General features: G+C 71.3%; 39 protein-coding genes and 4 pseudogenes (2 of these 43 cut by a window edge). 20 read left to right on the top strand and 23 right to left on the bottom strand.

What is annotated here, in order from left to right:
- The 3 genes and pseudogenes from ACZ59A_RS29815 to ACZ59A_RS29805 form a co-directional block, all read left to right on the top strand.
- Positions 1–32 (top strand): annotated as a pseudogene (locus tag ACZ59A_RS29815) (amidase family protein) (its annotated part extends 598 nt beyond the left edge of the window); the annotation flags it as partial.
- Positions 33–492: 460 nt separating this feature from the next.
- Positions 493–1,893 (top strand): amidase, encoded by a 1,401-nt coding sequence (locus tag ACZ59A_RS29810; RefSeq protein ID WP_470964755.1) that lies wholly within the window; start codon positions 493–495, stop codon positions 1,891–1,893.
- A gap of 48 nt (positions 1,894–1,941) precedes the next feature.
- Positions 1,942–2,376: pseudogene (locus ACZ59A_RS29805) on the top strand (nitrilase-related carbon-nitrogen hydrolase); the annotation flags it as partial.
- A gap of 83 nt (positions 2,377–2,459) precedes the next feature.
- Here ACZ59A_RS29805 and ACZ59A_RS29800 read toward each other — a convergent pair.
- Positions 2,460–3,158 carry an SDR family NAD(P)-dependent oxidoreductase gene (locus ACZ59A_RS29800; protein ID WP_470964752.1) on the bottom strand — a complete coding sequence of 233 codons (699 nt, stop codon included), beginning with the start codon at positions 3,156–3,158 and terminating at the stop codon, positions 2,460–2,462.
- Positions 3,159–3,272: 114 nt separating this feature from the next.
- Between ACZ59A_RS29800 and ACZ59A_RS29795 the strand changes: the two genes are divergently transcribed.
- Entirely contained in the window at positions 3,273–4,148 is an 876-nt protein-coding gene (locus ACZ59A_RS29795; protein WP_470964749.1) for a helix-turn-helix domain-containing protein, read from the top strand.
- A 48-nt stretch (positions 4,149–4,196) separates the two neighbouring features.
- Here ACZ59A_RS29795 and ACZ59A_RS29790 read toward each other — a convergent pair whose 3' ends face one another.
- From ACZ59A_RS29790 to ACZ59A_RS29775, 4 genes are all read right to left on the bottom strand, one after another.
- Entirely contained in the window at positions 4,197–5,624 is a 1,428-nt protein-coding gene (locus ACZ59A_RS29790; RefSeq protein ID WP_470964746.1) for an Nramp family divalent metal transporter, read from the bottom strand.
- Positions 5,625–5,706: 82 nt separating this feature from the next.
- Positions 5,707–6,660 (bottom strand): phosphoglycerate dehydrogenase, encoded by a 954-nt coding sequence (locus tag ACZ59A_RS29785; RefSeq protein WP_470964744.1) that lies wholly within the window; start codon positions 6,658–6,660, stop codon positions 5,707–5,709.
- Positions 6,660–7,445, bottom strand: coding sequence for an HpcH/HpaI aldolase family protein (locus ACZ59A_RS29780; protein WP_470964741.1), 786 nt, complete (start codon positions 7,443–7,445; stop codon positions 6,660–6,662). Before ACZ59A_RS29780 ends, ACZ59A_RS29785 begins: the two co-directional genes overlap by 1 nt.
- 57 nt (positions 7,446–7,502) lie before the next feature.
- Positions 7,503–8,483, bottom strand: coding sequence for an aldo/keto reductase (locus tag ACZ59A_RS29775; RefSeq protein WP_470964738.1), 981 nt, complete (start codon positions 8,481–8,483; stop codon positions 7,503–7,505).
- Positions 8,484–8,830: 347 nt separating this feature from the next.
- Between ACZ59A_RS29775 and ACZ59A_RS29770 the strand changes: the two genes are divergently transcribed.
- The 4 genes from ACZ59A_RS29770 to ACZ59A_RS29755 all read left to right on the top strand — a co-directional run bounded on the left by ACZ59A_RS29770 (position 8,831) and on the right by ACZ59A_RS29755 (position 15,793).
- Entirely contained in the window at positions 8,831–9,214 is a 384-nt protein-coding gene (locus tag ACZ59A_RS29770) for a hypothetical protein (protein WP_470964735.1), read from the top strand.
- Between the two features lie 39 nt (positions 9,215–9,253).
- A complete protein-coding gene (gene pdxA / locus ACZ59A_RS29765) occupies positions 9,254–10,267 on the top strand; it encodes a 4-hydroxythreonine-4-phosphate dehydrogenase PdxA (protein ID WP_470964731.1) in 1,014 nt (337 codons plus the stop codon).
- Positions 10,268–10,568: 301 nt separating this feature from the next.
- Positions 10,569–15,140: a phage tail family protein gene (locus ACZ59A_RS29760; RefSeq protein ID WP_470964728.1), complete on the top strand. Its 4,572-nt coding sequence runs from the start codon at positions 10,569–10,571 to the stop codon at positions 15,138–15,140.
- A gap of 11 nt (positions 15,141–15,151) precedes the next feature.
- Positions 15,152–15,793, top strand: coding sequence for a hypothetical protein (locus tag ACZ59A_RS29755; RefSeq protein ID WP_470964725.1), 642 nt, complete (start codon positions 15,152–15,154; stop codon positions 15,791–15,793).
- Positions 15,794–15,831: 38 nt separating this feature from the next.
- On the opposite strand, the gene ACZ59A_RS29750 is transcribed toward ACZ59A_RS29755, so the two are convergent.
- The 4 genes from ACZ59A_RS29750 to ACZ59A_RS29735 form a co-directional block, all read right to left on the bottom strand.
- The gene (locus ACZ59A_RS29750; RefSeq protein ID WP_470964722.1) at positions 15,832–16,674 is read right to left on the bottom strand and encodes a carbohydrate ABC transporter permease; all 843 of its coding nucleotides are present in this window, start codon (positions 16,672–16,674) and stop codon (positions 15,832–15,834) included.
- Positions 16,675–16,680: 6 nt separating this feature from the next.
- Positions 16,681–17,664 (bottom strand): carbohydrate ABC transporter permease, encoded by a 984-nt coding sequence (locus ACZ59A_RS29745; protein ID WP_470964719.1) that lies wholly within the window; start codon positions 17,662–17,664, stop codon positions 16,681–16,683.
- Between the two features lie 86 nt (positions 17,665–17,750).
- Positions 17,751–19,094 carry an ABC transporter substrate-binding protein gene (locus ACZ59A_RS29740; protein WP_470964716.1) on the bottom strand — a complete coding sequence of 448 codons (1,344 nt, stop codon included), beginning with the start codon at positions 19,092–19,094 and terminating at the stop codon, positions 17,751–17,753.
- Between the two features lie 95 nt (positions 19,095–19,189).
- Positions 19,190–20,206, bottom strand: coding sequence for a LacI family DNA-binding transcriptional regulator (locus tag ACZ59A_RS29735; RefSeq protein WP_470964714.1), 1,017 nt, complete (start codon positions 20,204–20,206; stop codon positions 19,190–19,192).
- A gap of 180 nt (positions 20,207–20,386) precedes the next feature.
- On the opposite strand from ACZ59A_RS29735, the gene ACZ59A_RS29730 reads away from it, so the two are divergent.
- Positions 20,387–21,733, top strand: coding sequence for a glycoside hydrolase family protein (locus ACZ59A_RS29730; RefSeq protein WP_470964711.1), 1,347 nt, complete (start codon positions 20,387–20,389; stop codon positions 21,731–21,733).
- 69 nt (positions 21,734–21,802) lie between these two features.
- Here the strand turns inward: ACZ59A_RS29730 and ACZ59A_RS29725 are convergent, their stop codons facing one another.
- Complete coding sequence (locus tag ACZ59A_RS29725; protein WP_470964709.1) at positions 21,803–22,708, bottom strand: NADP-dependent oxidoreductase; 906 nt, start codon at positions 22,706–22,708, stop codon at positions 21,803–21,805.
- A 242-nt stretch (positions 22,709–22,950) separates the two neighbouring features.
- On the opposite strand from ACZ59A_RS29725, the gene ACZ59A_RS29720 reads away from it, so the two are divergent.
- Positions 22,951–24,207: an MFS transporter gene (locus ACZ59A_RS29720; RefSeq protein ID WP_470964706.1), complete on the top strand. Its 1,257-nt coding sequence runs from the start codon at positions 22,951–22,953 to the stop codon at positions 24,205–24,207.
- Between the two features lie 78 nt (positions 24,208–24,285).
- The gene (locus tag ACZ59A_RS29715) at positions 24,286–25,032 is read left to right on the top strand and encodes an SDR family oxidoreductase (protein WP_470964703.1); all 747 of its coding nucleotides are present in this window, start codon (positions 24,286–24,288) and stop codon (positions 25,030–25,032) included.
- A gap of 18 nt (positions 25,033–25,050) precedes the next feature.
- Here the strand turns inward: ACZ59A_RS29715 and ACZ59A_RS29710 are convergent, their stop codons facing one another.
- Positions 25,051–27,528, bottom strand: a complete 2,478-nt coding sequence (locus ACZ59A_RS29710) for a SpoIIE family protein phosphatase (protein ID WP_470964700.1) — start codon at positions 27,526–27,528, stop codon at positions 25,051–25,053.
- A 205-nt stretch (positions 27,529–27,733) separates the two neighbouring features.
- On the opposite strand from ACZ59A_RS29710, the gene ACZ59A_RS29705 reads away from it, so the two are divergent.
- A complete protein-coding gene (locus tag ACZ59A_RS29705; RefSeq protein WP_470964697.1) occupies positions 27,734–28,525 on the top strand; it encodes a class I SAM-dependent methyltransferase in 792 nt (263 codons plus the stop codon).
- A gap of 133 nt (positions 28,526–28,658) precedes the next feature.
- On the opposite strand, the gene ACZ59A_RS29700 is transcribed toward ACZ59A_RS29705, so the two are convergent.
- Positions 28,659–29,177 carry a GNAT family N-acetyltransferase gene (locus ACZ59A_RS29700; protein ID WP_470964694.1) on the bottom strand — a complete coding sequence of 173 codons (519 nt, stop codon included), beginning with the start codon at positions 29,175–29,177 and terminating at the stop codon, positions 28,659–28,661.
- On the opposite strand from ACZ59A_RS29700, the gene ACZ59A_RS29695 reads away from it, so the two are divergent.
- The 4 genes from ACZ59A_RS29695 to ACZ59A_RS29680 all read left to right on the top strand — a co-directional run bounded on the left by ACZ59A_RS29695 (position 29,176) and on the right by ACZ59A_RS29680 (position 32,810).
- Complete coding sequence (locus ACZ59A_RS29695; RefSeq protein WP_470964691.1) at positions 29,176–29,766, top strand: helix-turn-helix domain-containing protein; 591 nt, start codon at positions 29,176–29,178, stop codon at positions 29,764–29,766. The genes ACZ59A_RS29700 and ACZ59A_RS29695 overlap by 2 nt on opposite strands.
- A 50-nt stretch (positions 29,767–29,816) precedes the next feature.
- The gene (locus ACZ59A_RS29690) at positions 29,817–30,596 is read left to right on the top strand and encodes an MFS transporter (RefSeq protein WP_470964688.1); all 780 of its coding nucleotides are present in this window, start codon (positions 29,817–29,819) and stop codon (positions 30,594–30,596) included.
- A gap of 445 nt (positions 30,597–31,041) precedes the next feature.
- Positions 31,042–31,944 (top strand): ornithine cyclodeaminase family protein, encoded by a 903-nt coding sequence (locus ACZ59A_RS29685; RefSeq protein WP_470964685.1) that lies wholly within the window; start codon positions 31,042–31,044, stop codon positions 31,942–31,944.
- Between the two features lie 419 nt (positions 31,945–32,363).
- On the top strand, positions 32,364–32,810 hold the full coding sequence (locus ACZ59A_RS29680; protein ID WP_470964682.1) for an SPW repeat protein: 447 nt from the start codon (positions 32,364–32,366) through the stop codon (positions 32,808–32,810).
- Between the two features lie 77 nt (positions 32,811–32,887).
- Here ACZ59A_RS29680 and ACZ59A_RS29675 read toward each other — a convergent pair whose 3' ends face one another.
- From ACZ59A_RS29675 to ACZ59A_RS29655, 5 genes are all read right to left on the bottom strand, one after another.
- Entirely contained in the window at positions 32,888–33,844 is a 957-nt protein-coding gene (locus ACZ59A_RS29675; protein WP_470964679.1) for a S66 peptidase family protein, read from the bottom strand.
- 185 nt (positions 33,845–34,029) lie between these two features.
- Positions 34,030–35,139: a hypothetical protein gene (locus tag ACZ59A_RS29670; protein ID WP_470964676.1), complete on the bottom strand. Its 1,110-nt coding sequence runs from the start codon at positions 35,137–35,139 to the stop codon at positions 34,030–34,032.
- Positions 35,140–35,141: 2 nt separating this feature from the next.
- Positions 35,142–36,191 (bottom strand): hypothetical protein, encoded by a 1,050-nt coding sequence (locus tag ACZ59A_RS29665; protein ID WP_470964673.1) that lies wholly within the window; start codon positions 36,189–36,191, stop codon positions 35,142–35,144.
- Between the two features lie 70 nt (positions 36,192–36,261).
- Complete coding sequence (locus tag ACZ59A_RS29660) at positions 36,262–36,948, bottom strand: hypothetical protein (protein ID WP_470964670.1); 687 nt, start codon at positions 36,946–36,948, stop codon at positions 36,262–36,264.
- A 256-nt stretch (positions 36,949–37,204) separates the two neighbouring features.
- Complete coding sequence (locus tag ACZ59A_RS29655) at positions 37,205–37,402, bottom strand: UTRA domain-containing protein (protein ID WP_470964667.1); 198 nt, start codon at positions 37,400–37,402, stop codon at positions 37,205–37,207.
- A gap of 159 nt (positions 37,403–37,561) precedes the next feature.
- Between ACZ59A_RS29655 and ACZ59A_RS29650 the strand changes: the two are divergent.
- Positions 37,562–38,047, top strand: a pseudogene (locus tag ACZ59A_RS29650) (phosphotransferase); the annotation flags it as partial.
- Positions 38,048–38,215: 168 nt separating this feature from the next.
- Here ACZ59A_RS29650 and ACZ59A_RS29645 read toward each other — a convergent pair.
- Positions 38,216–38,802 (bottom strand): annotated as a pseudogene (locus tag ACZ59A_RS29645) (phosphotransferase family protein); the annotation flags it as partial.
- Between ACZ59A_RS29645 and ACZ59A_RS29640 the strand changes: the two are divergent.
- The 3 genes from ACZ59A_RS29640 (at position 38,786) to ACZ59A_RS29630 (ending at position 41,326) form a co-directional block, all read left to right on the top strand.
- Positions 38,786–39,925, top strand: a complete 1,140-nt coding sequence (locus ACZ59A_RS29640; protein ID WP_470964664.1) for an MFS transporter — start codon at positions 38,786–38,788, stop codon at positions 39,923–39,925. The pseudogene ACZ59A_RS29645 and the gene ACZ59A_RS29640 sit on opposite strands and share 17 nt — an antisense overlap.
- Entirely contained in the window at positions 39,922–40,071 is a 150-nt protein-coding gene (locus ACZ59A_RS29635; RefSeq protein WP_470964661.1) for a hypothetical protein, read from the top strand. Before ACZ59A_RS29640 ends, ACZ59A_RS29635 begins: the two co-directional genes overlap by 4 nt.
- Positions 40,072–40,354: 283 nt before the next feature.
- Positions 40,355–41,326: an NAD(P)H-dependent flavin oxidoreductase gene (locus tag ACZ59A_RS29630; protein ID WP_470964658.1), complete on the top strand. Its 972-nt coding sequence runs from the start codon at positions 40,355–40,357 to the stop codon at positions 41,324–41,326.
- A 183-nt stretch (positions 41,327–41,509) separates the two neighbouring features.
- On the opposite strand, the gene ACZ59A_RS29625 is transcribed toward ACZ59A_RS29630, so the two are convergent.
- The 5 genes from ACZ59A_RS29625 to ACZ59A_RS29605 all read right to left on the bottom strand — a co-directional run.
- On the bottom strand, positions 41,510–42,784 hold the full coding sequence (locus tag ACZ59A_RS29625) for an RICIN domain-containing protein (protein WP_470964655.1): 1,275 nt from the start codon (positions 42,782–42,784) through the stop codon (positions 41,510–41,512).
- 27 nt (positions 42,785–42,811) lie between these two features.
- Positions 42,812–46,840 carry a hypothetical protein gene (locus tag ACZ59A_RS29620; RefSeq protein WP_470964652.1) on the bottom strand — a complete coding sequence of 1,343 codons (4,029 nt, stop codon included), beginning with the start codon at positions 46,838–46,840 and terminating at the stop codon, positions 42,812–42,814.
- A 179-nt stretch (positions 46,841–47,019) separates the two neighbouring features.
- Positions 47,020–47,712, bottom strand: coding sequence for a type VII secretion system-associated protein (locus ACZ59A_RS29615; protein WP_470965553.1), 693 nt, complete (start codon positions 47,710–47,712; stop codon positions 47,020–47,022).
- A 533-nt stretch (positions 47,713–48,245) separates the two neighbouring features.
- Complete coding sequence (locus ACZ59A_RS29610; protein WP_470964650.1) at positions 48,246–51,167, bottom strand: lonely Cys domain-containing protein; 2,922 nt, start codon at positions 51,165–51,167, stop codon at positions 48,246–48,248.
- Positions 51,164–57,671, bottom strand: the end of a protein-coding gene (locus ACZ59A_RS29605; protein WP_470964647.1) for a lonely Cys domain-containing protein. It continues 41,291 nt past the right edge of the window; 6,508 of the gene's 47,799 nt are visible here — the last part of the coding sequence; its start codon lies beyond the right edge, outside the window — the gene reads right to left on this strand; the stop codon is at positions 51,164–51,166. The genes ACZ59A_RS29610 and ACZ59A_RS29605 overlap by 4 nt, the downstream gene beginning before the upstream one ends.

Genomic DNA, 57,671 nt, shown 5'->3' with positions numbered 1-57,671 from the left:
AGAAGATCGGCGGCTTCCAGGCGCCGGAGTAGGGCCTGCTGTCGGGTGTCCGCACCAGGGATGTTGTCTTTCCACTGACCAGCGGGAACAACCGCCACGGCCCCACCGCGCGCTGTGCCGGTCGGCGCCAGCGCCGCCGCCTGGAGCTCCAGCACAAGCCACCGCGCGACCTTCCCCTCGCCCGGCGTCCAGGCCGTCGCCCGCGGCTGGGCTGCCGGGTGCTCCCCGCACAGCCACTCCACCCCCACCTGCTTCGGGCACCGGCAACGCACGGGCAAACGCCATCGCATCCCGGCGTTCGGCTGTGGAACGCCATCCGCATGGCTGTTGACATGGCTCCGTGCGGGGTCTTAGGTATGACCCAAACGTTTGGCCCAATCGTTTGGGTCATCCATGCCCCGCTTACCCAAACGATTGGGTTACTCGAAGGTGAGCGATGAAACGATCACGCGAGACCGAGGGACGCCCACACCTCACGCACGGGGGCATGGCATGGTGAGCCCCCTCCCCGCGCCACCGGATGCCGGATTCTTCGCCCGGCACACCGTCGGCGAGCTCGCCGGGGAGTTGCGGGCGGGCCGGGTGTCCCCCGTCGATCTGCTGGAGCACGCCGTGGACGCGGCGGCCCGGCTGGGCCCCCTGCTCAACGCGTTCGTGACGATCGACGCCGAGGGGGCCCGCGAAGCGGCGCACCGGGCGGCTCAAGAGCTGGCGAGCGGCTTCGACCGCGGGCCGCTGCACGGTATCCCCGTCGCGGTCAAGGACGTCGTGGACACCGCGGGGCTGCGCACGACCATGGGGTCACGCCACTTCGCCGACCATGTGCCCGAGCGGGATGCCGAGTGCGTGCGCGCGCTGCGCCGGGCGGGCGCGGTCATTGTCGGTAAGACGACGACCCACGAGTTCGCCTACGGGCCCACCGGGGATCGCTCGGCCAACGGCGCGTCGCGCAATCCCTACCGGCCCGACCGGGCGTCCGGCGGCAGCAGCGGCGGGTCGGCGGTGGCCGTCGCCGCCGGGATCGTGCCCCTGGCCGTCGGCACCGACACCGGCGGCTCGGTGCGCATTCCGGCGGCGTGCTGCGGCGTCGTCGGGCTGAAGCCCACCGTCGACGCGGTGTCCACACAGGGTGTCCATCCGGTGTCGCCCTCCCTGGACACCGTGGGGCCCATGGCGCGCACACCGGCCGACTGCCGACTGCTGTGGCAGGCGCTGGCCGCCGATGGCCATGAGGCGCCCCCTGAACCCACCCCGAGTCCCCTCGGCGGGCGGCTGAGGATCGGGTGGCTCGCGCCGGACGCCTTCTTCCCCACCGACGAGGCCGTGACCCGCACCAGCCAGGCCGCCGCGGAAACTCTCCGGCGGCGTGCCGGAGCACGGCTGGACGATGCCTTCGTGCCGGGCGCGCTGCTCCAGCACTCGTATGCCACCCTGCAGAGCGCCGAGGTGTACGCCATCCACGCCGACCGGATGGTGACAGCCCCCGGCCTGTACGACGACGAGGTGCTCGCCCGGCTCCGGGCGGCGGCACGCGTGGACACCTCGGAATACCGCGAGGCGCGGGAGGTACGGCGGCGGGCCCGCGCCGCCATCCTGGAGCTGCTGCGCCACTACGACCTGCTCGCCCTGCCCTCGGTGCCCGTCCTGGCCCCGCTCCTGGACTCCCGCACCATGGACGTGGCGGGCCGACCGGTGGACGTCCGCGCCGCGCTGCTCTCCCTGACCAGCCCCTGGAGCGTCGTCGGACTGCCCGCCCTGAGCACACCCGCCGGACTGGTCGACGGTCTGCCCGTCGGCCTTCAGCTCGTCGCCGCACCGGGCGGCGAGAGCCTGCTGCTGAGCGCCGCGGAACGCCTCTACGAGGAGTTTCCCCGGCCCCTTCACCGCCGATAGCACCCACTCCCCCAGCCTCCACACACCCCGACGAAAGGCGCCCTTCCGATGCCCGACATTTCCCCTACGGCCACCAGCCCCGTACGAGCCGCCGCCGTCCAGTTCGATCCACAGGTCGGCCTGGAGAACAAGAGCAAGAACCTGCAGCGGACGCTGGAACTGGTCCGGCAGGCCGCGGACAATGGCGCGAACCTGATCGTGCTGCCGGAGCTCGCCAATACCGGATATGCCTTCGCCACACGCGAGGAGGCGTACGCCCATGCCGAGGAGGTCCCCTTCGGGCCCGCCACCCAGGAGTGGGTCGCGCTCGCCCGGGAGCGTGGCCTGTACCTCGTCGCGGGCATCGCCGAGCGCGACGGCGTCCAGCTCTTCGACACGGCGGTGCTGCTCGGCCCGGACGGGTACATCGGCAAGTACCGCAAGACGCACCTGTGGAACCGGGAGAAGCTGATCTTCACCGCCGGTGATCTCGGCTGTCCGGTGTTCGACACCGCGCCATCCCGCTCCTCGACCAACTGCCCGGGTTCACGGCCGCCACCTGATCGCAGCGTTCTCACGGTCCACCGTCACGACCAGGCGATCTCGCCATCGCGGGAGACGAACCGTCCGCTGCCCGCGCCGGGCCCCTCGGTGGCGAGAGCGACGATCGCGTCCGTGCCCTCGGTGACGGTTTGGGGGCCGCTGTGTCCGTTGAGGTCGGTCGCGGTGTAGCCGGGGTCGGCGGCGTTGACGCGGATGTCCTTGAGCCCCTTGGCGTACTGCGTGGTCAGCATCGTCAGCGCCGCCTTCGAGGAGGTGTACAGCGGTACGACGACCTGCGACTCGGGCCTGCCGGGATCGTGGGTGAGGGCGAGGGAGCCCATGCCGCTGCTGACGTTGACGATCACGGGGTCGTCCGAGCGGCGCAGCAGCGGCAGGAACGCGGTGGTGGTGCGGATGACGCCGATGACGTTGACGTCGAGGACGCCGAGGGCGTCGGCGGCGGTGAGGTCGCCGGGATCGCCGACGGGGCCGTGCACACCGGCGTTGTTGATGAGGACGTCGATCCTGCCCTCGTGTGCGGCGACGTTCGCGGCCGCGGCGGCCACGGACGCGTCGTCGGTCACGTCGATGGGGACGTAGCGTGCGCCGAGGGCGGCGGCGGCTTCCTCGCCCTGCTCGCGGTTGCGCGCTCCGACGAGCACGGTGTGGCCGCACTCGATCAGGCGGCGGGCGGTCTCGCGGCCGAGCCCCTTGTTGGCTCCGGTGATGAAGGTGATCGTCATGTGTCCGATGCTGCCTCTGGCCGGGGAGGCGGACCAGAGACGCTTCGACGGTAGGAAGGCCAGTACCACCCTCGCGCTCACCCGCACGACCGGGGATGCGGGAAAATGGAGTCCATGTCGGCGACACCCGGAACCGCGCTGAGCGTGATGATCCGCACGTGGCGGGACCGGCTGCCCCCATCGGCCGCCGGGCTGCCGGTGGCCCGCGGGCGCCGGGCTGCCGGGCTGCGGCGCGAAGAGCTGGCCGACCTGGCCGGGGTGTCGGTCGACTACATCGTGCGCCTCGAACAGGGGCGGGCCACGACACCCTCGGCGTCGGTGGTGGCGTCGCTCGCGCGAGCCCTGCAACTGTCCACCGCCGAGCGGGACCACCTGTTCCGGCTGGCCCAGCTCGTACCACCGCTGGACGGCACGATCTCCGACCATCTCCCGCCCGGCATGCAACGGGTGCTCGCCCGCCTCGGGGACGTGGCGGTTGCCGTGTTCGCGGCGGACTGGCAACTGGTGTGGTGGAACCGCGGGTGGGTCGCCCTGCTGGGCGACCCCTCCGCCTCGCCGCCGCGGCTGCGCAACTTCGCGCGGGAAAGGTTCCCGGTGGACGCCCGCCCCGACCGCCTCGTCCGCCTCGCGCTGTGGCCGGTGACCGAGGCGGACCGCGACGCCACCGACGCCGCCGTCGTCTCCGACCTGCGCCGCGCCACCGGCCGCTTCCCCCGGGACGACCGCCTGGCCGGGCTGATCCGCGACCTGAACGCGGGCAACAGGAGGTTCGCCGAGCTATGGGCGACCGGAGAGGTCGCCGCGCACCGCGAGGACCACAAGACCATCGACCACCCGTCGGTGGGCCCGGTCACGGTGGACTGCGACGTCCTGACCGACGGCGACTCCGAGCTCAAGATCGTCATCATGACCGCCGTGCCCGGCAGTGAGGACGAGACCAAGCTGCGGCTCACCGCCGTCGCCGACCCACCGACCGCGAACCACAACTGATCCGGCCTGCGTGCTGACAGCGTCCGGCCGAGCCCCTCACCGCCGGATTCAGCTGCCGGGCGTGAGCTCGAGCGCGTCGAGCACTCCGTATATCCCGAGGAAGAAGGTCGCCACGCTGCTCAGGACGAGGGCGGCAGTCAGCCAGTGGCCGCCGCGGAAGCGGGGCGGGACGCCGGTGTAGCGCAGGCGCCAGACCGCGACCACGACCGCGAGCAGGAAGATGCCACCGCCGATGCCGCCGATCTGCACCATCAGGACCGGGGACTGGACCCACAGGAAGATGCCCATCCAGACCGGGGGCAGGCAGCAGGTGAGGATGCGGATGGTGCGGGTGCGGACGCGCATGTCGTGCCAGTCGATGACGCCGAGCAGACCGAGGGTGTTGGTCCACAGGCGGGGGACGCTGGCCGACGAGGCGACGGTGACCGAGAAGAGGACGGCGATCGCCCCGGCCAGGAACAGGTACTCGGCCCAGGGGCCGAGCGTGTCGGTGTAGATGTGCGACAGCGTGGTGATCATGTCGTTGCCCTCGGGCACCAGCCCCTGCGGGTGGAGCACCGAGGCGCCGATCACGTAGAAGGACAGGGTGCAGACGGTGCACACGAGCCAGGAGACGCCCACGTCGAGCCGCATGACCTTGAGCCAGCCCTCGGCCCGCCGGGCGCGCTGCTCGGTGCCGTCGTCGGGGCCGGTCCAGCGGGCGTAGCCCTTCTCCAGGCACCAGTACGTGTACGTCGTCATCTCGTCGGCGCCGACGCCGGTGATGCCGAACATGGCGAGGGCGATGCCGACCGTGCCCGCGGGGATCTGGAAGCTCAGTCCGCCGACGAGCTGCTCGGTGCCGTACCCGAAGGCGGTGAACGGCAGGGCGAGTGCCAGGCCCAGGGTGATGATCGTCTTGAGCGTGATGCCGATGACCTCAACCCGCTCGATGACGGGGTACTTGCCCGTCTGGAGGATGAGGATGGCGGCGCCGGTGACGATGACTGCCCAGATGGTCAGGGACGAGGCGCTCAGCGCCGCCCCGTGGATCGGCAGCAGGATCGAGCAGGCCGCCGCGGTGCCGCCGATGATGCCGCCGCGCTGGAACATCTTGGCGAAGTCCATGCCGATCCAGAGCCAGTTGATCCAGCTCAGGCGGCCGATCCGGGGGCCGACGTCACGGAAGCCGTCGAGCGCGGGGCGGCCGTTGAGGATGGTCCAGCGGGCCAGCTCCATCTGCACCCACACCTTGACCGCGGTGGAGATGATCACCAGCCACAGCAGCGCGAACCCGGCCTTCGCGCCGAGCGAGGTGGTGGTGATCAGTTCACCGGATCCGACGACGGCGGCGGACAGCACGAGCCCGGGGCCGAGCTGGCGCAGTCGGCCGCGGAAGCTCTCGGGGGCCGGGCGAGCGTCTTCGGCACGCAGCGCGTACGGGTCGTGCTGCGCGGGGGGTGGCGCCGCCGTGGCGCCGTCGGTCGTGGTGGCCATGTCAGGTCCTTAGGGATCTTCCGGCATCGTCGCCGGCGTCCGGAACGGGGAGGGGGACGGGGGTCGGGTGTGCCGTGGCGTCTCAACGCGCCTGGTGGTGCGGCTCCTGGCCCGCCAGTACGCGGACGACGTCCTCGGCCACCATCGCGCCCATGGCCTGGTTGGCCTCGGGTGTGCAGGCGGCCATGTGGGAGGTGAGGAGCGTGCGCGGGGCGTCGCGCAGCGGGTGGCCGGCGGGCAGCGGCTCGGTGCCGAAGGCGTCGAGGGCCGCGGCCCCGAGGTGCCCTGAGCCGAGCAGGTCGGCGAGCGCGTGTTCGTCGACGAGGCCGCCGCGCGCGGCGTTGACCAGGATTGCGCCCGGTTTCATCGCCGCCAGGCGGGCACGGTCGAGCAGCGGGGTGCCGGACGGATCGGGCGGGGTGTGCAGGCTGACGGCGTCGGCGCGCGCCAGCAGGGCGTCGAGCGCGGCCGGTTCGGCTCCCTGTGCGCGGACGTCGGCCTCGGAGACGTACGGGTCGTGGGCGAGCAGTTCCATCCCGAAGGCCCGGGCGTAACCGGCCAGCAGGCGGCCGATGCGGCCGAAGCCGACGATGCCCAGCGTCTTGCCGTGCAGTTCGGGGCCGAACAGCTTCGGCCAGCCGCCCGCCGCCACCTCGATGTGCGAGGCGGCGAGGGAGCGGGTCGCGGACAGCAGCAGGCCGAAGGTGTACTCCGCCACCGCGCGCGAGTTGCTGCCCGGCGCGCACACCACCGGTATCGCGCGCGCGTGGGCGGCGGCCACGTCGATGGTGTCGACGCCGACGCCGTGCTTGGCGATCACCTTGAGGCGGGGCGCGGCGTCCATCACCTCGGCGGTGATCGGGTCCATGCCGACGATCAGCGCGTCCGCTCCGGCCGCGTGTTCGAGGAGTTCGGCGGTGGGGAGCGCCGCGTCCTCGCGGGGGCGCAGGGGGCCCGCTCCGGCCTCTTCCAGGATCTGCCAGGGGCGCGCCGAATGGCGGGCGAAGGTCGGCGTGGTGATGAGCGTGGTCGGCATCAGCGCGCCCCGCCTCGTGCCGCCTCCAGGTGGGACGTCGCGATCTGCTGAAGGTGTACGACATCGGCCGCGACGGACGCGAATGTGAAGCCCTCGGCGAGGCGGCGGGCGGCGCTCGCGCCGTCGGCGTTGTGGATACCGGCCGCGATACCCGCCGCCTCGGCCGCCTTGCGGACGCGGATGAGGGCCTCCTCGAACCGGTCCTGTACGGAGGGGTCGGTGGAGGTCGCGCCGCCGATGGCCAGGCGCAGGTCGGACGGGCCGATGTAGATACCGTCCAGGCCGGGGGTGGCGCAGATCTCCTCGACGTTGGCCAGGCCGTCGGCCGTCTCGATCATCGCGAGGACCGCGGTCTGTTCGTGGGTGTCGGCCGGGTTCGGACCGACGCGCAGCTGGGCGCGCATCGGGCCGTACGAGCGGCGTCCCAGCGGCGGGTAGCGGACGGCGGCGACGGCGTCGGCGGCGTCCCGGGCGTTGTCGATCAGCGGGACGATCACGGCGCTCGCGCCCGCGTCGAGCGCCTTGCCGATGTAGGTGAGGTCGTTGGCCTCCACGCGCACCATGCCGACGGCGGTGCTGCCCTTGGTGTCGGTGGCGAGGAGGTTGTTCAGCATGCCCTGGTAGCCGAAGAGGCCGTGCTGGGCGTCGAAGGCCAGGTAGTCGTAGCCGACGCGGGCGAGGCGCTCGGCGGCGATCGGCGAGTCGAGCAGTGACCAGTAGCCGATGAGTTCCTCGCGATTGCGCAGTGCGGCGATGAACTGGGCGGAAGTGCGGCCGGTGGCCATGGGTGTCTCTCCCTTGCGAGGTGGACGGCGGGGTGGGCGGCGAAGTATGCGGCGAGGTCAGCGGTTGTAGGCGGGCATCGGGCCGCGCAGGCGGGCGCCGACCTCGTCGCAGGCGGCCAGGACGTCCGCGGGGAGCGGGCCCGCGGACGCGGCGGCGATGTTGGCCTTCAGGTGCTCGACCTTGGAGCCGCCGAGCAGCAGCGCGTCGGTGGAGGGCCGGGTCAGCAGCCAGCGCAGGGCCAGTTCGGTCAGCGGCAGGCCCGCGTCGGAGGCGATGCGGGTGAGGTCGGTGACGGCGCGGAACAAATCCTCGTTCCAGTACCGCGCGCGGTACTTCGCGGCCAGCTCGGAGTCACCAAAGCGCCCGTCCGCCGGGGCCTGCTCGAAGCTGTGGCGGCCGGTGAGCAGGCCGCCGCCGAGCGGGTTGTAGACCATCGTGCGCAGTCCGGTGGCCGCGGCGTATTCGGCGTACTCCTCTTCGATGCGGCGTGCGAGGAGGTTGTGGAGCTGCTGGGCGAGGACGGGGCGGGGGGCGCCGACCTCGTCGGCCACGCGGTTCAGCTCGGCGATCTGCCAGGCGGCGAAGTTGGAGACGCCGAGGGCGAGGACCTTGCCCTCCCGGACGAACTCGGCGATGGTCGCCAGGGTCTCGGTGAGCGGCGTCCTGCGGTCCGGCTGGTGCAGGTAGAACACGTCGACGTGGTCGGTGCCCAGGCGCTTGAGGCTCCCGTCGAGCGCGGCCCGCAGTCCCTCCGGGGACAGCGGCGCGTGCGTGCCCTGGTCGGGGTGCGGAATACCGGCCTTGGTGGCGAGAACCACCCGGTCGCGGCGGCCGGGCAGCAGCTCGGCGAGAATGCGCTCGCTCTCGCCGCCCGCGTAGCCGTTGGCGGTGTCCACGCCGGTGATGCCCGCGTCGAGCGCTGTGTCCAGCATCGCGGCGGCCGTCGCACGGTCGGCGGTGTCGCCGAACGTCATCGTGCCGAGGACGAGACGCGACAACGGGACGGGCACGTGCGGGAGTTCGAGGCCGACGGTCACTGCGGGGTTCCTTCCGAGGCGGGCGGTGCGGGTGGTGCGGTTTCTTGCTCGTGCGCTTGTCGCATGCGTGATGTGCGCACCTGGAGGTGTCGTGCGGCTACGCGGCCTCGACCGGTCGCCGTGGTGGTTCGCGGCGGTGTGCTGAGCTGCGGACAAGCGGGGCGTACTGTGCCGGTACGCCTCGCCTCCACATCAGCGACGCGGTCCGCGGGTGACGGCCGTCGGCGCCACCGGAACGCTCGCACGGTTGCGTAGATCACGCAAGAGTTCTCGCGCACTTCACGCAACTGTGTCATGATCCTCACTGGGCCGCCCGCCGCCGGGCACGCCCGAGGAGGTTCCGTTCCGTGGCTCCCCCGCTCCCGCCCCCACACCCATCCGCCGCGCCGCCCGTACCGCCGTACGCCATCGCGCTCGCGGACGACCTGCCCGGCGCGGCCGAGACCGCCCGAGCACCCGGCGACCCCGTCCGCCTGTCGCCCGACGCCGCCGATGTGACCGAGGTCACTGCCGCGCACGACCTCGTCGTGGACCCGGACACCCGTCGCCCGCCACCCGCCGACGCGGCACGCGCCGTACGGACAGCGCTGCGCGCGGCGCTGTCCGGTACGCCCGTCCGCGCCCTCCCCCTCGACGCCGTACGGCCCGAACCCGCCGCACCGGACGCGGTGGCCGCGGGGCGCGGGGCGGTTGCGCGGATCGCGCATCTCACCCTCAAGGCCGCCGCCTGAACCTGCCAACCGTCCGCTTCCCGCCCAGGAGTTGTTCTCATGCGCGCCCACCTCCCCCTCATCGCCGTCACCATGGGCGACGGCGCCGGTATCGGCCCCGAGGTCATCGTCGCGGCCCTGCTCGACGAGGCCGTCCCGGCCCGCTGCCGCCCCGTCGTCATCGGCGACGCGCAGCGGCTGCGCGAGGCCGCCCGCGTCCTCGGCCTGGACTGCGAGATCAAGGCCGTCGGCCACCCGCGCGACGCCGAGTTCGCTCCCGGCCGCGTCAACGTGATCGACCTCGGCCTGCTCCCCGCCGACCTGCCCTGGGGCAAGCTGTCGCCGGTCGCGGGCGGTGCCGCGTACGCGTACATCGAGCGTGCCGCCGAACTCGCCGTGGCCGGAGAGGTGCACGCCATCTGCACCGCGCCGCTCAACAAGGAGGCCCTGCACGCCGCGGGCCACCTCTACCCCGGCCACACCGAACTCCTCGCCCACCTGACCGGGACCGAGGAGGTCTCGATGATGCTCTCCACCGAGAAGGTGAAGGTCATACACGTCACCACGCACATCGGCCTGATCGACGCCGTCAACCGGATCGAGCCGGGCCTCGTAGAGCGCACGGTGCGCCGCGGCCACGAGGCGATGGTCCGCGCCGGTACCCCGAACCCCGTCATCGGCGTCTGCGGCATCAACCCGCATGCGGGCGAGAACGGCCTGTTCGGCTACGGCGAGGAAGACGAGAAGATCGTCCCGGCCCTGGAGACACTGCGCGCCGGGGGCATCGACGCCCGGGGCCCGCTCCCCGCCGACACCGCCTTCTTCCTCGCCTCACGCGGCGACTACGACCTGATCGTGGCGATGTACCACGACCAAGGCCACGGCCCCGTCAAGGTTCTGGGCATCGAGGCGGGCGTCAACCTCACCGTGGGCCTGCCCGTCATCCGCACCTCGGTCGACCACGGCACCGCGTTCGACATCGCCGGAACGGGCACGGCGGAGCCCGGCAGCATGGTCGAGGCGCTGCGCCAGGCGGCCGAAATGGCCACGGTGACCGCCGCTCCGGCGGCCTGAACCATGAGCCGAGCGGGCGCGCCCGCTCCACCGATGACGCCCCCGTGACGCCGCGAAGGCACGGCTGCGACGGCACAGGTGCGACCCTGCGGCCACCATGCCTGGGCACATAAAGGTCCGCACGCCGCGCCCGACGACACCGGCGGTGTCCTCGGTGCGCGATCCACGTATACGGAGCGGCGCGGAGGTGCCGGACCTGCGCGGGCCGACCGCGCGGGTGTCGGGCCCGGCCGTGGAGCCCGGCCCGTCGGCCGTCGTGCGGGCGGGGGCGGTGGCAGGCAACGCGGCGATGGCGGCGGCGATGGGCGAGGCGCCGCCGGGGGCCGGGCCGGTCCCGTCCTGGTGGCCCGGGCCGATGATGCCGACCGGGCAGGACCTGATCGGCAACCAGGCCGTCGCGGCTCAGGCGGGTGCGCTGCCCGCAGCTCAGCAATCCGTCCCGGCACAGCAGCAGTCGGCGAAGAAGCCGGAGTCCGCGAAGAAGCCGGAGCCGAAGCCTGTCCGGAAGACGAAGGCCCCGCCCGCACCTCGCCCGGACCAGAAGAACGCGAAGGGCACGAAGGACGCGAAGGACACCGAGGACCGCCCCGACAAGGATGCGAAGAAACGGGAAGCGGCCGGCCCGCGCTCACCGGGTGCGGACCCGAAGTTCCAGGCGTTGAAGAAGGACGTCGCGGTCAAGAAGCGACAGGTGGCGTCGAGCCACCCGCCACCGACCGCGGAGGCCGGTGCCGCGCAGGGAGCCGCGGTGCCGCCGGCCGATGACCAGGAGGCCCGCGGCAAGGCGGCGCACGCGGAGGACATGGACGCCGCTCAGCCGAAGGAGTTCGACAAGCAGTCGTTCATCGCCGCGGTGGAGAAGGCCATCAAGGACCGGGCCCCGAAGAACCTGGACGAGGCCGACAAGTTCGGGGAGTCGGGCAAGGCGGAGGAGGTCAAGTCCGAGGTCCAGGGCAAGGTCGGCGAGGGCAAGGACGCCGCGGGCCAGGAGATCGCCGACACCACCGCCGCCACGCCGGAACCGGCCCCGGACGCCAAGGAGGTCGTGCCGCTGGCGGCGGACGCTGTGCCGGGCAAACCGGGTGCCCCGAACCCGGACCAGGCCGCCCCGGACACGTTGCCGAAGTCGGCCACGGACATGTCGGCCGGACCGGACCAGGTCAACCAGCAGATGGCGTCCGCTCAGGTCACCGAGCAGCAGTTGTCGATGAAGAACTCGCGCGAGCCCGCGTTCGACAAGGCGGTGCGGAACAAGAAGACGATGGAGGCCCACTCGGCGGCCGCCCCGAAGGAGCTGCGTGCCGGGGAGGCCGCCGAGCTGAAGAAGGTCAAGGCGACCGCCGCCACGAGCGGCGCGGCCGCGATGGGTGCCCTTCACGCCACGCGGGTCGCCACCGGCCAGCAGGTCGGCACGGGCAAGCAGGGCACGAAAGGCCGCGACGAGGACAAGCGCACGAAGGTCACCGCCCTGCTCCAGAAGGTGTTCGACGAGACCAAGGGCGATGTCGAGCAGATCCTGTCCGGCCTGGACAAGAAGGTCGACGACCAGTTCACCAGCGGCGAGAAGCGGGCGAGGGACCGGTTCACCGACGAGCACACCCGGGGCATGGACGAGTACAAGTCCCGCCGCTACTCCGGGCTACGGGGCAAGGCCCGCTGGGTCAAGGATCTGTTCGCCGACCTCCCGGAAGAGGCCAACCGGATCTACGAACGCGCACGGGACAACTACCTGACCGCGATGCGCCAGGTCATCTCCGACGTCGCCGACACGGTCGAGGGCGAGCTGCGCCACGCCAAGGACCGTATCGCCAAGGGCCGCAAGGAGCTCAAGCACACGGTCGACACCCTGCCCGAGGACCTCCGCGCCATCGGCAGGGAAGCGGCCGCGGACTTCCAGGGCAAGTTCGACGAGCTGTCGGACACGGTCAACGACAAGGGCACCGAACTGGTCGACACCCTGGCCACCAAGTACACCGAAGCGGTCAAGTCGGTCGACGCCGAGATCGCCGCGGAGAAGGAGAAGAACAAGGGCCTGGTCTCCAAGGCCGCCGACGCGATCGGCGGGGTCATCAACACCATCAAGGAACTCGGCCGCCTGCTGATGGGCGTCCTGCGCAAGGCGGCGTCGGCGGTCGGCCTGATCCTCAAGGACCCGGTCGGCTTCCTCGGCCGGCTCATCACCGGCGTCGGCGGCGGGCTGAACCTGTTCATGAAGAACGCGGGTCGCCACCTCCAACAGGGCGTGCTGGCCTGGTTGCTGGGCTCCGGCGTCACGGCGGGCCTGATACTGCCGACGAGCTTCGACGTCCTCGGCATCCTGGTGATGATCGCCGGTCTGCTCGGGCTGTCGTGGCCGAACATCCGCGCCCGCCTGGCCCGCAAGGTCAGCCCGAAGACGATGGCGGCGGCGGAAACCGGCAAGGACGCGATCCCGATCGTCGTGGAAGCCAAGAGACGCGGCGTCGCGGGCCTGTGGTCGGACCTGAAGTCGCGGGTCGGGGACCTGAAGAAGGACCTGATCAGCAAGCTGGTGTCCTACCTGCTGCCGACGATCATCATCGCGGGCGTGACGTGGATCGTGTCGCTGTTCAACCCGGCGTCGGCGTTCATCCGCGCCTGCAAGATGATCATCGATATCGTCCGGTTCATCGTGACCCAGGGCCGACAGATCATCGAGTTCGTCAACACGGTCCTGGACGCGGTGATCGCCATCGCCCGCGGCGGCACCGGCGGCGTCCCGGCACTGGTGGAACGCGCGTTGGCGCGGTCGATCCCGGTCCTCATCGGGGCCCTGGCCGCGATCCTCGGCATCGGAGGGATCGCGGGCAAGGTCAAGCAGATATTCCAGGCCCTGTCCCGGCCGGTGAACCGCGCCATCGACTGGGTCATCGACAAGATCACCGGCCTGCTCAGGAAACTGGCGGCCAAGCTCAAGCCCAAACGGAAGAAGCCCAAGCGGCCCAAGCGCCCGCAACACCGCCGCAAGCCCACGAGGCCGAGGAAGCGGCGCAAACCGGCGAAGCCGAAGCGACCGCGCAAGGCGAAGAAGCCGGACCGCCCGAAGAACCGCAAACGCAAGGACCGCCGCACGGACCAGGACAAGCGGCGCGCCCTGGACGCCGCCATCCGCGACGCGAACCGGCTCATCGGCGCCGAGGACGCCACGGTCAAGTCGGTACGCAAGGGCCTGCCGCGCATCAAGCGCCGACACCGCCTGAAGTCGATACGCCTGGTGGAGAACGGGGAGCTTTACGTCATCAAGCTGTCCATCAACCCGGAGGGGAAGTCGAAGGAGAAGAAGCTGGGTTTCCCAGGCTTCCCCTACGAGCTTCACCAAACCACTGCGTCGATCAACATGGAGGACGTCGGCCAGGCGGAAAGCAACCTGCGCCCGATCGAGAACTTCGTGAAAGAGAAACACTCGGCAGCCTTCATCATCAACATGGTGGCCATCCCCAAGGAGATACAAAACAACCCGGCTGTCGCCTCTCGATACCTCACCGAGGCGTGGCAGGGTTCGCCCGAGCCGGAAGAGATAGCGGCACACCTGAGGACCGCGGTCGTCATCGGCGTCAACTCCATGGAGCGACTGGTCCCGACGAACGGCGAGGGCAAGCAGGCGGTCATCGCCGCGGTGCAGTCCGTCAAGGGAACGTCGGGACCGCGGAAACTGCTCTTGGCGGTGTTCGGCTTCACCTGGACTCCCAGATGGGTGGAGGCCAAGGGAGGGAAGCCAGTGCCGATTGAAAAGGTGCGCGCCGCGTACGGCAAGCTGACAAAGGAGAGTGATAAGCAGAAAGCTCAGAGCCTGGAAGACACAGGACGGCGCAACGCAGATCTTCCCATCGGTCTTTTCCGGGGCAAGGTGTTCAAGTCCAGCTTCACCCGGCATGCAAAGAGCATTCTTAGCAAAGTCAACAAACAGGTGCACGTCCTGACCCAGGATCCGGACAGCACCGCGACCGCCCCGAAGGGGCGCGGTGTGCTCACCGCGTACAACGAGGTACTGCAAAGCATCAAGAGCGACCCGATAATGATCATCGGCGGCTACGACTTCGAACGGTTCGACTGGAATACGGCCGATACGAATGCGCTCGAGGCTCAGTTGACAGTGCTCTCCAACAGGATCGACCGCGCCATCCGGGTCGCCGTCAGCAAACGCCATCCCGACCTGCTGTACCCGTCAGAGCCGAGCACACTGGTGAAGGTGTGGGACGAGGGCGGCGCGTTTGACATCTTCGACTTCATGGATCTGATGGCCATCGAAGCGGTCCGGAACGTTCTCCCCTTCGACGTCGGCCCGCTGGAGGGACACCATTTCAAGGAGTGGCTGAAGGAGCTGTTGGGGGGTAACTTCTCGGTGCTCTACGACCCGCGCGCATCCGTCACCACTGACCCGACGCGTTTTACGCTGCGCGAAAAGAAAGAAGTGCAGCAAGCCATTGAGAGCAAGGGCAGAGCGACATACGCCTTGACCATGCAGGCTCAGACAACGGCAAGCGCACGGCAGTTGGCCAGCGCGGTATTCATGGCGAATACCAAGATCGGAGCGCCTGGAAGAGTACAGGCGGTGGTATTCAGCTATGTCGAAAGGGTCGTCATCCTGATGTCCGAGAACCCAGGGATAACTGCTCGTGATCGGCGGATCCGGCAGATCCTGCGGGAGATGGCCGCGGCGGTGAAGGCGGAGGCGGGAACGTCAAAGGCACAGGCGAACAGGGATGTCGGGAAGGCCTTGACGATGGCGCACGAGGTCGCACGTGACATCATCGCCGCGCTGACGTCGAAGAAGCTCAGGCAGACGTGGGCGGAACTACGCCCGGTACTGCGGGAGCTCGAGCGCAGAAATGATCCCGGACAGGGCGCGGAATAGGAGTTCGCCAGATGGCCGACGAGTTCGAACAGCTGAGGATCGAGGCATCGAGCCGCGAGTACGGCTCGATGGCCCGCTTGGCACGAGCGCTGTACGAGGCCGACCTGCCCCCGGAACAGGTTCTGCGCGAGTGTTACGGAGTCGACTTCCCCCGAGAGGTCTTCGTGATCGCGGCGGCCGACACGTACGCACTGGACCTGCTGGCGAACTGGGCCAACCAGCCGTGGCAGCTGGCCGTACCACTGGCCCGAGGTGGCCCGGCGTCCCGAGCCGACACGTACGAGCCGAAGGAGCAGCGCCTTCGTGCCCTCGACTCCGACCTGCTCCCCCTGGTGTTCCTGATCCCCTCGGGCATCGGCATCGAGGACCCCAACCTGGTGCTCTGCTACCACCTGACCGAACTTGCAGCAGGCAGATCTACGATCTTCGGCGTCCGCGAAGAAGCCACAACGCCCTCCGAAGCAACCCGACGCGGCGACTCCCTCCTGGCCGTCCTGCACCAGCACCACACGGATTACCTGCGCGAGCTGGAAGAGAAGTCGAAGAACACGGCAGGCAAGGGGGAGTACGACTTGGTACACCCGGAAGAGCTGAGAGGGGCCAGAGCCCTGGTGGACCGGATAGAGACCTTCCAACGCGAAGCAGGGACCTGACCAGCCCCCGCTGCGGGTACGAGGCGATCAACACATGCTCAGCCCTTGACGGCGGAGCTGGCGACGCCCTGGACGAACCAGCGCTGGAAGAAGGCGAAGACGATCAGGACGGGCAGGACGAGGAGGACGCCGAAGGCGAGTATCTGACCCCAGTCCGGGGGTTGCTGGCCCTGGAAGACGCTCATTTCCAGGGGGAGGGGGCGGACGGAGGGGTCGGAGACCATCAGGACCGGCCACAGGAAGGAGCCCCACTGGGTGAGGAAGGTGAGGATCGCGACCGAGGCGAACACCGGCTTCGACATCGGCACGATGATCGCGAAGAACGTGCGCCAGGGGCCCGCGCCGTCCAGTCGGGCCGCCTCCTCGATGCTCGGCGGGATCGCGCGGAAGAACGTGTGGAACTGGTAAATGGAGAAGGCGTTGGCGATGAACGGGACCGCCTGGATGTAGATGGTGTCGCGCTGGTCGTTGAACATGTAGAAGAGCGGCACGGCCACCGACTCGAACGGGACCAGCATCAGCAGCAGCACGAGCGTGAAGACGGCCTCCCGGCCGCGCCACTTCAGCCGTGACATGCCGTACGCGGCCATTGAGTTGACGAAGAGGCCGCCGGTCACGACCACGAACCCGACGAGCAGTGAGATGCCCATGAAGCGCCAGAAGTAGCCGGTGCTGTCGGAGTTGAGGGCGTCGAGGACGGTCGCGTAGTTGTCGAAGGACAGGTGGGTGGGGAGGAAGCCGTTCAGGCCGTTCAGCACCTCGCCCGAAGGCTTGAGGCTGCCCAGCAGCAAGTACAGGACGGGCAGCACGAAGATGAACGCCAGGACACTGAGGACGGCGTAGTCGGCGAAACGGCGCAGGGGCGCGCGGGTCGTGGCCATCGTGGGTCAGTCCTCGCTGTCGGGCCGGACGACGCGGCGCTGGATGAGGGTCAGGGCGACGACGACCAGGAAGAAGACGACGGTGATCGCGGACGCCTGGCCGATGTTGTTCTGGTCGAAGGCGGTGGTGACGGCCTGGTACATGACCGTGCGGGTGGCGTCCTCGTCGAGACCTCCGCCGTGGATGAGGACGTAGACCTGGTCGAAGACCCGGAAGGACAGTACGGAGGTCAGCATGGCGACGAAGACGAGGGTGCCGCGGATGCCGGGCAGGGTGACGTGGCGGAACTGCTGCCAGCGGGTGGCCCGGTCGAGTTCGGCGGCCTCGTAGAGCTCGCCGGGTATCTGCTGCAGGCCGGCGAGCAGGATGACCATCTGGAAGCCGACGCCCTGCCACACCGACAGCACGATGATCGAGGCCATCGCGGTGGCGCCGTCGCCGAGCCAGTCGAAGGCGCCCCAGTTGCCGAAGCTCACCGCGTGCAGCGCGGAGTTGAGCAGGCCCTGGTCGCTGCGGGCGAGGATGAGCCGCCAGATCACGGCGACCAGGGTCATGGGGAAGACGACCGGCATGAAGAACAGCGACCGGAACAGGCCGATGCCCTTCAGCTTGCGGTTGAGCAGGATGGCCAGGGCCAGCGCCAGGCCCGACTGGAGCGGTACGACGACCACGGCGAAGGTGAGGTTGTTGAGCAGGGCCCGCAGGAACGGGCCGGACAGGTCCGGGTCGGTGAACAGGCGCCGGTACTGCTCGATCCCGAAGAAGGTGGGCTCCATCGGGGAGCCGAGGCGCACGTTGTAGAAGGAGAGGACGACGGCGTAGCCGAACGGGATGCCGACGAAGGCGATGAGTCCGGCGACGGCGGGCGTGGACATGAGCAGTGCGTGCGCCCAATCCCGGTTCTTGCGCGCCTGCCGCTTCACGGAGTTCACGGGCGGGCCCTGCTCCCTCGTCGAGGGCGCGGCGGGCGCGGGTTCCACGGTCTTCACAGGGGATGTCCTGTTCCCGGCCGGGACGGGCGTGCCGCGTCGCGCGCCCGGCGCGTCGTAAGCGGTCCCGTCCCGGCCGAAGCGGCCTACTGGATCTTGTAACCGGCGTTGTCGGAGAAGTCCCGGTCGATGGCGCGGGCGGCCTTCTCCAGTGCGCTCTTCGGGTCGGCGCCGCCGTATATCGCGTTCAGGGCGTCGCTGAACTTGGCGGTGACCGTGGGGTATCCGGCGGTGACCGGGCGGGTCACGGCGACGCAGGACTTCGTGGCGTCGCTGTCGCCGCAGGGCTTGGCGAGCTGGTCGGCGAAGAGCTGGAGCGGGCCGCCCCGCTTGTACAGCTCGCTCTTGGCCAGCGCGGACCTGGTGGCGGGCGGGGCGCCGTTGGCCGTCGTCATCGCGGTGACGTTGGTGTCGTTCAGCAGGGTGTCGAGGAAGGTCCCGGCCGCCTTGGCGTTCTTGGAGTTCGCGCCGATGCCCCAGGCCCACGAGCCCTGGCCGGTCTTGGGGCCGTTGCCGAAGTCGGGCAGGGGCAGCACGACGAGGTCGCTGCCGAGGGCCTTGCTGTAGGCGGGGTACATCCAGTGGCCGACCCAGCTCAGCGCGACGTGGCCGTCGGCGAAGGCGTTGCCGTCGGTGTTGGGGTCGGTGTACGGCTTCCAGGACTGGAGGGTCTTCATCGCCGACACCGTGGCGGACGTGTCCAGGGCGCCCGCCGCCTTGCCATCCTTCAGCAGGGAGCCGCCCGCCGACCAGACGATCGGCGCGAAGCCGAAAGTGCCCCACTCGTTGGCGTAGCCGCTGTTCTCCTGGAGGTCGACGACCTTGCCGTCGGAGTCCTTGGCCTTGAGCGCCTTGAGCGCGGCGGTGAACTCGGCGGCGGTCCAGTCGTCGGACAGGCTCGTCGGGTACTTCACCCCGGCCGCGTCCAGCAGCTTCTTGTTGCCGTAGACGCCGAGCCCGGAGTCGTACATGGCCAGGCCGTAGTGCTTGCCGCCGATCTCGCCCTGTGCCTTGCCTGCGCCGGTGGTGTTGGACATCGTCTTCGCGGAGACGTAGGAGTCGATGGGGGCGAGCTTCTTGGTGTAGACGAAGTTCGCCATGGTCGGGCCGTCGAACTCCATCACGTCCGGAAGCTTGGAGGCGTCGGTGGCGGTGATGGTCTTGGTGTAGTCGTTGCCGGGGATGAGCTTCAGCTCGACCTTGATCCCGCGCTGGGAGGAGTTGAAGGACTTCACCGCGTTCCGCAGGGCGGTGTCCTCGTTCTTCTGCCCCTGGTGGGCCCAGACGCTGATGGTGCCCTTGCCGCTGCCGGCTTCCGCGGATACGTCGGCGCCGCTGCCGCCGCCGCAGGCGGCCAGTGCCGCGAGGGGCAGGACGAGGGCCACGCCCGTACAGGCGGTGCGGCGGTACCTTCTGTTGGTCGAGCTCATGGTTCGTGCCTCCGTGCGGTGCGAGGGTCCGTGGTGCTCGGATGCTTTCCGGCGTCGGGTCGTGGGACTTCGGGGGCCTGGCGACGCGGCCGGGGTCACTGGGGTCCGCGCGGGCGCGGCGGGGCGGTGGTCTCGCGCAGGACAAGACGGATGGGCATCTGCACATGCCCGTCCGTCTCGTCCTGCGCGTCGAGCTGGCGCAGCAGCAGCCGGGCGGCCTCGGCACCCTGCCCGGCGACCGGCTGGGCGACGGTCGTCAGCCCGACCACGTCGGCGAGTTCGTGATCGTCGAAGCCGACGACGGACACGTCGTCCGGCACCTTCAACCGGTGCCGCCGCAGGGCGCGCAGCGCGCCCATCGCCATCTCGTCGGACTGCGCGAACACGGCGGTCGGCGGCCGGGAGGCGGCGAGCAGTTCGGTCATGGCCCGCTCACCGCCCTCGACGGTGTAGTCGCCGTCCGCCTCCAGCGCCGGGTCGTGCTCGATCCCGGCGTCGGCGAGTACGCCCAGGTACGCCTGGCGGCGCGTGATGGGCGTGGTCCAGTGCTGCGGACCGCTCGACCCGCTGATCATGCCGATCCGGCGGTGGCCGAGGTTCACCAGATGCCGGACGGCGCTCTCCGTTCCGGCCCGGTCGTCGATACCGACCACGGTGAACCCGGGCCGGGCGCCGCCGACCGTGGTGGCCAGCGGCACCCCGAGCGCACGCAGCGCGGCCGACTCCTCCTCGTCGGGGATGAGCAGCGACAGCACGGCGTCCACCCGCTTGCGGACCGGCATCCTGGCGAAGAAACGCTTACGTGTCTCCGGCGAGCCCAGGTTGTACAGCAGAACGTCGTACCCGGCGGCGCTGAACTCGTGCTCGGCGGCGTCCAGCACGGTGCCGAAGAACCAGCGGCCCACGTACGGCACCACCACCCCGATGGTGAAGGTGCGCCCGCTGGCCAGGCTGGACGCCGAACGGGACGCCGTATAGCCGAGCCGTGCGGCGACGGCCGTGATCTGCGCAGCGACCTCGCCGGAGACGCCCGGCTGGCCGCGCAGCGCGCGGGACACGGTGGACGCCGACACTCCGGCGGCGCGGGCGACATCGGTGATGCTGACGCTCACAGCGCGTTTCTCCCGTCTGTTTCACATCGGTGTGATCTGGGGGTGACGTGACCGTAAGCCCGGCCTCGCTGTTGCGCAAGCGTTTGCGTTGAGTTCTACTTGGACCGATTCGTAAGCGAGACCTTTGAGGTCCATGGTCAGCGCACGCGTTTGAGCGCTGCGATCCGACAGGAACTGTGCATGCGATACGCCCCGCCCGGCCTCTGCGTGAACGACTTCGCCCTGCTCCGCGACGACGACGGCACCTACGCGGTGCTGCACCTTCAGGGCCCGTGGACGAGCGAGTTCGACCACCTGAGGATGGAGACCTCGTACGGCCGGGCCACCTCCACCGACCTGGTCGGCTGGCGGCCCGGGAGCGTCGCCTTCGGCAATGGGCTGCCCGGACGCTTCGACCAGCAGGCGGTGTGGACCATGCATCCCGTCCGGCACGGCTCCGGCGACGGAATGGCGATGTTCTACACGGGCGTGAGCGGACTGACGGAGGGCGGCTGGCCGCTCCAGTCCGTCGGGCTGGCGTACTCCGACCGCACCGACGGCACCGGCTGGCGCCGCCACGGCACCGGGCCGGTCGCCGAGGCGGACGCCCGCTGGTACCGCACCGGTGAACGCATGGGCTGGCGCGACCCGTTCGTCGTACGCGACGACGAGGCGGACGGCTGGGTCATGGTCGTCTGCGCCGCCGACGCGTCCCTGCCCGTCGAGGTCAGCGGCTGTGTCGCCTGGGCGACGTCGGACGACCTGGAGCACTGGACGGTCCGTCCGCCGCTCATCTCACCGGGTGACGTGGACGAGTTGGAGTGCCCGGTCCTCGAACGTCTCGACGACGGAAGCTGGCTGCTGATCGGCTCGATCGGCGCGACCCGCGGGTTCGAGGCGTGGACCGCGCCCCGGCTGCGGGGACCGTGGACCCGCCGCGGGCCGCTCGGCCCGACCGGCTCGTACGCCCCGCGCGTCATCGCCGCCCCTGACGGCTCCCGCGTCGTCCTGCACACCACCCCCCGGCAAGTCGGCCTCACCGACTCCGGCGAACGCTGCCGCGGCATGCTGGCCCAGCCCAAGTCCCTCGTCGTACCGGCCGGATCGGCGCCCCGCCTGGAGTGGTGGACCGGCCTGGACGCCTGGCTGCTGGAGGAGACGACGGAGCCCGCGCTGCACGCCGTCGGTGATATCGATGTCTCCGGGCGCGTGGAGATCACCCTGCGCACCGGCGAGGGCGGCCCCGCCCTGGCCGTCGGCTGCGACGGCAAGAACCTCTGGGTCACCGGCCCCGCGGGCGTATCCCTGGGCGAGACCGTCCTGACCGAACCCGCCGCAACTCTGCGGATTCTCACGGTCGGCGAGTACGTCGAGGTCTACGCCGACGGCGTCTTCGTCCTGACCACCCTGTGCTACTCGGGCCACCCCGCCCCCTGGACGGCGGTGACGGAAGGACGCACCCGCGCCATCCCCGTCCGCCCCGTACGCCTGCCGGATCCCGACCGCGATGACGCCTCCGCCGTATGGCCAGGTCCGGCGACGCGCTGAACAGCCCCGACGCGCTGAACGGCCCCGCCACGACGACCCGGACCGCCGGGACCCGCGCCGGGACAGGCTTTACGGCAGCAGCACCAGCTTGCCGCGTACGTGTCCGGCCTCGCTCTCCGCGTGGGCCGCCGCCGCGTCCGCGAGCGGGAAGCTCCGCGCGACCGGCACCCGGATCCCGCCCTCCGCCGTCGGCCGGGCATACCCGGCGAGGGCGTCGGCGTCGCGGTCGCCGCCGCGGGAGAAGGCGACACCGTGCTCGGCGGCGGTCGGGTCGGCGATGGTGACGATGCGCTCCGGCGTACCGCCGCGCAGCTCGATGGAGACAGGCAGCACGCCCTTGCCCGCCGCGTCGAAGACCGCGTCCACTCCCTTCGGGGCCACCTCGCGGACACGGTCGGTCAGCCCTTCCCCGTACGCGACCGGGAGGGCGCCGAGCGCGCGCAGATAGTCGTGGTTGCCCGGAGACGCGGTGCCGATGACGGTGACACCGCGCGCGACGGCCAGCTGGACGGCGGCCGAACCGACCGCCCCGGCGGCGCCGTGCAGCAGCAGCGTCTCGCCGTCCTTGACGGCGAGCTGGTCCAGGACACGGTCCGCCGTCTCGGCGGCCACCGGGAGCGCGGCCGCCTCCTCCCAGCCCAGTTCACCGGGCTTGCGGGCGACGACGGAGGCCAGGGCGTACGCGGCGTAGGCGCCGGTCGCCATGAAGCCGAACACCTCGTCGCCGACCCCGAGCCCGGTGACGCCCTCCCCCACCTCGTCGACCACTCCGGACGCCTCGGTGCCGAGGATCGCGGGGAACTCGGTGGGGAACACCTCCCTCATGGCGCCGCCCCGGATCTTGTAGTCGAGCGGGTTCACGCCGACCGCCCTGACCCGCAGCCGCACCTGCCCCGGGCCCGCGTGGGGTTCGTCGGCCGTCGTGAGCCGCAGCACCTCGGGCCCGCCGTACTCCTCGAAGACGATCGCTTCCATCCGTCCCACCTTCTCGTCTCGGTACCGTCGCCTCCCTTCAAGCGTCGGCCATGGAGCTCACCGCGGCAGAAGGAACGAAAGGCGAGGGCGAATCCCCGCAGGCCGTGCCCGGTGGCCTTGCCCGCCGCATTGCGTTGAGGCAGGCTCGGGCCTATCCGGCCTTCGCGCAGCCCGGAGGGAGAATGTCCGCTCGCAGGCCATCACCCATTGCCACGCCCCCGGATTCCAGCACCGTCCGCCGGGTGACGCTCGCCGCATCGGCCGGGGTTTTCGTCGAGCTCTACGACTACGGCATCTACGGCTTTCTGGCCGGAACCCTGACCTCGGTGTTCTTTCCTCAAGCGAGCGGCCACGCGGCGCTGATGCTGAGCTTCCTGGTCTTCGGGATCCCCTTCTTCGTCCGCCTGCTGGGCGGCGTCGTCTGCGGCTATTTCGCCGACAGAGTGGGGCGGCAGCGGGTACTGGTCTTCGTCATCCTCCTGATGAGCGTCGCGACCGCCGCCATCGGCGTGCTGCCCGCCTATGCCGCCTTCGGTATCGCCGCTCCGGTCCTGCTGATGCTGCTGCGATTCACCCAGGGGTTCTCCCTCGGCGGGGAGGTGGCGGGTGCCATGAGTTTTCTCGCCGAATACGCTCCCGGCGGGCGCAGGGGGAGGATCACCAGCTACGCCCAGCTCGCCTCGTTCACCGCGCTGCTCGTCGGCACCCTGCTGGCCACCGTCCTGAACGCGGGCCTGAGCGAGCAGGCCATGCGGTCCTGGGGCTGGCGGATCCCCTTCCTCATCGCCTTCCCCATGGGCCTCATCGGCCTCTACATCCGCAAGCGGGTCGGTGAGACCCCGCGGTTCGAGAGGCTCAAGGAGCGGGGCCGGCTCTCCGCCAGCCCCGTGCGGGAGGCGCTGTCCTCCCCCGAGCACCGCAGGGCGATCCTGCTCATCCTGCCGATCACGCTGCTCAACAGCTCCGGCTACTACGTGCTCTTCGTATACATGCCGACGTATCTCTCCTCGGAACTGGGATTCAGTACCGTGCGGGGACTGCTCGTGACGGCGTGCACCCTGGTCGCGATCAGCATCGCCATTCCGTTCGCCGGGCGTCTCTCGGACCGTCTGGGCCGCCGCCGGGTCGTCGCGGGGGCCGCGCTGCTCATGGCCGTTCTGGGAGTTCCCTGTTATCTCCTGCTCAGCCAAGGCTCCGTGCCGCTCGCCATCGTGGGCGGAGTCCTCCTGGCGATCCTCTTCGCGGGCTACACCGGTGTCATCCATATCCTTCTCGTCGAGCTGTTCCCCACCCGCGTCCGCGTTTCCGCCTACGCCTTCGGATACAACTTCGCCACCGCGCTGTTCGGCGGCTCCGCGCCTTTCCTGATGACCTGGCTCATCGGGCTGAGCGGAAACACCCAGTTCCCGAGCTACTACGTCGTCGCCACCGCTCTCGGATCGTTCGCCGCCGTACGGAACATCCGTGAGAGCGCCCATCTCCCGCTGCCCGACGAATGAGCCCGGCGAATGAGCCCGGCGGGGAAATGATCTAAGCTCGAAAGAGGAAACCCGGCGTACACAGAGGGCCGTCGCCATATGCCATTCTCCGACTACCGGACCGCGCTGGTGACCGGTGCGTCCGCGGGTATCGGCGCCGCCGTCGCCGAGCGCCTGGCGAAGCAGGGCCTCACGGTCCACGCGCTGGCCCGGGACGCCGAGCGGCTGGAAGACCTCGCGCGGCGTACGGGCTGCGTACCGCACGCCGTGGACATCTCCGACACCGACGCCCTCACCGACGCCGTGTCCGGGTTCAAGATCGACATTCTGGTCAACAACGCCGGGGTCGCCCACGCCGACACGATCCTCTCCATGGACGAGTCCGCCGTCGACGAGCAGCTCGCCGTCAATCTGCGGGCCGTGCTCCACCTCGTACGGCTGCTCATGCCCGGCATGGTCGAGCGCGACCTGGGCCATGTCGTCAACATCGGCTCGATCGCCGGGGTGTACAACTTTTCCGGCAACACCGTCTACCACGCGACCAAGGCCGCGGTGCACACTCTCTCCCGCCAGCTCCGGATCGACGCCCGCGGCCGCCGGGTCCGGGTCACCGAAATCTGCCCCGGCCGGGTGGAGACCGAGATCTTCGCCCGGGTGCTGGGCGACCGGGAGGGGGCTCGGCGCATCTACTACGACGGCTACGAGACGCTGCGCCCCACCGACATCGCCGATGCCATCGAGTACGCCATCGGCGCGCCGCGCCACGTCAACATCGGGCACATCGAGATCGTGCCGACGTTCCAGGTGCCCGGTGGCCTCAGCTTCGAGCGGCGCCTGGACGGCTGAGGCCGCGCGGGCGACCGGTCAGTCGGCCGGGAGGGCCTGCTCCGCCCAGATGATCTTTCCGGTGGGCGTCTGCCGGGTGCCCCAGCGGCGGCTGAGCTGGGCGACGAGCAGCAGTCCCCGCCCGCCCTCGTCGAACACCCTGGCCCGGCGCATGTGCGGGGCGGTGGTACTGGTATCGGAGACCTCGCAGATGAGGGTGCGATCGCGGATCAGCCGCAGCTGGACGGGGCCCCGGCCATGCAGGATGGCGTTGGTGAACAGCTCGCTGACGACCATCTCCGTCGTGAACGTGAGCTCGGCGAGCCCCCAGGCCACCAGCTGGGCAGTCGCCCGCCCGCGGGCCTCGGCGACGAGGGCGGGCTCGGCCGGCAGCTCCCAGGTGGCGACCTGATCGACGTCCAGGGCGCGGGCCCGGGCGACGAGCAGGGCGACATCGTCGGCCGGATGCTCGGAGAGCAGGGCCCGCAGCACGGTGTCGCAGGTGTCTTCCAGTGAGCAGGTGTCTTCCGTGTCTTGCGGCTGACGGGTGTCTTCCGGCGGGAGCGACTGTTCGGTGAGGACCTCGCGCAGCCTGTCCATGCCCGAGCCGATGTCGCGGTCGCCGGATTCGATCAGGCCGTCGGTGTAGAGGACGAGCAGGGCGCCCTCCGGTATCCCCACCTCGACGGACTCGAAGGGCAGGTCCCCCAGGCCCAGCGGTGGGCCCGCGGGCACGTCGCAGAATTCCACCGTGCCGTCGGGGGTGACGAGAGCGGGCTGCGGGTGGCCCGCGCGGGCCGCGCAGCACAGTCGGGAGACCGGGTCGTAGACCACGTACAGGCAGCTGGCGCGGATCACGTCGTAGTCGCCCGGCTCGGTGTCCTCCGAGGCGAGGCGCACCACCACGTCGTCGAGGTGGGTGAGCAGCTCGTCCGGGGAAAGGTCGATGTCCGCGAGGGTACGGACGGCGGTGCGCAGCCGTCCCATGGTGGCGGACGCGTGGATGCCGTGGCCGACGACATCGCCGACGACCAGCGCGACCCGGGCGCCGGAGAGCGGGATGACGTCGAACCAGTCACCGCCCACGCCGTAGCGGGAGTCGGCGGGCAGATAGCGGGTGGCGAACTCGACGGCCGACTGCGCGGGCAGGCCCTGCGGGAGCAGGCTGCGCTGGAGGGCGACGGCGGTGCCGCGCTCCCGTGTGAAACGGCGGGCGTTGTCGATGCAGACGGCCGCTCTGGCCGCCAGCTGCTCGGCGAGGATCAGGTCGTCCTCGGTGAAGGTGTCCGGGTGGAGGCGGCGGGAGAAGAGCGCCGCGCCGAGGGTGTTCCCGCGGGCGACCAGAGGTGCCGCCACGAGCGACTGGACCCCGAAGTCGGTGCGCTTGGCGTTCCGCTTGGGGTCCCGGTCCATCCACCGGAAGTAGTCGGTGTCCCAGGGCCCGGTCAGCACCGCCCGGCCGGTGGCCAGGCAGCGGGCGGGGGGCGAGAACTCCGGGTAGGTGTCCGTCTCGCCGATGTCCACGGCGGCCTCGGGGGCGTCTTTCGCGTGGGCGGACTCGTGCGCGACGCGGCGCAGCAGGACATCGCCGGAGACCGGGCCCGGGGTCGGCTCGTCGCCGCGCAGTACGGAGTCCAGCAGGTCGACGCTGATGAAGTCCGCGAAGCGCGGCAGCGGCATGCTCGCGAGCTCCTGGGCGGTGCGCGTGACGTCCAGGGTGGTGCCGATCCGGATGCTGGCCTCGTTCAGCAGGTCGAGGCGCTCGCGCGTCCGGTGCAGCTCGCTGATGTCGAGCCCGGCGGCGACGATCGCGCACACCCGGCCGGTCTCGTCCGTGAGGGGCGAGAGGGAAACGGCCCAGGCGTGGTCCCGCGTCTCGCCCGCCGCGCGGGTGAGGGTCTGGGCATGCTCCGCTTCCCCCGTGCGTATCGCCTTCCGCATGGCCGTCTCCACCTGCTCGTTGACGGGGTCCCCGGCCAGGAAGCCGGATCGCCGCCCGCGCATCTCGTCCTCCGAGAGGCCCGTGACCTGGCACATCCGCGTGTTGGCGCGCAACAGCCGCAGTTGCGTGTCGTGGATCGCCATCGGCCAGGCACCTTGGGTGAACGAGCGCTCCGTCACCGCGTCGGCTGGGTGCGCGTCCGTCGCTGCCGCCGGTGCCGTCAGGACCGCCAGCAGCCACCGGTCACTGCCGTCGCTGTTCCGCAGCGGGCAGGCGAGCAGGTCCAGGTCGAGCGGGCCGCCGTCCCGGTGCCGCGCCGTCATCCTGCCGCTCCACGGCTCCCGACCCGCCAGCGACCGCCGGGCGGCGCCCGGCAGGGATCCCTGACCGCCCCAGAGCAGCTCCGTGGCCGCCCGCCCCACCACGTCGGCGGCGGGGTAGCCCAGCAGCCCCTCGGCGCCCACGCTCCACCGCAAGACGGCTCCCCCCGCGTCGAGAACCACCGTGGCCCAGCGCGCGGTGCCAAGACCCCCCTCCGGCGCCCCATGGAACGTCGCGTCCCGAGTGTCATCCATCGTGATCCGTCCGGTACGTGGCGATCGGCCGAACAGGCCGTTCCACGTGGCTTCCACCCAGAGTACATCTGCGCCTATATCAAATTTTTACCCATATAGATTGCTATGGATGAACAAGCCTTCTCGCGGTTCACCAGCTGGGATGACAGGGCCCGGTCAGGGCTTCGTTCCGTCCTGACCGGGACGGTGCGGGTAATCTCGGGCCATGCCCGAGACATCGGCGGCACACTTCTACGACGAACTGGCCGACGACTACCACCTGATCTACTCGGACTGGGACGCGAGCATCCGTCGGCAGGGAGACGCCCTAGACGGCCTGATCGGCCAGGATCGCGCGGTGGTGCTCGACTGTTCCTGCGGCATCGGCACGCAGGCCATCGGCCTGGCACTGCGCGGGCACAGCGTCACCGGAACCGACCTCAGCCCCCGTGCCGCCGCCCGCGCCGCCCGTGAGGCCGCCCACCGGAACCTGAGCCTGCGCACGGCCGCCGCCGACATGCGACGCCTCCCGTTTCCCGATGGCCGGTTCGACACCGTCGTCTGCGCCGACAACTCGCTGCCTCATCTGTTGACCGAGCAGGATGTGCACGCCGCCCTGGCCGAGATGCGCAGGGTGCTGCGCCCCTTCGGCCTGCTGCTGGTCAGCACACGCCCCTACGACGACCTGCTGCGCGACCGCCCGGCTTCGGCGCCTCCACAAGTCCACCGGATGGCCGACCGCGCCGACCGCGCCAACCATGAGGAACGAACCGTCACCTTCCAGCTCTGGCACTGGCATGACGACGGCGAGCACTATGACTTGGAGCACTTCCAACTCCTACCGGGGCAGGCAGGCGGAGAATGGCGCGTCCAGGTCCGCCGGACCACCTACTGGGCACTCGGCCGGGACCGACTGGCCGACCTCGCAGCCGAGGCCGGGTTCGTCGACCCCGAGTGGCGGATGCCGCAGGAGACCGGCTTCTTCCAGCCGCTGCTCGTGGCCCGCGTCGGCGAGTAGGCGATTCCACCGCCCGGCGTGGGATGGCAGGTGAAGAAGCCTCAGCCCTGCTCGCCGTGGAACGACCGGCGTTCCCGGCATGGATGATGACGGACCAACTGGCATCGCCCGGCGCAGCCATGGCATCGGCGGCTCAGGCCAGGGGCAGGTGCATGATCGTCAAGTCGAGCCACCGGCCGAACTTGGTGCCGACCTCCGGCACCGTGCCGACATGGTGGAACCCGAACCGTTCGTGCAGCCGCACCGAAGGGGCGTTCTCGGCTTCGATATCGGCGATCATGACGTGGTGGCCGGCTTCGCGCGCCGAGGCGATGAGGGCAGCCAGCAACGCGGAGCCGACGCCGAGCCCATGACGGTCTTCGCGGACGTAGACCGAGTCCTCCACCGTGTGCCGGTATCCGTCCAATTCCCGCCACGGGCCGTAGACCGCGAACCCGGCCAGTTCGCCTTCCGCCTCGGCCACGAATGCCGACCCCCGCTCCAGGTGCCCGGCCAGCCAGGCGGTCGCCTCGGCGGGGGGCTGCGGAGTCTGCGTCCACAGGGCCGTCGAATGCTCGATCGCGTGGTTGCGGATCGCGCGGATGGCCTCCGCGTCGCCGGGACGGGCCGGGCGCACCGCCACAGCCTCGCTGCTCTCGTATATTGGAATCATGTCCAACATAGTAGATCCTCTGGTGGGGCGGATCGCAGCCCGTGTCCGCACCGAGCGCAAACGCCGCAAGTGGACCCTGGACCAGCTCGCGGACGCCTCCGGGGTCTCCCGCGCCATGATCAACCGGATCGAGCGTGGCGAGAGCAGCCCCACCGCCGTCGTCCTCGGCAAGCTGTCCGCCGCCTTCCAGCTCAGCGTCGCGTCCCTGCTCGCCCTCGCCGAAGGAATCCCGGACGACACCGACGGAGGCGCGGGAGTGCGCCGCCAGACCGACGCCGCCGAGTGGCGCGACCCCGCCACCGGCTACCGCCGCCGCCAGATCACCAGCCCCCACTTCCCGGCCGAGATCGCCGAGATCCACCTGCCCCCCGGGGCACGCGTCCCGTATCCGGCCGCCGCCTTCGCCTTCATCCGCCAGGTCGTCTGGGTCCTCGACGGCCACCTGACTTTCCACGACGGCGACACCGTCCACGAACTCGCCACCGGAGACACCATCGAACTCGGCGAGCCCACCGAGCGCGTCTTCGTCAACACCACCGACACCGAGTGCCGCTACGCCGTCGTCCTCACCCGCGGCACGACTCCGTGACCCGCTCCCCCAGCCGAGGCAGCGTGCTCCTCCTCGCCTCGATAGCCGGAATGGCGATCGCGAACAACTACGCCATCCAGCCGGCGCTTACCGAGGTCGCCGCCGACCTGGGCGTCCCGCTCTCCGTGATCGGCCTCGTCCCGACCGCCGCGCTCGTCGGCTGCATGGCCGGGTTCGCCTTCCTGCTCCCCCTCACCGACCACCTCGCCCCTCACCGCCTGGTGACCGCACAGCTCATCGCCCTTGCCACCGCCCTCACCCTCGCCGCGGCCGCACCCGGCGCGCTCGTGCTCCTGGCCGCCTACCTGCTCATCGGCGCGGCCGCCAGTGTCGCGGCCCAGGCCAGCAGCATCGCGGGCCGCCACGCCCCGCCCGGGCGCCGCGGAATCGGTGTCGCCACCGTGGCGGCCGGCATCCTGCTCAGCCGCCTGGCCGGAGGAACACTCGCCGCCCTCCTCGGGTGGCGGCGGATGCTCCTCGTCTTCGCCGCTCTCGCCCTGCTCGGCGCGGCCGCCGCCACCGCGCTCCTGCCCCGGCGGCGACCACAGCCCCACCACGGCTACGGGGCCACCCTCACCGCACTTCCCCGGCTCCTGCGCCACCATCCCCAGCTGCGCCGCGCGGTGGCCACCGGCGGGCTGTGGTATTTCGCCTTCAACCTCATCTGGGTCGCCCTCGCCCTGGCTCTGGCCCAGCCACCCCACTCCCTCGGCCCGACCGCTATCGGCCTGTACAGCCTGGCCGGACTTCTCGGCCTCGCCGTCCTCCCGCTCTCCGGACACCTCATCGACCGGTACACCCCCGCACCGCGATCACCGCTGCCATGCTGACCGCCGCGTCCGGAGCCGCCCTGCTGGCCACCGGCCTCAACACCCCGCCGACCACAGCACTCGGGCTCGCCCTCTTCGACCCCGGCTGCTTCGCCGCCCAGGCCGCCAACCAGAGCCGCGTCATCGCACTCAGCCCCGAACGCTCCGGCAGCCTCAGCAGCGTCTACCTGGTGCTGTACTTCACCATCGGAGCCATCGGCACCGCCCTCGCAGCCCCCGCACTCGACACCCTCGGCTGGCGTGGCGTAGCCCTCACCGCCCTCACCGCGCTCCTCCTCGCCGCCGTCCTGTCCCGCGTTCGCGGAAGTGAGTGGGAGGGGCGCGGCCCCCGCAGCGAGTCCTGGGTCGCAAGACCCAGCGGTACCGGTCGCATGACGGATGCCCTGGCGGTGACGGACTGGGGAGAGTGGCTGTCTGCCTCTGCTCGGGGCGAAGGGAGTGATCAGTGTTCCCGTTGGTTTTCAACGATGAGGACGTGCGTCGCCTGCTCGACCCGGCGATGGCTGTCCGAGCCGTGCGTTCGGCGATGCTTGCCCACCATGACGGCACGCTCGACGCACCGCCACGGGTCCGTGCCGACCTCGGTGGTGGGGAGTTGGTCTTCACCACCGGGCGCATGCGCGCTCACGGGCTGTTCGGCTTTCGCGCGTACGACACCTTCGCCGATGCGGAGCAACTGGTCGCCGTGTGGGGTGGCAAAGACGGCAAGCTGCGCGCGGTTGTGCACGGTGTGGAGCTCGGTGCGCGGCGTACCGGGGCGATCGGAGCCATCGCGGTGCATGCGGTGGCCAGACCCGGGTCGATCCGTGTGGGACTGATCGGCGCCGGTGTCCAGGCATGGGCACAGCTGTGGGCCCTCCGCGCGGTGCGCCCGATCGAGTCCGTCACCGTGGCGTCCCGCCACACACAGCGTGCCGAGGACTTCGCCCGGCGGGCCACCAGGGAACTGGGGGGCGACGTCCGCGCGGTGTCCCGGGTCGAAGATGCGGTCCGCGACCGCGAAGTGGTGATCGTGGCGACCAACAGCTCGGTGCCCGTGCTCAAGGCCGAGTGGATCACAGCGGGCACCCATGTGACGACACTCGGCCCCAAGACCATCTCCCGGCACGAGATACCTGCCGAGCTGGAAGACCGAGCCGATGTGATTCTTACGGACTCCCGGGTCCAGGCAGCCGGTTACCGCGATGCCCACCTACTGGATGTTGATCGGATGGTGGAGCTCGGCAGCATCCTCGCCGGGACGGTACCGGGAAGGACCAGCCCCGACCAGATCACACTGTTCAGCTCGGTCGGTCTGGCCGGTACCGAGGTTGCGGTTGCCGCAGCACTCTGTGGCGCCCTCCGATGACACCACGGCCACGCCGTCTTCCCGAAGCTGGGCCGCGGGTGCCGGGGCAGTGAGCGTAAAACTCCGGTCGCAAGCTTCGGCCAAGGTGCCGTTCACCGCCTGACGCCGGGGCTACCCGGCCCATCCGCCCCGGCCCCGCCACCTGGCGAAGGGTGGGTCGGGTACGTACGGAACGGGCCCTCGCCGGGCGATTCCGGAGGAAGAGGCGTCTGTCGGCTGCCCACCGCGTGTCGGTCCGGGCCGGAACCGTGAGGGTACGGGGCATGCGGGCCATCCGCGCACCTCCAGGTACCCGGCTGCGCCACGGCGACCGGTGAAAGCCACGGCACCTGCCCGGCGAACCCGGCACGGCGTCGCTGATTGGGCCCGCTCCTGGTGGCTACCCGGCGCTGACTGCCATCGAAAGGAGGGTCGTCATCATGACCACGCATGGCTCCCGCATCGAAGAACATCCCGACCTGATGGAGCTCAGGGCCCGCTACGAGCGGGCGGCGACGACTCCGCAGGCACGGGCCGTCGAGGGGCTGACCCTGCTGGCCGGGCTGTACCTGGCCGTCTCCCCGTGGGTGGTGGGCTTCTTCGACACCGGGACAGGGCTGACCGTCAACAATCTGATCACCGGACTGGCGGTCGCGATCCTCGCGCTCGGCTTCGGCTCGGCCTACGAGCGCACCCATGGGCTGGGCTGGGTCGTGGCGGCAATCGGCATCTGGACGATCATCGCGCCCTGGGCGGTTTACGGTCCGTCGGCCGCCACCACGGGCACCATGGTGAGCAACGTGATCACCGGTGCGGTGATCTTCCTCCTGGGGCTGGCCACCTCGGCTTTCGGGATGAAGGGCAAGACCCGAGCGCAGGAGCGGTGAACGGCCCGAGGCGCTCTACCGCAGCGCCGTCACCGAGGAGAACATTGCCCTGGCCTCCAGCCGCGAATAGCTGATGGTCACTCGACGGCCGCCTGAACCGTCAGGGTCCCCGCGGCGGTGTCGATCGTGGCCTGGGTCCCGAGCGGGACGGTCGGAGGGTGCGAGCCGTGTCCGGCAGGGAGCCCGCCGAGGACGGGAACGCCCAGGCGGGTCAGCCGGTCGCGCAGCACGTCGGCGATGCCCCACCCGCCCAGCGTCGGATCATCGGCATCCTGGTCGAAGCCGAGGAACTGGCCGAGCGCGACACCGCGCAGCCCCTTCAGGGCCCCGGTGCGGGTCAGCTGGGTCATTGCGCGGTCGACCTCCCCGAGCCCTGTGCCTCTCTGGTGTTCGAGAAAAAGGATCGCCCCTTCAAGGCTCGGCAGGCCGGCTCCGGCCTCGGTGCGGATCGCGTCAAGGTTGCCGCCGACCAGGACTCCGGTCGCGGTGCCCTCGACGGTGACCGCCGCACTGGCCTCGCCGGCGTCCCGGTGGACGGTGACGGGGGCAGTGGTCATGAGCGCGCGGCGAAGCGCGTCGGCCGACGCCTGCCCGGACCATTCCTCGCTCCAGTTGGCGAACGGGCCATGCAGTGAGGCCAGACCGCATCGCGCCCACAGGGCGAGGTGGAGGTGGGTGATGTCGCTGAAGCCGACCAGGGGTTTCGGCTCGCGCCTCAGGGCATCGGTGTCCAGGTCGTCGACGATACGGTAGGCACCTTTGCCGCCCCTGGTGGCGATCACGGCACGGACTCCCGGGTCGCCGAACGCGGAGTTCAGGTCGAAGACGCGATCCTCATCCCGGCCGGCCATATACCCCCACTGGTCGAAGACGTGCTCACCCAACTCCACCCGCAACCCCCATGACGTCAGCAGCTCGACGCCACGAGCGACCCCCTCACGGCTGGGTGGACTGGCCGGAGAGACAATCCGCACCCGGTCCCCGGGCCTCAACCGCGGCGACCGCTTGGTCGGAAAACTGTCGCAGGTGTCCATGCCGAGATCGTCCTACGCTCACCGAGCCGAAGCCGAGCCCTGCACAGCAAGTGCGCGCTGCCGACGAGGGACCAGAGCCGTGGCGCGCAGAGCCGTCGCCACGAGAATCTGCGGACCTGGGCGATCGACACGACAGGCCACCTGTGTCGTGGGTGCGTTGAGAAACCTCGGCTTGCGGCGTCATCTCAGCCGAACCGCAGGATGCGCGGGGCGAAGGTGCCTTCGGGGCCGTCGGCGCGGCCGACCGACCACACCGTCTCCGTGCCCGGCACCGGCGCCAGCCGCAGCACCCGGGAGTCCCCCTCCCCGGCCACCGCCGGTTCGCCGTACTCGGTGAAGGACTGTCCGTTCCACGCGAGGAAATCAGGCCCGGGAACAAGCGGCGGACTGCTGCCCTGCGGACCCCACTTCTGCGAGCGGGCCACCGAGACCCAGGCCAGCGCGCCGGATCTGCCGGGTACCAGTGAGTCGATGGAGCCGAAGTCGGTGGGCACGGTCACCCGGCTCCAGGTCTGTCCGTCGAAGCGGACCAGCAGTGGCGGAATCGGCCGGCCCGGCGGGCCGCCGACGAACCCGGCCGTGCCGCCCGCCCACACCTCCGTCGGCGAGACCGCCAGCACACTGCCCACGGCCGACCGCGGGAACCCGTCCACGATCGTCTGCTGCCACGCCTGCCCGTTCCAGTGCGACACGGCCGCGCCCGAGCCGGTGGCGCCCGCGGCCCAGACGTCGTCGGCCGCCAGGATGTGCAGGCCGTACACGGATCCCGGCGGCACCGGCACGTCCTGCCAGCCGCTCCCGTCCCAGCGCAGCAACACCTGCGCGCCGTCCCGCGAACCGATCAGCCAGGTCTCACCGCCGCCGGCGACAACCTTGGTCAGCGCGACTCCGCTCGGCGGTCGGCCCTCGTACCAGACGATGCCGTCGGAGCGGAGCAGATGGGCGCCGCCCGCCGCGTCGCGGCCGACGGCCCAGACCGCGGCCGGTGAGGTCGCGGCGATGGACAGCAGCTCTCCCTGCCAGCCGACCCCGGGCAGACTCTGGCGCTGCCACGCGGTTCCGTCCCAGCGCAGCATCAGCGGGAAGCCCGGCGCCTCGCGACCGACGGCGTCGGCACCCACCGCCCACGCCCGGTCCGGCCCGAACGCCACGGCCTCGTTCAGCCCGGCCTGCGGACGTACCTGTGCCGGTACGGGAACGTGTTGCCAGGACAGGGTTTCCGCCGTGGCCGAGCTCATGAGGGTCATGATCGTCATGGCGACGGTGAGGAACGCGACGAGAAGTCGGCGTGCCATGGTCAGCCTCCCAGCCGCTCGCTCATCAGGTTCGGTTTCGAGCCGTAGATCTCGACGGTCCCGAAGGACAGCAGTGAGAACCCGGCCCTCGCCAGTGCACGCGGTTTGACGTCGATCGCGTCTCTGCGCTCAGGACCGTAGGAGAAGGTGGTGCGGGAGCCCTGTATCCGCGCGTACTTCGACTGGAACGCGCGGTCGCTGCGTACCGGCAGCCATAGCGCGCCGTCCGGGCCGCGCGCCATGGCCTCGGTGTAGGTGTCGCCCAGCGGTGGGTAGGTGGTGCGCCAGGTGTGCCCGTTCCAGGTCATCAGGTAGGTGCGGGCCACGCCGTCGGAGTACTGGCTGCCGCCGATCGTGGCCCGGCCGGACGGTTCGAGCAGGATCGTGTGCACGTTGCTGTTCGGGGGCAGCGGCACCTTCGCGTCCCGCCACTCCGTACCGTCCCAGCGCAGGACGGCGGTCCCGGTGCTGGTGTCCGCCCAGGCCCACGCGTCGGTGGCGGTACGCGCGGTGATCCCCATCAGGAACAACACACCGTCCGGGGTGGGCTGGGTGGTCCAGCCGGAACCGTCGTAGTGCAACACCTTCAGCCCGGTGTCGTCCTCACCGACCACCCACGCGGCGCCCGGTACCGCGGTGAAGTCCTGGTAGGTCCACAGGGTCCGCGGCAGCGGGACGGCGCTCCACCCTCCCTCCGACCGGCGCAGGATCTCCCCCTCCCCCGCGCGGTTGTGGAAGATCCACACTTCCTCGCCGACGAACCGCACCTTACCGAGCCAGCCCAGCTCACCGGCGCCGGGGAAGGTGGTGTCCCGGCTCCACGCCGTGCCGTCCCACCGGTACAGCATCGGCCGCAGTCCATCGGCGGCGTGCTCGTATCCGGTCGCCCATGCCTCGCCCGGCCCGCGGGCGGCGAGATCGGACACGGTCACCGGCGGGGCCGCCGCCGGTACCGGCAGCGCCGACCAGCCGGGCGTCACGGCCGCGGCGGGCGACACCAGCGCGGCACACGTGATCGCAAGGCAGATGATGAGCGCACGGATACCGTTCACGAGACCCCCCAGAACGCGACGGCCGCTCCCTCTGGAACGACCGCTTACGGACCCTCGGACAGCCGGCGGTTCAGGACAGGAAACGGGCGTAGGCGCCGTTCCGGATGCCGTTCTTCTGGGCCTGACTGAAGTGGCAGTTCGGGTACTCGTAGAACGAGGCCGACATCGGTGTGCCGTCGGTGTACGTGGAGTCGGGCAGACCGAGGGCATGGCCCAGTTCGTGCACCATACCGCCGTACCACCGGTTCATGGCGCCGTTGGTCCCGGCTGCGCCATCGGCGTCATGGCCACTGAGGATGACCCAGCCGGCGCCACCACCGCCGCCGGAGCCCCTGCCCTCGGCGCTGATCTCGCCGACACACAGCCAGCGCGGGTCCGGGGAGCTGAGCCGGAACTTGGCCATCAGCTCCTGCTGCATGTTGAAGACCACCCACCAGTACTCCTCGCCGCCGTTGGGCGTGGTCTCGTACCAGATCCGGTCGTGGTCGCCGGTCACCACCTCCACCGCGGGGGAGTTCAATTTGAACGTCACGCCGAGTTCCTGCCGGTAGTAGCGCTGCGCCTCCTTCAGCACGTTGCTGATGCCATCGGGGTACCGCTGGTCGTACGACACGTTCCTGGGCCTGAGCCAGAACACCCGGACCGTTCCGGTCGGCGGGTCGGCGAGCGTCCTCGCCGCCGGTCCCGTCGCCGCCTCGGCCGTTCCGGCCAATGCTCCGGAACCGGCCACCACGATCCCCGCCGTCGCTGCCAACACCGTGCGCCGCGCAACCTTGCATCCTTCCACCGGACACCCTCCTCGTAGAAGTGGTCCACGACGAGCGCAAGCTAGCACCAACTGCCAGCATGGTGAACAGCGTTCGAAATGCCGTAATGACCGCAGGCGCTTATCGGACAGGGCCACAGGAAGATCCGCGTCTGGCCCGGGGCGGCTGGACGTTCACCGTCCGATGGGACCGCGATCAGCGTCCCGGCGGGTTTCGCGTTCGGCCTGACATGCCCTACTGGGGGCGTCACAGATGGACGTCGAAGACGTACTCGCTGCCGACGTAACGTGTCTCGGTGCTCTCGATGCGCGTTCCGTGCTGGTCGTCGATCTGCCGCCGCTCGACGAGAAGCGGGGAGCCGACGTCGGCTCCCAGGCGTGCGGCGTCCTCGGGGACGGCGCTTGCCGAGACGAGGGCAGCGCGGTGCGAGATGGGCTCGCTCAAGTGCCATGGGGGCGTCGTCGGCGTAGCCCACGCGGTCGATGCGGATCGCGCGGGGTCGGTGTCGGGCACCGGGCCGCCGGGTAGCGGGACGCGGTCAGCCGCGCCATCGCACGCGATAAACCCGGCGACCTCGACGGTCATCCCGGGATACTGGGCGCCATGGATGAGGTCAAGGTCGTCGTCGCCCACTCCGAACGCGCGACTCTGCGCGTCGGCGACGTGTTCCTGAAGGTGGACGCCGATCAGGCGCGCATCGACGTCGAGGTCGAGGCGATGGCCCTGGCGCCGGTCCCGACCCCGGAGGTCCTGTGGCGCAAGCCGCCCGTGCTCGCCATCGCCGCGGTCCCGGGGACGGCGCTCGGCCGCCTCGGCGAGCCGTCGACCGCGTCACCGGCGGCATGGGCCATGGCGGGTGCCGCCCTCCGGAAGTTGCACGACGCGCCGTTGCCGCCCTGGCCCGGCCGGGCCGGCCGGGGCCCCGACGAGTTGGCGGCGGATCTCGACGGCGAGTGCGAGTCGCTCGTCACGAACGGCGTCCTGCCCGCCGACCTGGTCACCCGCAACCGCCAGATCGCCGAGGCCGCCCTCCGGCCGTGGACTCCGAAGTTCACGCACGGCGACCTGCAGATCACTCACGTGTTCGTCGGTTCCTGCCTCCCGCCACGGCTGCACCGCCAACTGGACTTCTTCTGAGCACGCCAGCCCGTCTCGTACCAGCCAGTACAGCCGCTCGCTCGCGGTTGCGGCCAGAGCCCCGCCCGCCTCCTCGTACGCCTCAGGGAATCGCAGACCCCACGCCGGTCCGTGCAGCAGCGCGAGATTGACGGAGCAATGCGCCACATCGAGATCCGCCGGGCCCCAGGAGGTCGCTGCCCAATCGACGACGCCGGTGATCCGGGCCTCTGCCGACCTTGGGGACGCCACGTCGAACAGCACGTTTCCAGGCTGGAAGTCCCGGTGCAGGAACCGCCCTTCGTAAGGTGGCGCGGGCCTGCGGATCACGTCGATCGCCGCGGCCCATGCCACCGCGTCGGCGCCCCTCGGAGTCACCACGGTGTCGGCGGTCGTCAACGCCACGTACCCCGGGGCCGCTCGGCGGGTCGCACCGCGTGGATCGCCACGAGTTGACGGGCCAGCAGAGGAACGCGACTCTCCAGGCCCTCATCGTCGAGAACCGTCCGGCCCGCCAGATGTGTCATGAGGAGCGATGGATACTCGCAATGCGCGGCGGTCGGATCAACCGCGACCAGTCCAGGAGCCGGCGCGCCGGTCCCCGTGAGCAGGGTCAGGGCGTCGGCCTCCCTGTTCAGCCAGTCTTCTGCCTGCTCCACGTCGACGAAGGTCCTCAGCACCAGGTCACGGGTTCCTCCGTCCGGTGTGCCGATGGTCAGCCTCCGCATTTCGGCAGTAATACCGCCGTGCAGCGCCTCGGTTCTGACGACCCGTTCACCGATCTCCAGGTGCCGGGCCCTGCGCTTCATCATCGGAGTCGCGCTCGGCGCCGACTACGCCATCGGCAGCGCCCTGCTGTCGGAGTGGCTGCCGACAGCTCAGCGGGGCCGTGTCATGGGGATGCTCATCATGGCGTGGTTCGTCGGGGCCACTGCCGCCTACCTGGTCGGCTACACGCTCATCAATGTCGTGGACTCCGGTGCGTGGCGCTGGGCCATGGGCAGCGCGGCGATTCCGGCCGTCGTGTTCATCATCGCGCGCATCGGCACGCCGGAGTCGCCCCGCTGGCTCGTCAGCCGGGGACGTGTGGAGGAGGCGCAGGCCGTACTGACCCGCGTCTACGGGGAGGAAGCCACTTCGGAGGCGGTCGGATCCCTGGCGGACGACGAGAGGGCGCACGGCCTGGGCTTCGCCGAGGTCTTCCGTGGCGAGTACCTCAGGCGCACCGCCTTCGTCGGCCTGTTCTGGCTCTTGCAGATCGTTCCGCTGTTCGCGATCTACACCTTCGGCCCGACGATTCTGAGCGCGTTCGGGATGTCCGGCGGCAGCGACTCGATCACCGGATCAGCGGTGATCAGCTTGCTGTTCCTGCTCGGCTGCATCCCCGCGCTGCGCCTCATCGATACCTTGGGACGGCGGCCCCTCATCGTCTGGTCCTTCGGCCTGATGGCCATCCCGCTCGCCGTTCTGGGTCTGGCGCCGGGAGCGCCCGTCGCCGTTGTTCTCGTGTGCTTCTGCGCTTACGCCCTGTTCTCCGGCGGCCCGAGCATCCTCGAGTTCATCTACCCGACGGAGCTGTTCCCGACCGAGGTGCGCGCGACCGCGGTGGGAGTCGGTACGGCGGTCAGCCGTATCGGTGCTGCCATCGGCACCTATCTCCTGCCCGTCGGACTGGACCGCATCGGCGTCGGCCCCACCATGCTCATCATGGCTGTGATCACGCTTCTGGGATTCGCCGTCTGCCTCACCCTGGCCCCCGAAACCCGCGGCCGCCGGCTGGCGGACGCCAGCGGCATCGCCACGTCCGGCTCGACGCCGACTGATCAGCCCGCCGATGTCATCGGCCGGTGAACCCTGCCCACGCGGCCAACGGCGCGGAGTTCCGCGTCCACGTCGAGCGGGTCCTTGCGACGCTGGACCAGGCCCTCGCCGTCGCAAGTCACCGCGACGCCCGGCTCGGCCGGGCGGTGAGCAGCGTCCATGCCTGCCGCGCATGAAGGAGTCACCACAGGCAATTCACGCGGCACCGGGTCATCGCTAGCGTCGATGGTGTGAGCGAGACAATCCTCATCAGCATCATGGAGAACGGTCCCCGGGACTGGTCCTTCGGCCACGGACGCGCCCAGTACACGGAGGGTCGTCTCCTGTCTGTCCCCGGCCGCTGACAACGGCCGCCCGCCAACCGACCGCAGGCGCCTGGCCCCCGGATCCACGCGCCTGACGCCGTACCGCCCGACGCGCAGCCTGCCGGGCGGGTCGACCGGACGAAGGGAATTCGCCTTGCTGACAACGCGCCTCACCCACGCCTTAGGAATCGAGCACCCTGTCGTACTCGCCCCCATGGATGTCGTGTCCGGAGCCCGGCTCGCCACCGCGGTGACCGCCGCGGGCGGACTCGGCCTCATCGGCGGTGGCTACGGCGACAGGGAGTGGCTGAAACGCGAGTTCGCCGCCGCGGCCGACACCCGCGTGGGATGCGGCTTCATCACCTGGAGCCTGACCCGCCGTCCCGAACTGCTCGACATCGCCCTGGAGCACCAGCCCGCCGCCGTGATGCTGTCCTTCGGCGACCCGGCTCCGTTCGCCGACCGGATCCGCGCCGCCGCCGTACCGCTGCTGTGCCAGGTCCACACCCTCGACCAGGCCCGCCAGGCCCTCGACGCCGGAGCGGACGTCGTCGTCGCGCAGGGCGGCGAGGCCGGTGGCCACGGAGTGGGCACGCGGTCGACGTTCACCCTCGTACCCGACATCGCGGACCTGATCGCCGACCGCTCCCCCGACACGCTCCTGCTGGGCGCCGGAGGGGTGACGGACGGTCGCGGACTCGCCGCCGCACTCACCCTCGGCGCGGACGGTGTGCTCGTCGGAACCCGGTTCTGGGCCACGGAGGAAGCGGTGGTCCCGGCTCGTGCCCACGCCCGCGCGATGGCGGCCGGCGGCGACGACACCGTGCGAACCAGCGTCTACGACATCGTCCGCCAACACCACTGGCCCGCCGAGTACGACAGCCGCCTGTTGCGCAACCGGTTCGTCGACCAGTGGCACGGGCGGGAGTCGGAGCTCAGCGCCCGTCTCACCGAGGCCGCCGCGGAGTTCGAGGCCGGTCTCTCGGAGCAGGACTTCGACGTCGCGAACACGATCGTCGGAGAGGGCGTGGGCCTGGTCCAGAAGATCCTGCCCGCCGGGGAGGTAGTGCGCCGGATGACACGGGACGCCGCCGCCAGGCTCGGCCGTCCCGTACACACCGGATAGTCATTCGACCACCGGCCCGGGACGGACGATGATCCGCATTCGTGCCGACGCCGAAGCAGCACATGGTCCGGGCCGCCGCCACAACGCCGACTGGTGCGCGGCGATGAGCCGGTGTCCGGGAAGGTGCGGGCCCCCTCCGCCGTGAGGTGGAGGGGGCCCGGTGGTGCCTGCGGGTGGCCGTCCTCAGAACGTCCACTCGTGGTTCGCGTTCGACCTGCACGGCCCGATCGCCAGCTTGGCGGCGGGGTCAGTGGTACCCCTGGCGCCCTTGATCGCCAGGCACTGCTGGTTGCTCGCGTAGTTGTGGATCCAGAACTTCTTGTCGCCCCGCTTCTCCAGCCACCACAACTGGTTGTCCTTCGTGGTGCCGTCGCAGTGGAACTCCGTGACCTCCTGGCCGTGGTCGGCACCGCCGTAATACGGCAGGTCCATACAGAAGCCGTCCTTGCCGTTGCGGATCTGGAAGAGGTTGGCGGAGCCAGGGCCCTTGCCCTTGTACCGGACCTCGAAGTTCCAGATCTGATTGTCGGCGTCCGTGCCGTCGCAGTCGTACTGCTGGAGCGGACCGTCCACCTTGCCCTTACCGTAGTAAGGGATGTCGACGCACCTGCCGGTGACCGCGTTCTTGAGCAGGACGTTCTTCTTGTTGGAGTAGTCGACCGGGGCCACGGCCCGCTTCGGCGACGCCTTTATGCCCTTCTTGGGGACGGAGTGGGCCGGCTCCTGCACCTCCTTCTTGGGGCTCTGGCTCGGCTTGGCCGGGCTCTCGGGGGCCCTGGACGTGGATTTCGCCTTGGCCTTGGCCTTGGAGCTCGGCTTGTCGCCCGACGGCGACTTCGGGGCGTAGACCCCGGGGGCGCCGTCCTCGTCGTTGGTCGGCATGGGGTGGGCCGACGTCTGGCGGGCCATCGCCGTGGGTTCGCTGTCGTCCTTGTCGTTGGTACCGGCGACCAGGAACGGTATGGCGATGAGCAGCGCGCCACCGATGCCCGCCGCGGCCAGCAGGGCCTTGGTCGGGCGGCCTGACGGCGGCTCGTCCCCGTCGTCCGACGCGCCGTCACCCTTGGATGCGCTCGGAGGGTTTCCACCCTCGGTGGCGATCAGGGAGCCGACGTTGCCTTCGCGCTGGTCGTCGCTCTTGCGAGCCGAGGACGAGGTGTCCGTGGCCTTGTCGGCGGACGACGTGTCCGCGGACGACGTGTCGGTGGACGCCTCGTCGGTGGACGCAGTCGAGGACTCGTCCGGTGTGGCTGCGGCTGCGGTGCTCGGCGTCGTCTTCACCGTCGGCCCGCTGACGGGCGCGGATGTCGCCTCGGACTCCTCCGCCCCGGATTCCTCCGCCTCCTTGCGACCCGACTTGGGACGCAGCGCGGAATCCGGTTCGGCGATCGTTCCAGGCATGGTGACGGTACGCCGCACCGTGGGGCCGGAGTGGCCCTCGTTGTCCTTTTGTGGCATCAAGTCTCCGTTTCAGTAGTGCCTGGTTCAGTCGGACACCGGCCGGTTCGCGGTCTGTCCGAATGGGCCGTCGCACAACTCGGGCCAGCGAGACGGGCCCGGCGCCACCGAGTGGCCGCGCAGCGCCTCGTCCATCCGGTCGAGCGCCGCGCGGTCCGCGGAGTCGAGCTCCCCGGTGCCGGGCTCGGGCTGTGCGTTCGGCGTGGTGAGAGGGACCTCGCGCAACAGGATCAGCGGCGCGTCGCCCTCCTCACGTACATCGAGCACCCGCAGCAGAGTGCCCGGCGGGAACACCACCTCGTCCCGGGCGGCACCCGCTCCGGGCCGGTCGGTCAGCTGGCGCACCCGGCGCCCGGTGACCGAGGAGATGGCGTACTGCGCACCGCGCGGGCGCGGCGTGCCAGGCGCGAGCGGCAGCGCGCACACCGGCGCCGGATCCCGCAGCAGGTCCCCGGGCGCCAGCCCCTCGTCGACGCCCTCCGTCCCGGCGCCGCGGAGCGCCACACCGCGGTACGAGGGCAGCCGACGCAGCCCCGAGGCGAGGCAGGCGGCGTACGGCAGCAGCGGCTTGTCGCCACGGCGGAGCGCGCGGGCCAACTCGTCGTGGCGGAGCGCGCCTTCGGAGGCGTGCAGATACAGATGCAGCGCGATCAGGTCAGCGCGCGCCGCCTCCTGCTCCTGCCCGCGCAGGGCGGGCATCCGGGTGAGCATACGGGCCACGGCGGTCCCGTGCCGGTCCCACACCTTCTCCGCGAGCGCCCGGAACGCGTTGCGTTCGGCCTCGGTGCTGACGTGTCCGGGCTGAAACGGCACCGGTGGCAACGGAGCCGCCACCCGCCGCGGTGGCGCCGGTGGCGCCGGTACCGGGTCTGGCTTCGGGTCGGACTCGGGCTCGGCGGGCTGTTGCGGAGCGGTCGGTTCGGCGGTCTCCTCGGGGTCGGTGGCGGACTCCGTCTCCGTGGGCTCGGGCCTCTTCTCGTCCGGGTCCCCCGAGCCCGAGGACACGCTCATCATCGGCGGCCGCGCCGGAGGTGGCGGCGGCACGTACACGGCCTCCTCGGCAGGCTCCGGCGGCGTGTGGGGTGTCGTTGGTTTGCCACTGGACGGTGTACCGGACTCCGCGTCGCCATCGGACGACGGGGCCGCGTCGGGCGCCGACGATGTGTCGGGCACCGGGAACGAACCGGCCGCGGCCCAGGAGTCGGCACCGAACCGCGGGCCCGACGCCGGTTTCGCACCTGGGGACGGAGACCGGCTGGGCTCCGGTCCTGTGCCGGATGTCGGAGCCGGACCGGTTGTGGGCCGCTCACCATCCGTCTGGCGCGTCCCGGGGGCCGGTGACGCGCTGGGGGCCTGCGGTACGTCGCCATGTGGCGAAGTCGTGCCGGGCCCGGAGGCCGGAGCGGGCCCTTCCGGACCGGGGCGCGGATCCCGAGGCACTCCCGGCTCCGAGGACCCGCCAGCTGATGGAGACGAGCCGCGTGCGGACCACGGCCCGGGCCCTAACCGCGCGCCCGGACTCAGGTCCACACCGGGCGGCAACGGTCTGCCCGGCACCGGGCGATCGCCACGAGCCGACGGCCCGCCGAGGGACAGCGGTACGTCTCCGGACGGGCCGGGGCCGGGGGGCGGAGGTGTGCCCCCTGCCGGGCGCGGGGCGGGGTTCGGGTGCGGGTCAGTGCCGGGCACCGACGGCGAACCGGGCGCGGGAGGCTTGCTGCCGACCGGACGGGAGGCAGGGGTCGTCGGCCCGCCACCCGTCGGACGAGGGCCGGGAGGCGGAGGCGTACCGCCAGCCGGGCGCGGGGCAGGGTTCGGTTGCGGGTCAGTGCCGGGTTCCGGCCGCGCGCCGAGCGCGGGGGGCTTGCTGCCGATCGGACGGGGGCCAGGGGGCGTGCCGCCTGCTGGGCGCGGGGCGGAGTTGGGGTGCGGGTCGGTGCCGGGCACCGACGGCGAACCGGGATCCGGCCGCGCGCCGGGCGCGGGAGGCTTGCTGCCGATCGGACGGGGGGCGGGGGGCCGCGGCCCGTCACCAATCGGATGGGAGTCAGGAGGCGGCAGCATGCCGCCAGCCGGGCTCGGGCCAGGGCCCGGGTGCGTTCCAGGTCGCGGGCCGACGCCAGGCGCCGATGGCGCACCGGGATCCGGCCGCGCGCCGGGCAGGGAAGGCAGGCTGCCCACCGGACCGGAGTCGGGGTCCGACGGCCCGTCACCAATCGGGCGAGGAGGCGTACCGCCTGTCGGGCGGGTGGTGGGGCCGTGGCCCGGGGCCGGTGCTGGGCCCCTGCCGGGAACCGGGCCGCTGCCGGGAGCCGGGCGGCTGCCGGGCAGTGGGGGCGTTGTGCGGCTCGGGCGCGTACCGGGCGCTGAGCCCGCGGCGGCGGCCGAGCCCGTTGCCGCGGCGGCCGCCGGACCGGACACGGCGGCCGCGGTGGTCGAGCCGGGCGTAGCGGCCGCGGTGGTCGGGCCGGGGAGCGCGGGCCCGCCGACTGGTGTTCGGGGGGCGGGAGTTGGGTGGGCGCCCGTGGTGGGGTGGGCTACCGGGGGTGGGGTGGCGCTCGATGTCGGGCGGGGGGCGGGGGCCAGGGCCGGGCGGGGGCTGAAGCGGAGGGTTCGGACACCGTGGCGCGCCGCGATCGCGCGCAATTCGCGGCCGCCGTCCGTGGCCGTGCCGTGTACGTACAGCCGCGCACGGCTGCGTACATCGGCCCCCAGTCTTGCGAACAGCCGGGTGAGTTCGGGCCACAGCGACGGGTCCAGCTCTTCGCCGGGGCGGCCGACTTCGATGGCCGGGCCCTCGGCGTCCACCGCGCGGGTCGAGGCGGCGGGCGCCTGGCCGTCGCGTTCGGTGATCCACAGACCCGCCCGGGTCACCGTGGCCTGCCAGCGGTCGGAGAGCCGGACGATGCCGTGCTCGACGTTGCCGGGGCCCGGCAGCGGCGGGCTCCAGCGCAGCAGGCGCGGGCTCGGGGCGGGGTCGTCCCCCGTGGAGGGGGCGCACACCACGGCGTCCACGAAGGGCCGCCACCGCGTGTTGCCGTCGGCGCCGACGAGTACGGCGCGGGCCACGCCGCGCTCCGTGGGGGCGCTGGGGGCGAGCAGCGGCAGGCCCGTGTAGACCACGATCTCGGTGTCGAGCATTTCGGCGGCCAACTGCCCCGTGCGCAGGATGTCGCGGGGACTGCCGGGGGCGAGCCGGATCCTGGACCACAGCGCGTGCGGCAGGGCCGACAGCACCTCGCCGACGTCGGAGGCCGAGACGTCCCCGCCCTCCGGGACGCCGACCAGCACGGTGGGGCCACGGGGGTCGACGGGCACCGAGTAGCACAGGTCGCCGCGCTGGGGGGCGGTCGCGTGCGGGGAGCGGGCCAGCAGCCCCGCCGGGATCTGTTCGATGACACAGCCGCTGTCGGTGTGCGCGGGCACCTGCTCGACCCCGGGCTGCCAGGCGGGGGCGGGCTGACGGGTGCCCAGGGCGACCGGCTGTACGCCCGGGGAGAAACTCCACCAGCCCCGGCGGTGCGGCGGAGCGGGCTGGACGAAGAGCGAGCCGCCGGGGACCATCTGGACGTCGCCGTCCGGGGCAATCACCTCCAGCTCCCACGCGTCGGCGACCCGCCGGGCCACGGACGGGCGGTCCGGCCGCTCCTCCCCCGCGCCGGACATGACGAGCCGTACGGTGCCGGTGCCCGCCTCGCGCAGCGAGTCGAACACCTCGCCCAGGCGCCGCCAGAACTCCTCCACGGAGGCGCCGGAGGCGGGCGCCGTGCCGGTCACGACGGTGGCGATGCCCGCCTCGGTGCCCAGCACATCGACCAGTTCGTCCACATGGGTCTGGCTGATCGTGGTGTCCAGGGCGGAGCGCAGGAGGATCAGCGCGCCGTACTCCTCGGCGAGCATCACCTCGTCCGGCTCCGCCCCGGGGACATCGGCCCCGTGGGCGCCCAGCGAGGCGGGGGCAGGGGCGGGGGCGGCCGCGGCGGCCTGCTGGTCACCGTGTCCCGCCTTGCCACGGCCGCCGAACCAGCGCGGCCGGCCACCGCCGGAACGGGTCACGTCGTCTCTCCTTCGCACTCCGGCTCGGCCGGGGCAGTGCACCGGCGGGCGATCTCGCCCATGCCGATGCCATCTGGTCGTCGTGCCATGGGTTGAAGTGCCCTTTCACGCCAGGACACTTGGGCTGTAGGCAGTGAATATGACAAACAGGGGTCCCTGTCCAGCGATGGGCCGCAGAACTAGGCTTTCCACTCGTGGTCCGGCAGTTGTACGTCGGTGGCGCGCTGGTCGCGGGTCGCCATCGTCGGCCACTCGACCTCGGACTCCTCGGCCCCGGCCTCCTCCGTGGGCGCCTCGGCCGCGGCGGCCATGATGTCCGCCAGGCCGTCCGTGGTCATCACCATGCTGACGGGGGCGGAGCTGTTGATGCAGAGGCTGTGGCCCTCCGGAAGCCGCTCCAGGAACGCGGGCACCCGCACCCGTTCGAACCCCAGGCGTCCGGCCGCGTGCAGATAGCGGGGCGAGGTGTAGATGGGGACCACCGCCGTGCCATCGGGCGCCGACGCGCTCACCGGTTCGCCGTTGGCCGTGACGAGCACCGCGACCTCGGCCTTGGCGAGTGCGGCGGTGACGTCCTCGGCCGGACCGTAGCCGGTGGTGGCGAGCTGGATGGCGGCGTCCACGTCGTCCTCGGGCTCGGGCCAGCCGAGCGCTTCCGGGGAGGGCTGGTAGTTCTCGTTGTCCTGCCACTCCACGATCTCGCCGTCGTCGTCGGAGCGCCACTGTCCCACCACGGCCCAGTCCGGTGGCGGGCCATCGCCCTTCCACGCGGGGTCGGTCAGGTAGAGCCAGTGGTTCGGCGCCAGCTTGGCGGCCTTGACGAACTCGTCCGGCGGCTCCGGTACTTCGGTGTCCTCGGCCGCCCCGGGCACCGCGCCGTCGGGGGACGTCCCGGGTGCCGGGACTCCGGCGGCCGGTTCGAACTCCGCGAAGCCGGTCGACGGCTCGGCCGATTCGGATGGGGTGACCGCGGCGGAAGCGCCGTTGTCGCTCATGCTGTCCTCGCTTACTGGGCCGACTGGCTCACTGCTGGAATTGCTCGGCATGTGGAATTGCTCGGCATGGTCGATGATGTGCGCGCACCCCGCGGGGTTGCCCGCTGTGCCCGCTCGATTCCCCGGGGCGCGTCGTGCGCATTCCGCCCGGCTCACGCGCAACTCGCTCACCGGTAGGAGTCGGGCCACCGGGGCGGAGGAATCGAGGAACACCAATTCCCGCCCTCGGACAGGCGATCGAGGAGACCGGGCACCGGCATCATCACATGCGCGGGCAGCCTCCCGTCCGGCAACTGAGGAGGTTTTGAGGTTGCCACCACCACGGACACGGCCTCCGCGGGCTCTCGGCCACGTCGTGCGGGGCACGCGCCCGGTGGCGGCGAGAGTCGGGGGCGCGATGGGCACGGCATCTACGGCCCCGCGACGGTGTGGACCTGGGGCGTGGCGGGTGCGGGGGCACCGAAGCTCCCCCGGATGTCACGCGGGCGCACCAGCCCGAGGTCGGTGATGGGCCGCGGCCTGCCGGAAGCGTCCGGCTCCAGGGCGACCGTGGTCTTCCCCGTCCGCGGGTCGGTGTAGAGCGTCGGCTTGCCGAACGCGGACCAGATGCGCCGGCCCGACAGCAGGGCTCCCTGGCCCGGCATGCTGTCCACGACGGACTCGCCGGGACGGGGCCGGGCCCCCTCCACGAGCAGGATGACGTGGACATTCTCGCGGTAGTGGGTCAGCGCCGGGTCGCGGTAGATCAACTCGCCGATCTCGGCGTGCGACACCGGGGTATCGATGACGGCCATGCCACCCTGCTGGTCGGCCCGGAACAGCCAGGGCACCGGGAAGTGCGACGTGTTCGGGTTGTACCAGGGCGCCTTGACCGTGGAATCGGGTACGAGCGACCCGTTGGCCGCACGGCGCAGCAAGGTCACCTTGGTGCCGTCGAAATCGATGGGGCCGATCCGGTTGGCGCCGTAGTCACGGCCGATCCCCGCGCCGCCCGTGGCGGGCAGGAGCGTGGCGTTTTTCAACGCGCCGCGGGACTGGAGGTGGAGTGCGCCCACGTCCGCCGGATTGCCCAGGTCACGGCCGAAGGCCGCCGCCCGCCTCAGCAGTTGGAACAGTTCCATGCGCCGCGCCGGATCGGGGGCGCTCAGGTGGAGCATCCTGGCGCCGGCCGAGTCGACTCGCTGTTGGGCGTGTCGCGGGTCCTCCTGCCTGATCCCGTACAGCAGTTCCCGGACGGCGACCTCGGCCCACAGCATCCGCGACCGCTCCGCGTCGCCCACCTGATCCGTACCCGACAGCTGAAGGGCACTGACGGTGAGGTTGTCGAAGTCGGGCCCCGCCACCATGGCCGCCACTTCCACGACCACCGGCAGCCCGACGAAATCGGTGAGTGGCAGTCGCGGGTCCTGCGCCCGCCGCTCCCCAGCGCGCCTCAGCACGGCCGCCACGGCGTGCGGTCCGGTGAGCTGCGAACCGACAGACTGCCGCGCCTGATACGCCGACACCACACGCGTGAGCAGCTCCACGGTGAACAGGGGGAGACCGGCCAGCTCGGGATCGTTGCGCAGCATCACATCCAGCGCGCCGATCCCCCGCCACAGCTCGGCGAACTCCGCCGACGTCCCGATCCGGGGGTCGGTCGCCCGGCGCAGCAGCCGCACCAGGCGCCGCGCCCGGTCCTGGACCTCCTCCGGCACCGGGTCCGGCCCGGTGTACATCCCGGCATCGCGGGCCAGGGAGTCCAGTTCGGCGGGCTCCGGCTCCGGCACCACCGCCACCGGGCGGTGGACGCGGCCCCGGGGATCGGTGAACGCACCGATGAAGTCGCCGTTGTGCCTTGAGGTACGCGGACTCGTCAGGCTCTGGAAGCCGTACCGCACCCGGCGCTCGTCGTTGGCGTGTTGCTGGGCTTCGGAAACAACGGCCAGCGGGTCGGGGACAAACGGTGGTGGGCCGTAGATCCCCGTCGACCGGATACCCGGGAGTGCCGCGCTGTGGCACGTGATCCGCGCGACGGGGTGTTCCTTGGGCAGCCGGTCCAGGCTCCGCCGCCGCCTCAGGGCACCGGACGTCCGTGAACCGCTGGTGGTCAGCCGCTCACCATCGTTCAGGGCCCAATAGGACACGCCTGGGTCTCCGTGCTTGACCTCGAAGTACGGCATGGGCTCCCCCGCCTCCACCCAAGGCAGCGGCTGCGGCGGACTGGCCTCGTTGGTCGCCGGGTCCAGATGGACGAAGTGCGTCATCGCCGGCAGGTCCAGCGCCGTGAGCATGCTCTTCCGCCAGAAAGTGAACCCCTCGGACAGGGCGAAGGACAGGTGCCCGATCGACCGGTGGTCCGGGCCGATGACCGGGAAGGAGAGCACCCGCTGCTCCCACTCCTCGCTTCCGTCGTCGTCCCGGCGCGCCATGCCCGGATCGGTGAGCAGCCAGTCCGCCGGAAACATCTCGTCCTCGGACACGTCGAGGCCGATCCCCATCCAGGGGAACACGCTCAGGGACAGCAGGAGTGTCGGCCCGCTCGATGCCCACACCGGCCGACCGAGCAGTTCGGCACCGACGCGCACCGGCTCGAGGCTCACGGCGGTCAGGTGGGGAATCACCATCAGCGCGTGAGCGTCGCTCGGCAGACCGCTCAGCACCTCGTCGAGGGCCAGCAGCTCGAACACGACGTCCTTCGGCGCCGCGCGCTGGAAACCGTTCCGGCCCGGCACCCTGACCACGTCCATTTGCCCGTCGGCCACCACCATGTACGGTGCCGGGGCATGGGGCCCGGATCGCCACCCGGCGGGCTCCGGCTGCCCCACGACGGCGAACGTGCCGTCGGACTGTCGGACGAAACGATGGGCGTTGTCCGTGTCGATGGTGCTCGTCTTCAGGTCCAGGTCCGTCCAGTTGACACCCCGCACACCGTTCGCCGTGGTGAAGCGGAACTCGTTGGACAGCGCACCCTTGAGCTTCAGGTAGAAGGCGGAAAGCCGCCTCAGGCCGGGGGCGTTCTCCATGGCCGGGTCCATCGCCACCCGCAACAGATCACCACGGTCGTCCCAGGTCACCGGCGCGTTCTCGGCCAGCATGAGCACATGCCGGGCCACCGCGTCCAGGTCCATCGGCCCGCCGCGCAGCGCGGGGACGCCCGCTCGTAGCGCGTTCAGCCGCCGCAACGCCTCTCGCGCCCCCGTCGGCGCCGGCTGCTGCCCGAAGAAATCCCGCAGGATCCGGTCGAAGTGCGCCTCCGCGTCATACGGGGCCGTGGGCGCGGCCGTCGTGGCGCCCTGCGGCGTGGCCGCGGGGGGTGTGGCGTCGGCGAAGAGGGCCGGTTCGGGGCTCACGAAGCCCCGCGTCGTCGAACCGCCGGGGCCTGGGCGGACACCGCGAAACCCGGGGCCGCCACCGGCGCCCCGTACGGGGCGCCGGCCTGCTCCCAGGCCCGCACGGGGGCGAAGCGCTGGCTCAGGTCGAGCCTGGGCAGCCGCAGGGCCGTCCCGAGCGAATTGGCTGCCGAGAGCAGGACAAGCGGCAGCGCGAGATCGAGCGGCAGCGGCTCGGCCCCGGTCGCGGCGAAGTACGCCCCCGCCTCGTGCCGCAGACCCCGCCACGTCAGCGGGGAACGGTCGCCGCGCACCGCCCGCGCCTCGTCCAGCACCCGGAATCCGTGCAGCAACGCCTCGAACGCCGCGGTGTCGTCCTCCAGCATCGGCCCGTAGATCAGGCGGATCGCCCGCACCCAGCGCAGCACGTCCCCGGCGCGCCTCCGGTCGCCCGTCACCCGCTCGGCCAGCCGGGCGAGCTCCGCGGACGTCGGCTTGGGACGGAACCCCACCCACCAATCGCCCTCGGCCAGCCGGAACCGCGGTCCGGAACGGCCGTCACCGGGGACGATCTCCGGCCGACGCCCAGTGCCCGTGGTCCACAGCTCCCCCACCCAGTTGGCCACCGCCTCGCCCGCGATCGGCCGCTCCAGCGGATCGTGCGGCGGCGGCCCCGCCACATCCGCACCCGTCAGGAGGACCGGCGTTTCCGCGTCCAGGGCGATCAGATCGGGGTCGGCGGCGTAGAGGTAGTCAACGACCCGGGCGTATGCGAACTCCTTGCCGGAACCGTCCCGCATCCCGAGTTCGGCCAGCGCGCCGTTGCCGCCGATGTCCACGAGATACGCCTTGTCGAAGGGCAGCCCCATCGGGTCGCTCTCCGGAACCACCATCCCGGTCGGTCCCTGGTACGCCTGGGACGGGAGCAGGAACGTGAACTGACGCAATTGGGGCAGCAGGCCGTAGAAGTCCTCCCGCCCGTCGCGGTCGCGGGCCGGACGGGAGGAGAAGGCCACCGGCTTCCCCTGCGGGTCCCGGTGCTTGACCCTCTCCACCTGGTCCACCGGCACCCGGGTGCCGTCCGCCGCGTCGACCACCGGCGCCATGGACACCACCGGGGGCAGCTGGGCGGGGTCGGCGAGGACGCCCAGCGCCTGCTCCACACCGTCGAGGATCTGACGGACCTGCGCCCGCGCCTCCGCGGGCACCTGGGGGAAGATTCCGGCCGCCCTGCGAACGGTCTCCAGCAGCAGACGCCGTGTGTCGCCCGGCAGCGGGGTTCCCAGGGCGTAGGCGCCCAGCGCCTCGCCGGCGGCCTGGACCTGGAACACCGACAGCAGCTCCGCGGCCCGGCCGTCGGCCTGGGGCACACCCCTCTGGGCCAGCACCAGGAAGGGGACGAACGCCCTGACCACCTGATTGTTCTTGATGCTCATGACGGCGAGTCGCAGCACGTCGGGCGGGAGCGGAGCCGCGTGCTTCACCGCCCGCTCATAGGCCTTCCGGCTTGTCTCCGACAGGATGGCGACGGCTCGCCGTATCTCCTCCCTGGTCATGAACGGGTGACCGAAGCCGAAGTGCCGCAGCTCGGACAGGAGCAGGGGGACCGACAGCCGGCCCTCGTCGGTGTCCAGGGCCCCGTAGTCCTCCATGCCGACGGTCTGGTACTGGCCGACGGTGTCCCCGGAGGACGTGCGCCCCGTCAGGGTGGCGGTCAGGTGCTCGCGGGGGGTGGGGGCGTCATCGCGCGTGGCGTCGAAAGCCCTCTGGTCGATCTCCTGTCCGAACAGGCCCTGATAGTGCGTCAGGACAGCGGTGAGCTGCTGGGAGAAGATCTGGCTGATCTCGTGGTAACGATGGTCGAGGAATTCTGAGGTGCCGGGCCGCAGGGCCCGCAGGTCGCGGTCGAACGGATGCCGGCCCGCCACCGACAGCAGGTTCTTGACCAGCGGCTCCCGTCCCGATGGCCACATCGCACTGGCCGGCCTCGCGACGACATGGCCGAAGAGCTGCCCCGCGTACCCCCAGACCTCGTCGACCTCCGGGATGGCCGAGAGGAACGGAAGGAACGGGTAGTAGTCCGACGAGGCGCCGCCGCCCATGACGCCACCCAGGTAATACGTGGCGATCAGCTGCCCGAAAGTCCTTCCGGTGGTGAGCAGCGGAAGGTACGCGTCGTTCGCCAGCCGCTCCACCGCGAGCTCCTGGAGCTGTCGGTAACCGATAGTGGCTAAGCCCGCGGTGAGCTGCGTGTACGCGCGGTGGTCGTGATCCGGCAGGTGGGGGGCGACGACGGTCCGCCGGCCGAGCTCGGTGACCTCCCACCCCTCGAGGCCCGCCAGAAGGTCCGACAGCGGTGTGGGGACGCCGGTCCGGTCCGTGATGTCCAGCCTGTCCCGGACCAGTTCGAGCGCGGCCAGCCCCTCCTCCGCGGAGTGCCGGTCCTCTCCTGGGAGCGCGGCCATCGGGTCGACGACGAACTCCACGATGTAGTGGAACCTCTTGACGGGCTGCGGCGCTCCCGGTGCCACCTCGGGCTTCGACTCCGTGACGAGTCCGGTGGCGGGGTCCTGCCAGAACTGCATGACGTCCGTGTAGAGGTCGATGCCGAGGCTGGTGGCCAGGAGCTTCGGCGTGCGCTTCTCCGTGAGGACGAGCTGCCCGGGGTGGTCCGGAAGGTCGGCGGCGACCTTCATCCGCCGGCCGGCGTCGGTCATCTCCCAGCCGGCGAGGTCCGCCAGCAGGTCCGTGAGCGGTACGAGGCCGTCGGGGTGTTGGTCGTCCCGGTCGTGCCGGAGCGACCGGATCTGAGCCAGCGCCTGCTCCGGGGACTGGACCGGCACCCCGGCGGGCGTGGCCGTCGGGTCGGCGAAGATCCGCCCGAAGAAGTAGTCCTCCGGAGCGGGCGCTCCCGGCGCCACCTGGGGCCGTGTCATGTGGAACTGCCCGGTGGCGGGGTCACGCCAGAACCCCCGGGGCTCCATGACGAACCGGACGCCGGGGCCGGTGGCCAGCGTCGTCGGCCCTTCCGGCCTCCTGATGGAGAGGATGTGACGGTCCTCGACCTCCAGCCCGATGGCGCCGTATTCGCGCTCGACGGGCCGGTCGACCAGCGCGTGGCCCAGGGAGGCGGACTCCGTGAAGCCGGGCAGCGCGGTCTCCAGGACCCGCCCCGCCCGGTCGATCACCATGACCCGGGCCTCAAGGGCCGCCATGTTCGGCGGGGCCGCCGACACCCGGCGGCCCGGGCGGGCCGACGGGTCCAGCGCCACCACACGGGCGTTCTGCCCGCCCATGTTGTACGCGGCCCACACATGCCCCGGCTCAACGCCCTGGCGCAGCGCCAGCACGATCGCCAGCGCGCCCCGCCCGGCGTCTGCCACCGCGCGCGCCACCTCGTGCCACGACCGCACCGGACGCCAGCCCGGCCCGGCCACCAGGCCCGTCGCCGCCGCGTCCGGGCCCGCGAGGGTCACCGAGTCGTCGACCGTGCCCGCGCTGCGCACCCCGCCCGGGTGCACCGCGTCCCGCAGGGACTCCGCCAGCCGCAGGCACCGCTGTGCCGACATCACCCCGGCCGGAATGGTGCTCGCCAGACGGTCCGCCACCCCTTCCAGCTGGCGGCGGGTCAGCACCGGACGGGCCATGACGGGGGTGGTCAGCCTGGTGGCCGCCGTACGGTCCGGCGCCGGCTCGTTCGGGGGCGTCACCACGGCCTCCGGCACCGGCTCGGTCACGCCGATCGACGGCACCGGCATCTCGGAGGCCCAGCCGTGCAGCGGGCCGGGGGTGAAGGGCAGGTGGACCGGGCCGCCGAGGGTGCGCAGGACGAGTTCGACGGGCCGCTGTGCGGCGTCGGCGGCGCGGGCCGCCCCTTCCAGGGCTAGCCGGATGTCGGTGGGGAGGGTGACCCCCCGGGTGTTCAGAGCTTCGTCGGACCCGACACCGTCCAGCAGCGCCCGGCGTACGGCGATCAGCGTCCGCCGGGTGTCGGCCGTGACCTCGCCCGCGTCCAGCCACACCTGCGGCCGCGCGTCCTCGCCGACGAAGCCTTCGGCGAGCCGGTAGCCGATCGTCTCGGGGCGCTGCGCCCGCCAGTCGTCGATGCCCTGCTCGGCGAGGACGGCCGGGGCGTCGTAGACCGCCGGGGACGGGCGGGCCGGTGTGATGCCGAGGCCGAGGACGTCCTCCAGGGTGGGGCGCAGTACCAGGTTGCCGGTGACCCAGCGGGTGCCGTTCGGGCCGCTGACCTCCAGCACGGTGTGGGCGCTGAGGGTGTGGCCGAGCACTCCGCTGTCGTCGGGCTCGCCCTCGGTGTTCTCCGATGCCGGCGTCCCGAACTTGAGGATTTCCCGGCGGAAGCCGGTGATTCCGGTGGCCTGGCCCAGGGCGGTGTTCTCCCCCGCGACCGGGACGGTCCCGGCGAGGGTGTCGGTGTTGGCGTCGGTCAGGCCGCCCTTCACCGGCGCGGTCACCGACGGGCTGACGGTCCGGCCGGCGGTGGTCGTGTGGGTGGCGACGGTGGTGCGCAGCCCCTGGGAGAGCACGTCCCGACTGGAGGTCTCCAACTGCGGTTTGTACAAGGCGAGTTCGATGCGGGCGGAGCCGCCGGAGGGCTGCTTGCCGGTGTACCGGGACGCCTGTGCGGGCGTCAGGGCGACCTTGCCCCGCCGGATGAGGTCGCCGATGCGGCGCATGGTGTTCTCGGCGGAGGTCGAGGTCTGGGGCAGGCCGTCGCCGCGCAGCTCCGGGTCGACCTCGCGCAGCGCGTCGGCGAGTTCGTCCATCGCGTCGAAGTCGTAGACGGTGATCGGCTGCGTCGGCGTCCACCGCGCGGTGCCGGACAGCCTGTCCCGTTCGGTATCGCCTGCCGGGGCGGTGGCGGTGGGCCGGGGGTCGGTCAGGTGGAGGTTCGGTGTGATCAGGACCGGGGGCGGGGCGGGCAGCTCCGGGGTTCCGTCCTCGCGCCGTATGGGGGCCTCGCTGCCGGGGAAGCGGAGCGTCACGGTGGCGGGCGTGGCGGGGGCCGGGGCGGGGGCGGGTGGGTTGTTCGTACGGGCGGACGTGTCGCGGCCGAGTGCCCGGTCCATCCAGCGGGTCAGCCCGGCGGTGTCGGCCGCCGACAGCGCGCCTTCGAGCAGGGTGTCGGCCAACTGCGCGACCGAGACGACCCGGTTGGCCAGGAAGCCCAGCGCCGAGTCGTCGAGCCGGGTCGAGGTGACCTCCACCCGGTACTCGTACGGCACCTGGAACTGCGCGGCGGGCCGGAAGGTGCGCGGCCACTCCTGGTGGTTCCTGGTCACGGTACGGGAGGTGCCGAGGGTGCCCGCGGAGGTGAGGGAGGCCGAGCCCCCGGCGCTGCCGGTCCGGTCGGTGCCCGGCGTGAGCGTGAAGCCGCCCGTGCCGCTGAGGGTGAGGGTGAAGCCGGTGCTGCGGGAGGCGGTGAGGGTGCGGGCGCTCGCCGAAGCGGAGTTGATGTTCTCCATGCCCGAGTAGGCCAGCAGCGCGCCGCGCAGCGCCGCCAGGTCGGTGCCCGGTGCCGGGCGGGCGTTGAGGGCCACCTCCACCAGGTGCAGGCCGGTGCGCCCCCGGTAGGGGAAGTGGAAGCGCCGCCAGTGGCGGGCGCCGCTGGACGCCAGCGACCGCATGCCGGTCACGGCGCCCGCCTCCGTGACGCGCGCGTCGAGCCCACGGACGTGGCGGCCGTCTCCCGGCATGAGGGAGCCGGGCGCCTCGCGCTCGACGGCGGTGCGGATCGCCTCGGTGAAGGCGTCGAGCGAGCCGGACGGCAGCACCTCGGGCACGGTGGCGAAGCCCAGCGACCGGCCCCCGGCACGGGCGAAGTACCTCGGCAGCAGCCGGTCCATGGGCAGGTGCAGCGGTTCCAGACCGGCCAGCCGGGCGAGCTGCGGATCCTGCCGGACCACGGTTTCGGTGGCCCAGAAGACCACGCCTCCGGGAACGGTCACGGCGTACGCCACCGAGCTGTGCGGGCCGACGCCGACCGCGTTGGCGAGCGCGTTGCGGTGGCCCTTGCGCAGCAGGGCGATGTATGTGGCGTCGACCCGGAAGCCGTGGAACCGGTCCTTCGCGTGGGCCTCGGAGGTGATCCGGTCGGTGAACGCGGCGTCGGTGTCCGTCCGGCTCCGCGCCACGGCGGTGTTCCGGCCACCGCTGCCGGAGACGCTGCCGGGGCGCTCGCCGGAGTGCGCACCGGTCAGGCTGGTGGCGACCGCCTCGGAGCGGCCGGAGGTGGTGCCGCGCCAGGAGGAGTCGGTGCTGGTGAGGTCGTTCTCCGCGTAGGTGGCGGCGTCGGGGTTGTCACTGGGGTGGCCCGTCCCCTCGTAGACCGCGTTGTGCAGGAAGCCGCGGATCTCGCCCTGGATGTCGGTGCCCATCAGCGAGCCCGAGGTGTCGGCGTCGACGACGTAGACGCCGCGGAAGATCTGCGGCGAGCGGGAGATCAGGCTGGTGGACGACGACGCGGCCCGCAGCACTTCCTGGACCGGGCTCTCGGCGTCGGTC

This window comes from Streptomyces sp. NPDC040405 (assembly GCF_055595765.1).
Note: the sequence above shows the minus strand (reverse complement) of the source record. Positions and strands in the feature narration are given on the sequence as shown.

Excerpts from the sequence above, each read along its gene's own strand:
- ACZ59A_RS29810 (WP_470964755.1), top strand. The coding sequence starts at position 493 with ATGGTGAGCCCCCTCCCCGCGCCACCGGATGCCGGATTCTTCGCCCGG.
- ACZ59A_RS29800 (WP_470964752.1), bottom strand. The coding sequence starts at position 3,158 with ATGACGATCACCTTCATCACCGGAGCCAACAAGGGGCTCGGCCGCGAG.
- ACZ59A_RS29795 (WP_470964749.1), top strand. The coding sequence starts at position 3,273 with ATGTCGGCGACACCCGGAACCGCGCTGAGCGTGATGATCCGCACGTGG.
- ACZ59A_RS29790 (WP_470964746.1), bottom strand. The coding sequence starts at position 5,624 with ATGGCCACCACGACCGACGGCGCCACGGCGGCGCCACCCCCCGCGCAG.
- ACZ59A_RS29785 (WP_470964744.1), bottom strand. The coding sequence starts at position 6,660 with ATGCCGACCACGCTCATCACCACGCCGACCTTCGCCCGCCATTCGGCG.
- ACZ59A_RS29780 (WP_470964741.1), bottom strand. The coding sequence starts at position 7,445 with ATGGCCACCGGCCGCACTTCCGCCCAGTTCATCGCCGCACTGCGCAAT.
- pdxA (WP_470964731.1), top strand. The coding sequence starts at position 9,254 with ATGCGCGCCCACCTCCCCCTCATCGCCGTCACCATGGGCGACGGCGCC.
- ACZ59A_RS29760 (WP_470964728.1), top strand. The coding sequence starts at position 10,569 with ATGGGCGAGGCGCCGCCGGGGGCCGGGCCGGTCCCGTCCTGGTGGCCC.
- ACZ59A_RS29755 (WP_470964725.1), top strand. The coding sequence starts at position 15,152 with ATGGCCGACGAGTTCGAACAGCTGAGGATCGAGGCATCGAGCCGCGAG.
- ACZ59A_RS29750 (WP_470964722.1), bottom strand. The coding sequence starts at position 16,674 with ATGGCCACGACCCGCGCGCCCCTGCGCCGTTTCGCCGACTACGCCGTC.
- ACZ59A_RS29740 (WP_470964716.1), bottom strand. The coding sequence starts at position 19,094 with ATGAGCTCGACCAACAGAAGGTACCGCCGCACCGCCTGTACGGGCGTG.
- ACZ59A_RS29730 (WP_470964711.1), top strand. The coding sequence starts at position 20,387 with ATGCGATACGCCCCGCCCGGCCTCTGCGTGAACGACTTCGCCCTGCTC.
- ACZ59A_RS29725 (WP_470964709.1), bottom strand. The coding sequence starts at position 22,708 with ATGGAAGCGATCGTCTTCGAGGAGTACGGCGGGCCCGAGGTGCTGCGG.
- ACZ59A_RS29715 (WP_470964703.1), top strand. The coding sequence starts at position 24,286 with ATGCCATTCTCCGACTACCGGACCGCGCTGGTGACCGGTGCGTCCGCG.
- ACZ59A_RS29710 (WP_470964700.1), bottom strand. The coding sequence starts at position 27,528 with ATGGATGACACTCGGGACGCGACGTTCCATGGGGCGCCGGAGGGGGGT.
- ACZ59A_RS29705 (WP_470964697.1), top strand. The coding sequence starts at position 27,734 with ATGCCCGAGACATCGGCGGCACACTTCTACGACGAACTGGCCGACGAC.
- ACZ59A_RS29695 (WP_470964691.1), top strand. The coding sequence starts at position 29,176 with ATGTCCAACATAGTAGATCCTCTGGTGGGGCGGATCGCAGCCCGTGTC.
- ACZ59A_RS29700 (WP_470964694.1), bottom strand. The coding sequence starts at position 29,177 with ATGATTCCAATATACGAGAGCAGCGAGGCTGTGGCGGTGCGCCCGGCC.
- ACZ59A_RS29690 (WP_470964688.1), top strand. The coding sequence starts at position 29,817 with ATGGCGATCGCGAACAACTACGCCATCCAGCCGGCGCTTACCGAGGTC.
- ACZ59A_RS29680 (WP_470964682.1), top strand. The coding sequence starts at position 32,364 with ATGACCACGCATGGCTCCCGCATCGAAGAACATCCCGACCTGATGGAG.
- ACZ59A_RS29675 (WP_470964679.1), bottom strand. The coding sequence starts at position 33,844 with ATGGACACCTGCGACAGTTTTCCGACCAAGCGGTCGCCGCGGTTGAGG.
- ACZ59A_RS29670 (WP_470964676.1), bottom strand. The coding sequence starts at position 35,139 with ATGGCACGCCGACTTCTCGTCGCGTTCCTCACCGTCGCCATGACGATC.
- ACZ59A_RS29640 (WP_470964664.1), top strand. The coding sequence starts at position 38,786 with ATGGTCAGCCTCCGCATTTCGGCAGTAATACCGCCGTGCAGCGCCTCG.
- ACZ59A_RS29625 (WP_470964655.1), bottom strand. The coding sequence starts at position 42,784 with ATGCCACAAAAGGACAACGAGGGCCACTCCGGCCCCACGGTGCGGCGT.